The sequence below is a fragment of the Pseudomonas sp. P9_2 genome (assembly GCF_034008255.1).
GTDB classification, from domain to species: domain Bacteria; phylum Pseudomonadota; class Gammaproteobacteria; order Pseudomonadales; family Pseudomonadaceae; genus Aquipseudomonas; species Aquipseudomonas synxantha_A.
On record NZ_CP125376.1, the window covers coordinates 2354408 to 2411243 of the forward strand.

Annotated in this window: 50 protein-coding genes and 1 pseudogene (2 of these 51 cut by a window edge); 20 read left to right on the forward strand and 31 right to left on the reverse strand. The window is 60.7% G+C overall.

From position 1 onward, the window contains the following. The 3 genes in view from clsB to QMK52_RS10500 are tightly spaced (each overlapping or abutting the next) and all read right to left on the reverse strand, a layout consistent with a single transcriptional unit that may run on beyond the window. Window positions 1-872 carry the 5' portion of a cardiolipin synthase ClsB gene (gene clsB, locus QMK52_RS10490; RefSeq protein ID WP_005791881.1) on the reverse strand. The gene continues 391 nt to the left of window position 1, outside the view, so 872 of the gene's 1263 nt are visible here — the first part of the coding sequence; its start codon is at window positions 870-872; the stop codon falls past the left edge of the window. Further along, window positions 869-1645, reverse strand: a complete 777-nt coding sequence (locus QMK52_RS10495; RefSeq protein WP_194439362.1) for an endonuclease/exonuclease/phosphatase family protein — start codon at window positions 1643-1645, stop codon at window positions 869-871. Before QMK52_RS10495 ends, clsB begins: the two co-directional genes overlap by 4 nt. Continuing rightward, window positions 1642-2568: a DUF72 domain-containing protein gene (locus QMK52_RS10500; protein ID WP_194439360.1), complete on the reverse strand. Its 927-nt coding sequence runs from the start codon at window positions 2566-2568 to the stop codon at window positions 1642-1644. The genes QMK52_RS10495 and QMK52_RS10500 overlap by 4 nt, the downstream gene beginning before the upstream one ends. A gap of 803 nt (window positions 2569-3371) precedes the next feature. On the opposite strand from QMK52_RS10500, the gene QMK52_RS10505 reads away from it, so the two are divergent. Continuing rightward, window positions 3372-5450, forward strand: coding sequence for a mechanosensitive ion channel family protein (locus QMK52_RS10505; RefSeq protein ID WP_320404068.1), 2079 nt, complete (start codon window positions 3372-3374; stop codon window positions 5448-5450). Between the two features lie 107 nt (window positions 5451-5557). On the opposite strand, the gene QMK52_RS10510 is transcribed toward QMK52_RS10505, so the two are convergent. Then, a complete protein-coding gene (locus QMK52_RS10510) occupies window positions 5558-9805 on the reverse strand; it encodes a DEAD/DEAH box helicase (protein ID WP_320404069.1) in 4248 nt (1415 codons plus the stop codon). 167 nt (window positions 9806-9972) lie between these two features. Here QMK52_RS10510 and QMK52_RS10515 point away from each other — a divergent pair, with 167 nt between their 5' ends. After that, a complete protein-coding gene (locus QMK52_RS10515) occupies window positions 9973-10857 on the forward strand; it encodes a sugar nucleotide-binding protein (RefSeq protein ID WP_248090801.1) in 885 nt (294 codons plus the stop codon). Between the two features lie 125 nt (window positions 10858-10982). On the opposite strand, the gene QMK52_RS10520 is transcribed toward QMK52_RS10515, so the two are convergent. The 5 genes from QMK52_RS10520 to QMK52_RS10540 all read right to left on the reverse strand — a co-directional run bounded on the left by QMK52_RS10520 (window position 10983) and on the right by QMK52_RS10540 (window position 15034). Beyond that, window positions 10983-11681 (reverse strand): OmpW/AlkL family protein, encoded by a 699-nt coding sequence (locus tag QMK52_RS10520; RefSeq protein WP_005791869.1) that lies wholly within the window; start codon window positions 11679-11681, stop codon window positions 10983-10985. Window positions 11682-11775: 94 nt separating this feature from the next. Then, window positions 11776-12297 carry a DUF3299 domain-containing protein gene (locus tag QMK52_RS10525; RefSeq protein ID WP_122733053.1) on the reverse strand — a complete coding sequence of 174 codons (522 nt, stop codon included), beginning with the start codon at window positions 12295-12297 and terminating at the stop codon, window positions 11776-11778. A gap of 11 nt (window positions 12298-12308) precedes the next feature. Continuing rightward, the gene (locus QMK52_RS10530; protein ID WP_005791865.1) at window positions 12309-13574 is read right to left on the reverse strand and encodes an ABC transporter permease; all 1266 of its coding nucleotides are present in this window, start codon (window positions 13572-13574) and stop codon (window positions 12309-12311) included. A gap of 1 nt (window position 13575) precedes the next feature. Next, window positions 13576-14286: an ABC transporter ATP-binding protein gene (locus QMK52_RS10535; RefSeq protein ID WP_005791863.1), complete on the reverse strand. Its 711-nt coding sequence runs from the start codon at window positions 14284-14286 to the stop codon at window positions 13576-13578. A 148-nt stretch (window positions 14287-14434) separates the two neighbouring features. Continuing rightward, window positions 14435-15034, reverse strand: coding sequence for a DUF2796 domain-containing protein (locus QMK52_RS10540; RefSeq protein ID WP_320404070.1), 600 nt, complete (start codon window positions 15032-15034; stop codon window positions 14435-14437). Between the two features lie 127 nt (window positions 15035-15161). Here QMK52_RS10540 and QMK52_RS10545 point away from each other — a divergent pair, with 127 nt between their 5' ends. Then, the gene (locus QMK52_RS10545) at window positions 15162-15503 is read left to right on the forward strand and encodes a hypothetical protein (protein ID WP_032879241.1); all 342 of its coding nucleotides are present in this window, start codon (window positions 15162-15164) and stop codon (window positions 15501-15503) included. Here QMK52_RS10545 and trxA read toward each other — a convergent pair. From trxA to QMK52_RS10560, 3 genes are read right to left on the reverse strand one after another with little or no spacing between them, the layout of a single operon-like run. Beyond that, window positions 15500-16372: a thioredoxin gene (trxA, locus tag QMK52_RS10550; RefSeq protein ID WP_005791858.1), complete on the reverse strand. Its 873-nt coding sequence runs from the start codon at window positions 16370-16372 to the stop codon at window positions 15500-15502. The genes QMK52_RS10545 and trxA overlap by 4 nt on opposite strands. A gap of 33 nt (window positions 16373-16405) precedes the next feature. Continuing rightward, window positions 16406-17068: a class I SAM-dependent methyltransferase gene (locus tag QMK52_RS10555; RefSeq protein WP_194439347.1), complete on the reverse strand. Its 663-nt coding sequence runs from the start codon at window positions 17066-17068 to the stop codon at window positions 16406-16408. Continuing rightward, window positions 17065-17520, reverse strand: coding sequence for a YbaY family lipoprotein (locus QMK52_RS10560; RefSeq protein ID WP_005791855.1), 456 nt, complete (start codon window positions 17518-17520; stop codon window positions 17065-17067). The genes QMK52_RS10555 and QMK52_RS10560 overlap by 4 nt, the downstream gene beginning before the upstream one ends. 140 nt (window positions 17521-17660) lie before the next feature. On the opposite strand from QMK52_RS10560, the gene nrdR reads away from it, so the two are divergent. The 11 genes from nrdR (at window position 17661) to QMK52_RS10615 (ending at window position 25838) form a co-directional block, all read left to right on the forward strand. After that, window positions 17661-18125 carry a transcriptional regulator NrdR gene (nrdR, locus tag QMK52_RS10565; protein ID WP_019818855.1) on the forward strand — a complete coding sequence of 155 codons (465 nt, stop codon included), beginning with the start codon at window positions 17661-17663 and terminating at the stop codon, window positions 18123-18125. Then, entirely contained in the window at window positions 18122-19249 is a 1128-nt protein-coding gene (ribD, locus tag QMK52_RS10570; RefSeq protein ID WP_005791852.1) for a bifunctional diaminohydroxyphosphoribosylaminopyrimidine deaminase/5-amino-6-(5-phosphoribosylamino)uracil reductase RibD, read from the forward strand. The genes nrdR and ribD overlap by 4 nt, the downstream gene beginning before the upstream one ends. Before the next feature lie 48 nt (window positions 19250-19297). Continuing rightward, complete coding sequence (locus tag QMK52_RS10575) at window positions 19298-19960, forward strand: riboflavin synthase (RefSeq protein ID WP_005791849.1); 663 nt, start codon at window positions 19298-19300, stop codon at window positions 19958-19960. A gap of 15 nt (window positions 19961-19975) precedes the next feature. Further along, entirely contained in the window at window positions 19976-21067 is a 1092-nt protein-coding gene (ribBA, locus tag QMK52_RS10580; protein ID WP_003194579.1) for a bifunctional 3,4-dihydroxy-2-butanone-4-phosphate synthase/GTP cyclohydrolase II, read from the forward strand. 88 nt (window positions 21068-21155) lie between these two features. Beyond that, window positions 21156-21632 carry a 6,7-dimethyl-8-ribityllumazine synthase gene (gene ribE, locus QMK52_RS10585; protein WP_003194576.1) on the forward strand — a complete coding sequence of 159 codons (477 nt, stop codon included), beginning with the start codon at window positions 21156-21158 and terminating at the stop codon, window positions 21630-21632. Next, complete coding sequence (nusB, locus tag QMK52_RS10590) at window positions 21629-22129, forward strand: transcription antitermination factor NusB (RefSeq protein ID WP_005791846.1); 501 nt, start codon at window positions 21629-21631, stop codon at window positions 22127-22129. Before ribE ends, nusB begins: the two co-directional genes overlap by 4 nt. Window positions 22130-22147: 18 nt before the next feature. After that, window positions 22148-23113 (forward strand): thiamine-phosphate kinase, encoded by a 966-nt coding sequence (thiL, locus tag QMK52_RS10595; protein ID WP_194439345.1) that lies wholly within the window; start codon window positions 22148-22150, stop codon window positions 23111-23113. A 54-nt stretch (window positions 23114-23167) separates the two neighbouring features. Beyond that, complete coding sequence (locus tag QMK52_RS10600; RefSeq protein WP_005791842.1) at window positions 23168-23902, forward strand: substrate-binding periplasmic protein; 735 nt, start codon at window positions 23168-23170, stop codon at window positions 23900-23902. A 120-nt stretch (window positions 23903-24022) separates the two neighbouring features. Next, the gene (gene ribA, locus QMK52_RS10605; protein WP_005791841.1) at window positions 24023-24640 is read left to right on the forward strand and encodes a GTP cyclohydrolase II; all 618 of its coding nucleotides are present in this window, start codon (window positions 24023-24025) and stop codon (window positions 24638-24640) included. Further along, window positions 24637-25056, forward strand: coding sequence for an MFS transporter (locus QMK52_RS10610; RefSeq protein WP_320404071.1), 420 nt, complete (start codon window positions 24637-24639; stop codon window positions 25054-25056). Before ribA ends, QMK52_RS10610 begins: the two co-directional genes overlap by 4 nt. Then, the gene (locus QMK52_RS10615) at window positions 25053-25838 is read left to right on the forward strand and encodes a cobalamin-binding protein (protein WP_320404072.1); all 786 of its coding nucleotides are present in this window, start codon (window positions 25053-25055) and stop codon (window positions 25836-25838) included. Before QMK52_RS10610 ends, QMK52_RS10615 begins: the two co-directional genes overlap by 4 nt. A 90-nt stretch (window positions 25839-25928) precedes the next feature. On the opposite strand, the gene QMK52_RS10620 is transcribed toward QMK52_RS10615, so the two are convergent. The 8 genes from QMK52_RS10620 to QMK52_RS10655 form a co-directional block, all read right to left on the reverse strand. Next, window positions 25929-27803 carry a TonB-dependent receptor domain-containing protein gene (locus QMK52_RS10620; protein ID WP_320404073.1) on the reverse strand — a complete coding sequence of 625 codons (1875 nt, stop codon included), beginning with the start codon at window positions 27801-27803 and terminating at the stop codon, window positions 25929-25931. Between the two features lie 141 nt (window positions 27804-27944). Further along, on the reverse strand, window positions 27945-29843 hold the full coding sequence (gene dxs, locus QMK52_RS10625; RefSeq protein ID WP_194439341.1) for a 1-deoxy-D-xylulose-5-phosphate synthase: 1899 nt from the start codon (window positions 29841-29843) through the stop codon (window positions 27945-27947). Window positions 29844-29953: 110 nt separating this feature from the next. After that, on the reverse strand, window positions 29954-30841 hold the full coding sequence (gene ispA / locus QMK52_RS10630; protein WP_194439339.1) for a (2E,6E)-farnesyl diphosphate synthase: 888 nt from the start codon (window positions 30839-30841) through the stop codon (window positions 29954-29956). Next, a complete protein-coding gene (locus tag QMK52_RS10635) occupies window positions 30838-31080 on the reverse strand; it encodes an exodeoxyribonuclease VII small subunit (RefSeq protein WP_005791829.1) in 243 nt (80 codons plus the stop codon). The genes ispA and QMK52_RS10635 overlap by 4 nt, the downstream gene beginning before the upstream one ends. 705 nt (window positions 31081-31785) lie before the next feature. Next, the gene (locus QMK52_RS10640; RefSeq protein WP_078822433.1) at window positions 31786-32118 is read right to left on the reverse strand and encodes a hypothetical protein; all 333 of its coding nucleotides are present in this window, start codon (window positions 32116-32118) and stop codon (window positions 31786-31788) included. Then, a complete protein-coding gene (locus QMK52_RS10645; RefSeq protein WP_320404074.1) occupies window positions 32115-36746 on the reverse strand; it encodes an RHS repeat-associated core domain-containing protein in 4632 nt (1543 codons plus the stop codon). The genes QMK52_RS10640 and QMK52_RS10645 overlap by 4 nt, the downstream gene beginning before the upstream one ends. 135 nt (window positions 36747-36881) lie before the next feature. Next, the gene (locus tag QMK52_RS10650) at window positions 36882-37262 is read right to left on the reverse strand and encodes a MerR family transcriptional regulator (protein WP_320404075.1); all 381 of its coding nucleotides are present in this window, start codon (window positions 37260-37262) and stop codon (window positions 36882-36884) included. Continuing rightward, the gene (locus QMK52_RS10655; RefSeq protein ID WP_005791820.1) at window positions 37201-37845 is read right to left on the reverse strand and encodes an NAD(P)H-dependent oxidoreductase; all 645 of its coding nucleotides are present in this window, start codon (window positions 37843-37845) and stop codon (window positions 37201-37203) included. The genes QMK52_RS10650 and QMK52_RS10655 overlap by 62 nt, the downstream gene beginning before the upstream one ends. A gap of 97 nt (window positions 37846-37942) precedes the next feature. Between QMK52_RS10655 and QMK52_RS10660 the strand changes: the two are divergent. Continuing rightward, window positions 37943-38859, forward strand: a pseudogene (locus QMK52_RS10660) (PDDEXK nuclease domain-containing protein); the annotation flags it as partial. Between the two features lie 60 nt (window positions 38860-38919). Here the strand turns inward: QMK52_RS10660 and ycaC are convergent. Next, window positions 38920-39552, reverse strand: coding sequence for an isochorismate family cysteine hydrolase YcaC (gene ycaC / locus QMK52_RS10665; protein WP_003194533.1), 633 nt, complete (start codon window positions 39550-39552; stop codon window positions 38920-38922). A 500-nt stretch (window positions 39553-40052) separates the two neighbouring features. Here ycaC and QMK52_RS10670 point away from each other — a divergent pair, with 500 nt between their 5' ends. After that, on the forward strand, window positions 40053-40289 hold the full coding sequence (locus QMK52_RS10670) for a hypothetical protein (protein ID WP_320404076.1): 237 nt from the start codon (window positions 40053-40055) through the stop codon (window positions 40287-40289). Window positions 40290-40352: 63 nt separating this feature from the next. Here the strand turns inward: QMK52_RS10670 and fic are convergent, their stop codons facing one another. From fic to QMK52_RS10720, 10 genes are all read right to left on the reverse strand, one after another. Beyond that, the gene (fic, locus tag QMK52_RS10675) at window positions 40353-41474 is read right to left on the reverse strand and encodes a protein adenylyltransferase Fic (RefSeq protein ID WP_005791814.1); all 1122 of its coding nucleotides are present in this window, start codon (window positions 41472-41474) and stop codon (window positions 40353-40355) included. A gap of 548 nt (window positions 41475-42022) precedes the next feature. After that, on the reverse strand, window positions 42023-42796 hold the full coding sequence (locus tag QMK52_RS10680) for a helix-turn-helix transcriptional regulator (protein ID WP_005791812.1): 774 nt from the start codon (window positions 42794-42796) through the stop codon (window positions 42023-42025). 215 nt (window positions 42797-43011) lie between these two features. After that, window positions 43012-43539 carry an inorganic diphosphatase gene (gene ppa, locus QMK52_RS10685; protein ID WP_005791810.1) on the reverse strand — a complete coding sequence of 176 codons (528 nt, stop codon included), beginning with the start codon at window positions 43537-43539 and terminating at the stop codon, window positions 43012-43014. 109 nt (window positions 43540-43648) lie between these two features. Further along, the gene (locus QMK52_RS10690) at window positions 43649-44464 is read right to left on the reverse strand and encodes a zinc-dependent peptidase (RefSeq protein WP_005791808.1); all 816 of its coding nucleotides are present in this window, start codon (window positions 44462-44464) and stop codon (window positions 43649-43651) included. Between the two features lie 6 nt (window positions 44465-44470). Further along, window positions 44471-45127: a DedA family protein gene (locus QMK52_RS10695; RefSeq protein WP_003194521.1), complete on the reverse strand. Its 657-nt coding sequence runs from the start codon at window positions 45125-45127 to the stop codon at window positions 44471-44473. 307 nt (window positions 45128-45434) lie between these two features. After that, a complete protein-coding gene (locus tag QMK52_RS10700) occupies window positions 45435-45893 on the reverse strand; it encodes a GNAT family N-acetyltransferase (RefSeq protein WP_005791806.1) in 459 nt (152 codons plus the stop codon). Window positions 45894-45982: 89 nt separating this feature from the next. Beyond that, window positions 45983-46819, reverse strand: coding sequence for an ethanolamine ammonia-lyase subunit EutC (eutC, locus tag QMK52_RS10705; protein WP_032803728.1), 837 nt, complete (start codon window positions 46817-46819; stop codon window positions 45983-45985). Next, a complete protein-coding gene (locus QMK52_RS10710) occupies window positions 46816-48210 on the reverse strand; it encodes an ethanolamine ammonia-lyase subunit EutB (RefSeq protein ID WP_005791801.1) in 1395 nt (464 codons plus the stop codon). The genes eutC and QMK52_RS10710 overlap by 4 nt, the downstream gene beginning before the upstream one ends. Window positions 48211-48262: 52 nt before the next feature. Then, on the reverse strand, window positions 48263-49696 hold the full coding sequence (eat, locus tag QMK52_RS10715) for an ethanolamine permease (protein WP_005791799.1): 1434 nt from the start codon (window positions 49694-49696) through the stop codon (window positions 48263-48265). 217 nt (window positions 49697-49913) lie between these two features. Next, window positions 49914-51434, reverse strand: a complete 1521-nt coding sequence (locus QMK52_RS10720) for an aldehyde dehydrogenase family protein (RefSeq protein ID WP_005791797.1) — start codon at window positions 51432-51434, stop codon at window positions 49914-49916. A 271-nt stretch (window positions 51435-51705) separates the two neighbouring features. On the opposite strand from QMK52_RS10720, the gene QMK52_RS10725 reads away from it, so the two are divergent. The 4 genes from QMK52_RS10725 to ubiX all read left to right on the forward strand — a co-directional run. Next, window positions 51706-53616: a sigma-54-dependent Fis family transcriptional regulator gene (locus tag QMK52_RS10725; RefSeq protein ID WP_194439332.1), complete on the forward strand. Its 1911-nt coding sequence runs from the start codon at window positions 51706-51708 to the stop codon at window positions 53614-53616. A 657-nt stretch (window positions 53617-54273) separates the two neighbouring features. Next, window positions 54274-54972 carry a hypothetical protein gene (locus QMK52_RS10730; RefSeq protein ID WP_032803986.1) on the forward strand — a complete coding sequence of 233 codons (699 nt, stop codon included), beginning with the start codon at window positions 54274-54276 and terminating at the stop codon, window positions 54970-54972. Between the two features lie 109 nt (window positions 54973-55081). Next, entirely contained in the window at window positions 55082-56431 is a 1350-nt protein-coding gene (gene mpl, locus QMK52_RS10735; protein ID WP_194439329.1) for a UDP-N-acetylmuramate:L-alanyl-gamma-D-glutamyl-meso-diaminopimelate ligase, read from the forward strand. Beyond that, a protein-coding gene (gene ubiX, locus QMK52_RS10740; protein ID WP_320404077.1) for a flavin prenyltransferase UbiX crosses the window boundary here: on the forward strand, window positions 56428-56836 show its 5' portion. It continues 221 nt past the right edge of the window; 409 of the gene's 630 nt are visible here — the first part of the coding sequence; it begins with the start codon at window positions 56428-56430; the stop codon falls past the right edge of the window. Before mpl ends, ubiX begins: the two co-directional genes overlap by 4 nt.

Genomic DNA, 56836 nt, shown 5'->3' on the forward strand with positions numbered 1-56836 from the left:
CGCGCCGCCAGCTTGGCCAGCAGCACGTCGGGCTGGCCTTGCATGATCAACTGCACCTGCACGCCACGGCGCGCTGCGTTACGAATCTCGCGCAGCAAGCGATAGCCGGGGAAGAAATAGGCATTGGCAATTACCACCCGCTGCCGGGCCTGGCTCAAGGCGTGGATATAGGCTTCTTCGATGTCGTCGCGATGCTGGATATTGTCGCGATAAATCAGGCGCACCCGCCCGTCGCCGTGCTCGTCTGCCCATGGCGAAGGCCGTTGCTGGCGTCGGCGCCAACCTCTACGGGTGCGCACCTGACGGCCACTTTGGGCGAGGGCGAAGTGGTGCAAGTCGGCCACTGCCGGGCCGATGATCTGTACCGCGTAATCCTGCTTGGCTTCGGGGCCGAAGTCCCCCAGGTGATCAGCGGAAAAATTGATCCCGCCGATAAACGCCACGCTGGCGTCCACCACCACGATCTTGCGGTGCAGGCGACGAAACCAGTTGGTGCGAATGCCGAGGGTTTTGGATGCCGGGTCAAACATCTGCACGATCACGCCGGCTTCAGCCAGTTCGCGCAGAAAGGCCGGGCTCAGTTCGCCGCAGCCGAAACCGTCAAGGCTGACCACCACCTTGACCCCGCGTTGCGCCGCTTCGATGAGAATGCCTTGCAGCTCATGACCGACCTTGTCTTCAAAGAGGATGAAGGTCTCCAGCAGGATTTCCCGCTGGGCGTCGCGCATGGCCTCGAACACCGCGGGAAAATAGGCCTCGCCATTTTCCAGCAATTGCACGCGATTGCCGCTCTGCCAGCCGTAGTCTAGGTCGCGGGCCTTGCTGTCATCCGGCGGCTGGTCGGTGGCGATATGTTCTACCGCAATGTTCATAACTCAATCTCCACCGACAGGGGCACATGGTCTGACAGGTGCGACCACGGCCGCGTGGTGAGCACGCGCGGGTTGTGGATGGTCAGGTTGCGCACATAGATGCGATCCAGCGGCAGTAACGGCAGGCGCGCCGGGAACGTACGCGCAGGCTTGCCGTGGGCGTGGATGAACACCTCCTGCAGGCCGCTTTGACTCAGGTCGGCCTTTTGCCGCCAGTCATTGAAATCGCCGGCGACCACCAGGGGCGCATCCGCCGGGATCTGGCCAATACGCTGCTCAAGCAAGCGCAGTTGCTGTTGGCGATGTACCTCGCGCAAGCCCAGGTGGATGCAGATGGCATGCACCTCGCGTTCGCCGTCCGGCAGGCGCAGCACACAATGCAGCAGGCCGCGGTTCTCATGGCCGCTTTGGGAGATGTCGAGGTTGTCGTAACGGATTATCTGGAATTTTGACAGCAGCGCGTTGCCATGGTCGCCATGGGGGTAGACCGCATTGCGACCATAGGCAAACTGCGGCCAGATGCTGTCGGCGAGAAATTCGTACTGCGGCATCTTCGGCCAGTCGCTATAACGCTGGGGATGGCGCTCGTGGGTGCCGTGGATCTCTTGCAGGAACACCATATCGGCACCGACGCTGCGCACCGCTTCGCGCAGTTCGGGCAGGATGAAGCGTCGATTCAGGGCAGTGAAGCCTTTATGGATATTCACCGTCAGCACGGTAAAACGCGTGATGGCGGCGGTGGGGGGCACGGGGATCAGCTCGGGGTGAGTCATGGCAGCACTCCCGGTTCCGGCAACTGCCCGGGTGCTGTGAGCAGGTGCTTGTCCAGCCCGAAGCGCTGCAACAACTGGCGCGCATCGAAAGGCGCGCGCACCTTGATGTCATTGTCGAAAAAACAGAACACGTCACGCTGTTTGCGCACGCGGGGTTTGCGTTGCGGGGCGACAAGGTGCGCATCCGCCGGTTGTTTGCCGTGGGCCCAGCGCTCGATACGGTCACCCCAGCGTTTGAGCGCCTCACTGGTATAGCCACTGGCGTAGAGCTGCTTGTCGCCGTGTAATCGCAGGTACATGAAGTTGGCGGTGACGTCTTCGATATAGGGCCACTTGCCGGCGGTGTCAGCCACTACGAGGGCAACACCGTACTTGTCCAGCAGCTGCACAAACTCCGGTACCGCAAAGCTCATGTGGCGAATTTCCACGGCATGGCGCAAGGGTTTTTTGCCATAGGCTTTCATGCTTGCCTTGCCGTTCAGACGCGGCTCGTGCTGGCGGGCGAGGGCGGCGGCCTGTTGGGTGTTGGTGGGTAAATCGGCCAGGAAGGCTTCGAACAGCGCGGCGTCGAATTTGAAGCTGGGCGGGAACTGCCAAAGGATGGGACCGAGTTTTTCTTTGAGCTCCAGCACCCCGGAGGCGAAGAAATTGGCCATGGGCTTGTGCACCTCGCGCAAGCGCAGGATATGCGTGACATAGCGTGGCGCCTTGACGCTGAACATGAACCCCTCAGGCGTATCGGCGTACCACTGCGCATAGCGCTTGGGGGTTTGCAGCGCATAGAAAGAACCGTTGATTTCAATGCTGCTCACGGCGCGTGACGCAAACTGCAACTCGCGTTTCTGGGTCAGCCCGTCGGGGTAGAAGTCCCCGCGCCAGGGCGTGTAGCGCCAGCCGGAAATGCCGATATGAATCGCCGCCATGGTTGCTCCTGTGGAGGTGGGGTGCGTTATGGGATGACTGCGATATTTGGCTGAAAGTTTCCACGTTCCTACAGACGGTACGGGGTGCGAAATGTGGGAGGGGGCTTGCCCCCGATAGCCATGGGTATCTACACAACTCTGACGTAGCAACCATCAGTAATCACGATGCGAAGCGAGCCGCTCTTGATCTGCTTTTGATCTTGATCTTAGGCGCCCCGTTAAACCACGCTGGCCGGAATTCGACAGGGATTTGGGGGGTAAACCGGGAGGGATGCCGGTTTAGCCGCCCCGCGCCATGGATGGCGCGTGGCGGCGGCCCCCCAAATCCATGGCGGATTACGGGCACACCGAGCCTGAGCGAGGTGCCGAGTGGTGGGGCGAAGGCCTTTTGCTTACTTTTGGGCCTCTCCAAAGTGAGTCGCTGTAAGAGCGAAACCATAAGCGGCCGTTACCGCAGCAACGGATATGTACTCGGTCTGATCCAACATCCTGGTCGGCTGTCAGGCCGCCTTCGCAGGCAAGCCAGCTCCCACATTTGGATCGCGTCGCATCATTTAGATAGTCGGTGGCTGTCAGGCCGCCACGGGAGCAAGCTCCCTCGCCACAGGTTCAGGGCCATGCCAAAGTTGTGTAGATACCCATGCCCCGATAGCGGTGCATCAGTCATGAAGTTGTTGACTGACAGCCTGCTATCGGGGGCAAGCCCCCTCCCACAATTTGAATCACATGCCCGTAAACGCAGGGAACGATCAAGGCTCAAACCCGTCAGTTCCTTACAGACCCTTCTGAAGGAGCCCGCTGTTTTGCTGAATTTAAAGACTGCATTACTGCTAGGGGCGCTGCTGTTCTGCGGCAGCGGCGCATTGCAAGCCGCGGCCACCGCGCCTGAGCCCGACGCGGCGGCCAAGCCCGAGTTGCTGGTGGAGGGCGGCCTGCTCGGGGCCATCAGTTCCAGCATTGATGATGTGCAGCAGAAGCTCGATCTGAACCAGAACTTTATCGACGAGTGGCGCCTGCGGGCCGACCGGGCCGCGAATGAAGTCGGGCGGCTGGTCGACCAGACCGCCGCACGCTCGCCATGGAGTGTGGCCGGGGATTTCCTGCTGTTATCCGCCGTTTGGGTGGGTGCTTTTGCGCTGCTGACGTTACTGGGGCGCTTTATCGTGCGGCGCTTGAGCCTGCGCGCCTTTTTCCGCCGTCGGGCCCGCTTGCTGGGCGTGCTGGGGTATGTAGTGCCTTACACCATCCCTGCGGTTATCTGCCTGCCATTGACGCTGTATGTCAGCCATTTTCTCGCCTCTTCCGTAGGACGGGCACTGGCGCTGTGTTTTGCCTACGCCACCAGTAGCGGCATTTTTTCCACCTCCATGCTGCTGTGCGTGATCGTCATGTTCAATGTCGGCCACAAGCGCCCGGCGGTGCAGATCATTCGCGACTATTGCCCCAAACCGCTGTTCCTGATCGGCTTCCTTGCCGCCCTCAGCGACGCGCTCACCAGCCCGCAGATCGCCCGGCAGCTGGGCGGCAACATCACCAGCAGCGTTGCGGTGTTTACCGGGCTGTTCGCGACAGTGATCTTCGGTGTGCTGGTGGTTCGCCTGCGTCGCCCGGTGGCGCATTTGATTCGTAACCGGCCGTTGGCGCAGCGCCTTAAGCATCCGGCGTTGCAGCAATCGCTGCGGGTATTTTCCGGGCTGTGGTATTGGCCGATCCTGTTGATGGTACTGGTCTCGGCGATCAACTTGATCGGTGCCGGCGACGATAATCAAAAGGCCCTGCGCTGCGCCTTGTTGACCACCATCCTGCTGATCGGCACGGTATTTCTCAGCACGGTGCTGCAACACTTGTTCAAGTCGCGCAGCCAAGTGGCGATACAGCGCAGCAGTGCCTACAAGGAGCGCTTTCTCAGCCTGTTGCACGCGATATTGCGCATTGTGATGGCCATCGCTTTTATCGAGATACTGGGGCGTATCTGGGGCGTGTCGCTGTTCGAGTTCGCCCAACGCAACTCAGTGGGCCGGGCGATCAGCGATTCGCTCAGCAGTATCGGCCTGATCCTGCTGATGACGTGGCTGTTCTGGGTGGTGCTCGATACGGCGATTCAGGAAGCGCTCAAGCCCCCGGTGAGCAAACGCTCCAGCCGCCAGCCCAGTACGCGGGTCAAAACCATCCTGCCGCTGCTGCGTAATGCGGTGAAAATCATTCTGGTGGTTATCTGTGCGATCACCACCATGGCCAATCTGGGCATCAACGTCGCGCCGTTACTCGCGGGTGCGGGGGTGGTCGGCCTGGCGATTGGTTTTGGCTCCCAGCAGCTGGTGCAGGACGTGATCACCGGCCTGTTTATCATCATCGAAGACACGCTCTCGATCGGCGACTGGGTGGTGCTCGATTCCGGCCACGCCGGTACCGTCGAGGGCCTTACCATCCGCACCCTGCGCCTGCGCGACGGCAAGGGCTTTGTGCATTCGGTACCGTTCGGGCAGATCAAGGCGGTCACCAACCAGTCGCGCCAATTCGCCTATGCGTTCTTCTCGGTGCAGTTCACCTACGACACCGACGTGGACAAGGCCGTGGAGCTGATCCGTGAAGCAGGCCAGTCGATTCGTGACGACGTGTTCCTCAAGTACAACCTGCAAGGGCCACTGGAAGTGTTCGGCGTGGACAAGATGGACCTCAATGGCGTGGTGCTCACGGCGCAATTCCGCACGGTATCGGGTGGGCAATATGCGGTGAGCCGGGCTTTCAATCAGCGCTTGAAAAAGCTTGTGGATAACTGTGACGAGGTGCATTTTGCGCAGACTTATCCACAGCAGGTGTTGTTGCCCAAGCGTGTGGCGCAGGAGGATGAGCCAGAGACCGAGCAAGCCAGGCCGCAATGATGAGAGTGGCTGTTCCGGCCCCATCGGGAGTAAACCCCTTCCCACATTTGAATGTGTTCACATATCAAAATGTGGGAGGGGGCTTGCTCCCGATGAGGCCCTAAAGGTCAGCGCCTGATCAACTTCTCCTGCACTGCCTGCTGATCCATCTCCAGCAACACCTGCTGCTTGCCGGCGACCATCACCGCCGCCGGCAGCCCGTCGCGATATACAATCCGATTACCGCTCACCGCCGGCACTTTGGCCCCCGGTAGCAGCGTGCCCACAAGGTTCAATGGATCCGCCCCGCACACCGCGATCAAGCTCCCGTCATGTGCCCGCCGCCGCACCTCGCGCAGCAAGGGTATCGCCTCCGGCAACGCAAACTGTTCGCCCGCCAACCCACTGACAAACCGCCCGCCACGAATCTCCCCGCGTGCCTCCAGCCGATGGAAGGTGCGCAGCAATTCACGCCAGCTCGGCAACCAATCCGCCTCGCGCTCCAGCAAGCGCCAGAACACCACGCCGTAACGGCGCAGCAGGGTCATCGCCACATGCTCCAGGGTCTCGGCCGAATGTGGGCCGGCGGCGCTGGCGGAACGGCGGACCAAGGCCCAGCGACCGGCATCATCCATGCCGCCGACAAACGCCCCGCGCCCACGTCGACTGCTGCGGGCCTGGCGTTTGCTGGCGGGCGTGGTCAGGGCGCGCAGCCCGGCGAAGCTGTCGGCATTCACCAGGCCGGCGCCTACCAGTTCCTGCAAGGCTGTCTCCAGCTCGCTGCGCAGCAGGTGGGCCTCGTGCACCAGTTCATCAAAAAACAAGGCGCCGTGTTCGCGCAGGGACGAGTGGACTTTCTGCGCCTTGGGCGACAGCGTGGTGCTGTCGGTGGGCTCGGTCAGCCCGCTCCACAACGCTACCTGGCTACGGGGGAGCAAAACCACCGGGGTGCTGCGCAACGCCATGGCGCCGGCCTTGTTGCTTAAGCGCGTCCATACCAGCTTGCCGCTGCGGCACAGGTCATCGAGCCAGGTCGATGAATAATCCTTGATGCGCGCGCTGAGCAGGTCAGTGTCCCAGGCCGACGTGGCGGCGGCATAGCCTTCGAGTTGGCTGACTATCTGCGGCAATACGGCGCTGCCCTGGCCGCGGGTGCTGTCGGACAGGTGCTGCCAATCGAACAGAAAGCGCATGAAATCCTGCAATGCCACCGGCTCGATCTCCCGGCGCAGGCGCTTGACCGTGTAGCGATGAATGCGCGCCAGCAAGTGACGTTCGCACCATTGTTCCTGCGTGGCCCCGGGGCTGAAGTGCCCGCGCAGCACGTAGCCCTCCTGCTCCAGGCGCGCCAGGGCCTGAGTGATTGCCGCCACGGGCAGCGCCAGGGGGGCAGCGATTTCGACCAGGTTCAACGGGCCAAAACCACTGAGGCGCGCACGCAGTACTTCTAACAGTGCTTCGTCAAACTCCCAGGGCTCGTCGAACCCGGGCAGCAGTGGCAAATCGTTAGGGTAGAGCGCCTGCAAGCAACTCAAGCGCTCAACGGCGACCCACATGCCGTTGTGCAACTGACAGGCTCGCCCGGCCTTGGCCAAGGCGTGCAGCCATGCGGCCCATTGCGGCGCAACTTCAGGGGCTGCGATGCACGCCAGGCTCATCAGCGCTTCATGCATTTCATCCACGCCATTGGGCGCGGGCCAGGCTTCTTCACGAACGCCGGCGATGGCGTCGGCATCCAGTGCGCCCAGGTCGTCGGTGCTCTGCGGGTCGCTCCAGCGTCGGTTGAGCACGGCCTGGGTGCGGCGCTCTTCCAGCGGGGCGTCGTCGAGAAAGGTGTAGGGCTTGGCGCTGAGAATTTCCGCGGCCATGGGCGAAGGGGCGGGCAGGTCGCGGCTGATCAATCGGACTTCACCGCGTTCCATGCGCCGCAGCAGTGCCAGCCAGGCTTCACTGTCCATGGCTTCATGCAAGCAATCGTCGAGGGTTTGTTCCACCAGTGGGTGATGGGGGATTTCGCGCTCGCCGGCGAGGTTTTCCAGGCAGGCGATCTGGTCCGGAAAGACGCTGGCGATCAGGTCTTCGCTCTTCATGCGCTGGATCTGCGGCGCCACCTTGCGCCCGCCGGTATAACGCGGCAACGCCAGGGCCACGGCGGCATTCCAGCGCCAGCGCACGCCGAACAGCGGCGCATCCAGCACGGCCTGGATCAGGAGGTGTTCAGCACTGTTGCTGTTGAGGTAACGCCACACCTCATCCAAGGCAAAACTGTGGCTGGTGGACAGCGACAGCACGATGGCGTTTTCGCTGGCCGCTGCTTGCAGCTCGAAGTTGAAGGTGCGGCAGAAACGCTTGCGCAACGCCAGGCCCCAGGCGCGGTTGATGCGGCTGCCAAACGGCGTGTGGATGATCAACTGGGTGCCGCCGGACGCGTCGAAAAACCGCTCCATGATCAACGTGTCCCGAGAGGGCAGGGCGCTCAGGGCCTGGCGCGACCGGGCGAGGTAATCCAGCAGTTGTTCGGCGCTGGCGCGATGCAGGCCCAAGGTGCCGGTAAGCCAGTCGAGGGCCGGTTGCAGGTCGCCGGGCGTGGCACTCAGCAAGCTGTCGATCTGCCCTTGCAAGCGCGCCACGGCCACCGACAACTCGTTGCTGCGCCCGGGCGCTTCGCCCAGCCAGAACGGGATGGTCGGCGGTTGGCCATGGGCATCCTCGACGCGCACCTTGCCGGCTTCGACCCGCAGGATGCGGTAAGAGGTATTGCCGAGTTGGAAGATGTCGCCAGCGATGCTTTCCACCGCGAAGTCTTCGTTGACGCTGCCGATGTTCAGGCTCTGGGGCTCCAGCAACACGCTGTAGTCGGCGTTGTCCGGGATGGTGCCACCGCTGGTGACGGCGGTGAGCCTGGCACCGCGGCGGCCGCGCAGGGTGTGGGTCACGGCGTCACGGTGCAGGTAGGCGCTGCGGATACCCTGGCGGCCGTTGTAGCCCTCGCTGAGCATCTGCAACAGGGCCTGGTAGTGGCGCTCATCCAGCTCGGCGTAGGGTGCAGCGCGGCGGACAAGCGCCAGCAGCGCCTGTTCCGGCCATTCACGGGCGCTGACTTCGGCAATGATCTGCTGGGCCAGCACGTCCAGTGGCGCCACTGGAATATGCAAGGTATCCAGCTCGCCACGGCGTACGCAGTCGAGCAACGCGGCGCATTCGATCAAGTCGTCGCGGGTGGTGGCAAACAAGCGCCCTTTGGGCGTACCGCCGACCTGGTGCCCGGAGCGGCCGACGCGTTGCAAAAAGCCATTGATCGAGCCGGGCGAGCCGATCTGGCAAACCAGATCCACCTCGCCAATATCGATGCCCAGCTCCAGGGACGCGGTGGCGATCAGCACTTGCAGTTCGCCGGCCTTGAGCCGTTGCTCGGCGTCCAGGCGCAGTTCCTTGGCCAGGCTGCCATGGTGGGCGGCCACGGCGGTCTTGCCCAGCCGCTCGCTCAGATGCCGGGCCAGGCGTTCGGCCAGGCGCCGGGTGTTGACGAAAATCAGCGTGGTGCGGTGTTCGCGGGCCAATTGCGCGAGGCGGTCATAGACCAGGGCCCACACATCGTTGGCCATCACCGCCGAGAGCGGCACTGGCGGCACTTCGATATCCAGGTCCCGTGGGCGCGCATGGCCGATGTCGACGATGGCACACTTACGGTCGGTGCCGACTAAAAACCGCGAGACCGCTTCGATGGGTTTTTGCGTGGCTGACAGGCCGATACGGGTCAATGGCTCGGCGCACAGCGCTTGCAGGCGCTCCAGGCTCAAGGCCAGGTGGCTGCCGCGCTTGCCGGCGGCGATGGCATGGATCTCATCGACGATCACCGTGCGCGTGCTGGCGAGCATGTGTCTGCCGGAATCCGAACCCAGCAGCACATACAGAGATTCGGGCGTGGTCACCAGGATATGCGGCGCGCGCTTGCGCATCTGTGCGCGGTCTTTTTGCGGGGTGTCGCCGGTGCGTACGGCGGTGCGGATCACCAGCGGCGGCAGGCCGAGCTTTTCAAGTTGCTCGGTAATGCCGGCCAGCGGGTTCTGCAGGTTGATCTGGATGTCGTTGGACAGCGCCTTGAGCGGTGACACATACACCACCAGGGTCTCGTCCGGCAGTTGCCCGCCGTTGGCCAGGCCTTGGTGGACCAAATCGTCGAGTACCGCCAAAAAGGCCGTCAAGGTCTTGCCCGAGCCGGTGGGCGCGGCGATCAGCGTTGACCGCCGCTGGCGGATCAGCGGCCACGCCTGGGCCTGGGCGCCGGTCACCGAGGGGAAGGTGCTGCAAAACCAGGCACTGACGGCGGGGTGAAAACCGTCCAGTGCGCTGGCCGTTGATTCGGGAAGGTTCATGAAGTGATTGATGCCACCTGCTCCAACAAGTTGCAAACACGTACTTTATCCGTGACGGTTGCGCTACAAACCCGCAAAATGCAACGATTCTGGCAACTACCTACGGCAAGGCGCACACGCCTGTCGATAATAACCATCGTTCCAAACAGACCGGGCCTGCTCAATCTATGCGAATGCGCCTTATGTTACTGGGCGGCGGGAATGCCCTCGGGCAGGCGCTGATTCGCCTCGGTGCAGAGGAAGACATCGGTTTCCTCGCCCCCAAACCGCCCCAAGACGGCTGGGATGCCGCGAGCCTTACCCAATTGCTCGACGACACCCGTCCCGATGCATTGATCAACCTCGCCTACTATTTCGACTGGTTCCAGGCCGAAACCGTGAGCGAAACCCGCCTGGCCGCCCAGGAGTTCGCCATCGAACGCCTGGCTGAATTGTGCCAGCACCACAGCATCACGCTGCTGCAACCGTCCAGCTACCGGGTGTTCGATGGCTCGCGCGCCACCGCCTACAGCGAAAAAGACGAGCCGGTGCCCCTGGGCCTGCGCGGCCAGGCGTTGTGGCGTATCGAGCAGAGCGTGCGCGCCACTTGCCCACAACATGTGCTGCTGCGATTTGGCTGGTTGCTCGATGACAGTGTCGACGGCACGCTCGGGCGTTTTCTGGCCCGGGCCGAAAAACCTGATGAACTACTGATGGCCGACGACCGTCGTGGCAACCCGACGCCGGTAGACGATGCCGCACGGGTGATTATCTCGGTGCTCAAGCAGCTTGATTGCGCGGCGCCGCTGTGGGGCACCTACCATTACGCCGGGCATGAGGCGACCACGCCGTTGGCGCTGGGCCAGGCGATCCTGACCGAGGCGCGCAACTTCCACGCGCTGGCGATCGAGTCGCCGACTGCCCAGGCCCATGCGGCCCGGCCGGATGCGGCAGAGGAACCGCAGCACGCGGTGCTGGCCTGCAAGAAAATCCTGCATACCTTCGGCATCAAGCCCAGGGCATGGCGGGCGGGGCTTCCGGCGTTGCTGGACCGGTTCTACCGCCACAGCTGACACGCTACAAAACCAAATGTGGGAGGGGGCTTGCTCCCGATAGCGATGGGTCAGTCCATGAATCTGTTGACTGACACTCTGCTATCGGGAGCAAGCCCCCTCCCACATGGGTTATGCAGTGTTGCTTAGAACTTGTAGCCAATACCCACCATGTAAACCATCGGATCCACGTCCACATTGACCTTGGCCCGAGTGCCCTGGCCCAGCGCATTGTTATCCACAGTCGCCTTGGTGCTGATGTCGATGTAGCGCGCCTGGGCGTTGATCATCCAGTTGTCGTTGATCATGTAGTCGGCGCCGATCTGTGCGGCCCAGCCCCAGGAGTTTTCGGCCTTGAAGTTGCTGAAGCCGGCTTGTTGAGCGCGACCGCCGACGTGTTCGTCGTAGATCCAGGTGTAGTTGATACCGGCGCCCACGTACGGCTGGAATGCCGACTTGTTGTCCAGTGGGTAGTACACGACGCTCAGGGTCGGCGGCAGGTGTTTGAGCGAACCAAGCTTGCCGTTGGCGGCGCCCAGTGCGGTGTTCTTGAGTTTCACGTCATGCTCGAACGGTGTAGCGGCCAGCAATTCGATACCGACGTGGTCGGTGATCATGTAGGCGAAGTTCAAGCCCAGTTGGGTGTCGCTGCTCATGGTCGCCTTGCCGCCCAGGTTGGTGCCGGCCAGCGGGCCCTGGTCAACCTTGACTTTGCCGCTGTCGGCCTCCGGGTTGACGGTGATTGCACCGGCACGCACCAGAATATCGCCCGCCTGGTGAGCGTGTGCGACCGGGGCGACGAGGGCGAGCGCGAAGAGGGACGCGCCGAGCAGAGACTTGTTCATGGGAGCTCCAAAGGACGTTTAAAAGTTGTACGTCCAATGGTAAAGATCGTTCCGTTCGGTCTTTTGACTCAGCTCAATGAAAGGGTGATCAGCGCTACTCCTGCAGCTCGTACATGTAAATCTTCTCGGCCTCCATCTGGTAACCGGCGTCGGCCAGTTCACTCGACGACGGCTTGACCTGCATCGCGCCTTCGATCCAGTACGGCTGGTACAGCTCATCGAGTTTCACCCCGACTTCACTTTTCACATGCACGATCTGGTTCGACGGCGGTGGCGGCACGTGGATGCACGCGCCGAAATACGGCACCAGCAGAAACTCGGTGGTGCGGCCTTCTTCGCTGACTTCCAGTGGCACGATATACCCCGGCAGGCGGATGTGCTGGCCGTCGAGGCTCTGCACCACCGGCGCGTTGGGCAGATCCTGCTTGGCCGCCGGCGCCGCCTCGACGGACAAGGCATCGGCCATGTTTGACAGGTCGTGCAGCGGCTTCATATTAGGCACTTCCGGTGGCGCATCCGGCGGGATCATTTCCTGCCAGGACAGGTCCTTGGGCTGTTCATCCGCCCACACGGGTACGGCCGTCAACAGCAACAGGGCAAACAGGGCACGACGCATCGAAGCCTTCCTCATAAACGGATGGACAGGCCATCGGCCAAAGATTGTCGATAGGCGCGCCACGCGGGCACGCTGCCCATCAACAGCGCTGCGGCGAGGATACCCGCCAGCAGGGTCCATTCATATTCGCTCGGCCAGGACATCGGCAGGTCCAGCCCGTAGTTGGCCTGCAAGTAACCACGGGAGGCGGCGATGCAGACATACAGCAGGCCCACGCCTGCTACCACACCGGACAAGGCCAGGGCGAAGGCTTCGAAGATCAGCAGGCTCGCGATATGCCAGGGGCGTGCACCCACCGAACGCAGAATCGCCATCTCGCGGCGGCGCTCGTTGAGGCTGGTGAGGATCGCCGTGAGCATGCCGATCAAGCCGGTCAGCACCACGAACAGCGAGATCACGAACAAGGCTTTCTCGGCGGTGCCCATCATGCTCCACAGTTCTTGCAGCGCCACGCCCGGCAGGATCGCCAGCATCGGCTCGCCACGGAATTCATTGATATCTCGTTGCAGGGCGAAGGTGGAAATCTTGTTGTTCAGGCCGAGCATGAACGCGGTGATGGCTTGCGGCGTCAGGTCCATATTGCGCGCCTGGTCGGCGCTGATGCGGCCTTTGCCCTGGGCCGGCACACCGTTGTGCCAGTCGACATGGATCGCCTCCATGCCACCCAGGCTGATGTGCAACGTGCGATCTACCGGCGTACCGGTACGCTTGAGGATGCCGACCACGGTGAAGGGTTTGTCGTCGTGCTTGACCAGGCTGACCACCGCTACACCGTGGGCCAGCACCAGCTTGTCGCCGAGTTTGTAATGCAAGGCGTCGGCGACTTCGGCGCCGAGCACCACTTCGAACGGGTCGGTGGCGAAGGCGCGGCCGCTGGCCAGTTCGAGGTTTTGCTTGCGCCCGTACTGGTAATGCTCGAAGTAGGATTCGTTGGTGCCCATCACGCGGTAACCGCGATGGGAGTCGCCGAGGGAAATCGGAATGGCCCATTTCACCTGGGGGCTGGCGGCGAAATGCTCAAAGCTGTCCCAGCGGATGTTGTTGGTGGCGTTGCCGATGCGAAACACCGAATACAGCAGCAGGTTGACCGAGCCCGAACGTGCCCCGACGATCAGGTCGGTACCGCTGATGGTGCTGGCAAAACTGTTGCGCGCCTCGACACGCACGCGCTCCACCGCCAGCAACAAGCACACGGAAAGCGCGATGGCGAAGGCAGTGAGGATCGCAGTAAAGCGGCGGTTAGCCAGGCTGGCCATGGCTAGACGAAACAGATACATCTCAAACCTCTGCGGGCGTGGCGGCGCGATTGAGTTCGGCCAGTGACAGGTTACGGTCGAACAGTGATGCCAGGCTCTGGTCATGGCTGACAAACAACAGGCTGGCGCCCGCTTCGCGGCATTCAGCGAACAGCAACTGGATGAACGCTTCGCGGGCGTCATAGTCCAGGGCCGAGGTGGGTTCGTCGGCGATCACCAGTTCCGGTTGGCCGATCAACGCACGGGCGGCAGCCACCCGTTGTTGCTGGCCGATAGACAGCGAGTCGGCGCGGCGCTCCAGCAAGTCCTTGTCCTTCAAGCCCAGGTGCGCGAGCAGGGTCGCGGCTGCCTGGTCGACACTGCCGTGGCGCTGCTTGGCCCGCTGCGCGCGCAGCTTGGAAAAGTGGCATGGCAACTCGACGTTTTCGCGCACCGATAGAAACGGCAGCAGGTTGAACTGCTGGAAGATGTAGCCGGTGTGGTCCACACGGAAACGATCACGGGCGCCGGCCGAGAGTTCGGTCAACTCCTGCCCCAGCAGGCGGATGCTGCCCTGGCAGGGTTTCTGCACGCCCCCCAACAGCCCCAGCAGCGTGGTCTTGCCACTGCCGCTCGGGCCCTTGAGGAACAGGGTTTCCCCGGGTTCCAGGCGGAACGCGGGGATGTCCAGCAACTGCGGGTGACCGGGCCAGTTGAAGCCCAGGTCGGACAGTTCGATTAACGCTTGAGTCATGGGAAGTCAGTGTCGCCTGGTAGTCGAAAATGGCGCCGATCCACTGTGGGAGCTGGCTTGCCTGCGATGGCATCGCTACGGTGTGCCTGCTGCACCGCGTTGCCAGTATCGCAGGCAAGCCAGCTCCCACATGGACTGTGCTTTCAAGTCAGAACTTCAGGGTGGCGGCGGTGGCCGTCGCGTCAACACCTTGCTGACCGCTTGGGCCGATCAGTTGTACCTGAATTTTCTGCGTCGCAGGGAAGGTCTTGAACACTTGGCTCAAGTCCAGGTTGCCCAAGGCCGTCGGCGTGGCACAGGTGAATTGGTAGTGGGCGTGGATTTCGCTGTGGTCGTGATGGTGCTCGTGGGCGGCGGCGCCTTTGCCGTCGGTGGCGTGGTCATCGTCGTCATGGTCGGCTTCTGGTTTGTCACCGAACAGCGGGCTATTGAGTTCCTGGCTGCTGACCACACACCCTGCGGCCTTGGGCAGGTTGAACAGGGCCAATGGGTTCTCCAGCTGTTTGCGTACATCGGCGACCTTGGCTTTATCGGCGGCGCTGGTCGCTACATGCTCGAAACCCACCAGGTTCATCGCCGGGCTGTCCAGTTCAAGCTCAAGGGCCTTGCCATCCAGCACGGCATTGAGACGGCCGACCCCGTGTTCATGGGCGCCGAGGCTGCCGTGTTCGTGATCATGCTCTTCGTGAGCGTGGGCAACAGCCAGTGGCAGCAGGGCGAACGGCAAAGCAAGCAGCAAACGGCGCATGGGAGGGCTCCAGGATGAAAGTTTTGTTATGTGATCTTATAACAATAGAGCGAGAGTTTGACCGCCTGCTTGGTGTTGCGCAAGCTGCATGGGAGCATGACGGTCAGAAAAATGCAGGAGTACAGCGATGTTGCGAATTCGTGGAACCATCGGCGACCTGCCGGTGGACTTGACCCTGGAACTGGACGACGGCGATTGGGCGCGCTTGGGCGCACAGCTTCAGGCCGCCCCAACGCCCAGTGCGCCAACCGCGGCGCCGGTCAAACAGAACGACGACCTATGGCAGAGCGCCCAGGAGGTGCTGCGCAAGGCAGGGCAGCTCAACGGTCTGGAATTACTCGATCAACTGGAAGGGTTGGCAGGCGATGCGGGCGCGGGCAAGCGCCTGTTGGTACGCCTGCGTCATAGCGCCAAGGTCAAGGTGAGCAGCGGCGGGGATACGCCGCTGTACCGTTGGATCGGTGATTAGTACAACGCGGCAAACAATTTGCGGCGGTACACCGTGACCAGCGGGTGCTCATTGCCCAGTAATTCGAACACCTGCAGCAATGTCTTGTGCGGCAAGCCTTCGCTGTAGCTGCGGTTGCGGGTAAACAACTTGAGCAAACCTTCCAGTGCAGCATCGTACTGCTGGCGCGCCAGTTGCTGGATCGCCAACTGATAGGCCGCTTCGTCGTCCTGCGGGTTCTGTGCCAGGCGGCTCTTCAGATCGGCGGTGTCCGGCAAGTCTGCGGCCTGGCGCAGGAAGGTGATCTGCGCCTTGGCCCCGGCCAGGGCGGCCTTGTGGTCGTCGCTTTTGACAGCGTCAAGCACGGCCTGGGCTTCGCCCAATTCGCCGCGTTCGGCCAGGCAGCGTGCGTACAGGATCAACGCGGGGGCGTTAGTGTTGTCTTCGCCCAACAGCGCCACCAGCAGCCCTTCAGCTTCACTGATGCGCCCTTCGCTGAACAACGCCTGGGCCTGTTCCAGCGGATCCGCCGCAGCCGGTGGTGGCATCTGCACATGGGGTTCCAGCATCGCCCGCACTGCCGACTCCGGCTGCGCACCGGCAAACCCGTCCACCGGCTGGCCATCCTTGAACAGCACCACCGTCGGCAGGCTTTGAATGCCGAAACGCGCGACGATGTCCTGTTCGGCCTCGCAATCGACCTTGGCCAACAGCAACTCGCCGCGATAGCTCTCGGCAATCTGCGCCAGCATCGGCATCAGCGCCTTGCATGGCGCACACCATTCGGCCCAGAAGTCCACCAGCACAGGTTTTTCAAAAGAATTCTGAATCACCGCCTGGTCGAAGTTGGCGGTGGTGACGTCGAAGATGTACGGCGTGGGCTCACTCATGGGGCGTCTCGAATAAAGCGGGAATGGGGGCAACTATAAGGGCTGGCGCCGCGAATGGTACAGACTCACCTTGCGAAACTCCCAAGGCTCGGCCAGGTCTGGCAGGGTCAACGCGTCCAGAACCTCCAGCCGTTGATAACGCGGGTGTTGGAAGTCCCGCACCCGCGAATCCGCCACCAGCGCTTCGCGGCCACGGCTGAGGAATTGATCGAGCAACGGAAGGTTGGCGCGGTCGTAAAGCACGTCGGCCACCAGGATCAAGTCAAAACGGTCGGCTTCGGCGAAGAAGTCGGCGCAATAGCCCAGCTCCACCGCATTGAGTTCGGCGTTGGCGCGGCAAGACGCCAGGGCCAGCGGGTCCAGGTCACAAGCCACTACTTCCAGGGCCCCCGCCTTTACGGCGGCAATCCCGGCCACGCCGGAGCCGGCACCGAAATCCAGCACGCGTTTGCCGGCGACCCACTCGGGATGCGCCGCCAGGTAGCGCGCCAACGCCAGGCCGCTGGCCCAGCAAAAGCTCCAGTAGGGCGGCTCATGCAGGATGCGCCGGGTTTCTTCCTGGCTGAAGGCGCGGTCCATATTGTCGGCATCGAGCAGCCACAGCGACAAGTCGGTGCCCGGCAGCGGGCAGGGCACCAATTGCGCGTCGCCGATCAACTCGCTCAAGGCGCGCTGCAGGTGCAGCGGTGGCGTCATGGCGCCTTGACGAGTTGCAGGGGGCCGGTGCTCTGGGTGATCGCCTGGGTGACGCGCACGGCGGGCAGGTGCAGGATCAACTGGCCGGACTGGCTGGCGCGGCCACGCAATTCAACGCGTGCACCGGCCGGGAAGGCTTCAGGGTTGAAGCGCAGGCGGAAGGCCAGAGGCTTGCCATTGCCGCTCAGCACGCTGCTGGCGAGCAGTTGCTGCGGGCGCGAACGGTCGTCGATCACCAGCAGCGCCATCTCGACTTCGGCGCCGGCGGGCACGTTGGTCAGGCTGCCGCTGATTTCCCGTTGATAGGCGGGCAGGGGGCCGAGGTCTTCAATACCCGGGACTTTTTTCTCTTGTGCCGGTGTCGGTTGAGGCGCGGCCGGTTTGGGGGCTTCGCTGCTGCAGGCGACCAGAAAACTGAACAGCGTGAGTAGAACGAGTGGTCGTAACTGCATGTACGGCTCCAGAAAGGACAAAATCCGTGGCTTAAAAAATATCAAACATATAAGCCTGCCTATATACCGTAAAGGCTATGGCTTGTCTTGCGACGGGGATGCGCTACCATGGCCCTCCCATTTTTTGTTGCCTGCCAACCATGCACTGTCCCTTCTGCGGTGCCAACGACACCAAGGTCATTGACTCGCGTCTGGTCGCCGAGGGCGATCAAGTGCGTCGCCGGCGCGAATGCCTGGCCTGTGGTGAACGTTTCACCACCTTCGAAACCGCCGAACTGGTATTGCCCCGTCTGATCAAGTCCGACGGCAGCCGCCAGCCTTTCGACGAAGAAAAACTGCGCGCCGGTATGCAGCGCGCCCTGGAAAAACGCCCGGTGAGTGTCGAGCGCCTGGAAGCGGCGCTGGTGCATATCAAGCACAAGTTGCGGGCGACCGGCGAGCGCGAGGTCAAGAGCCTGGTGGTCGGCGAGTTGGTGATGGGCGAACTGCAAAAGCTCGACGAAGTCGCCTATATCCGTTTTGCCTCGGTGTATCGACGCTTCCAGGACCTCAATGAGTTCCGCGAAGAAATCGACCGCCTGGCCCGTGAGCCCTCCAAACAATGACGTCTGAACAGGCAGTCCTCGACGCCCATTACATGGCGCGTGCCCTCGAATTGGCGCGCAAGGGCCTGTACACCACCCACCCCAATCCACGGGTGGGCTGCGTGATAGTGCGTGACGGGCAGATTGTCGGCGAAGGCTGGCATGAGCGCACCGGCGAGCCCCATGCCGAGCCGAATGCCCTGCGCGCCGCCGGTGAAAAGGCCCGCGGCGCGACGGTGTACGTGACGCTGGAGCCGTGCAGCCACCATGGCCGTACGCCGCCGTGCGCCGATGCACTGGTGAGCGCCGGTGTGGTGCGGGTGGTGGCAGGTATGCAGGACCCGAACCCGGAAGTGGCCGGGCGGGGCATGCAGCGCCTGGCCCAGGCGGGTATCGAGGTGCGCAGCGGCGTGCTGGAAGCTGAGGCGCGGGCGCTTAACCCGGGGTTCCTCAAGCGCATGGAGCACGGTTTGCCGTTCGTGCGGGTCAAGCTGGCCATGAGCCTGGACGGCCGCACGGCGATGGCCAGCGGCGAAAGCCAATGGATCACCGGCCCCGCTGCCCGCGCCGCCGTCCAACGTCTGCGTGCCGAGGCGAGTGTGGTGTTGACCGGTGCCGATACGGTGCTGGCCGACGGCGCCCGCTTGACTGTGCGCGCCGCTGAGTTGGGCCTGGATGAACAAACCACCGCCCTGGCCATGTCGCGCCCGCCGCTGCGCGTGTTGATCGACGGCCGCTTGCGCGTGCCGCTCAATGCACCCTTCTTCAAGGCAGGCCCGGCACTGGTCATCACCTGCGTAACCCCGGAGAACCAGTTCCCCCGTGGCCCAGAGTGCCTGGTGGTACCAGGCGTGGAGGGCCAGGTCGACCTGCGCTCGGCGCTGGTGGCATTGGCCGCCCGTGGCGTCAACGATGTGCTGGTGGAAGCGGGCCCGAGCCTGGCGGGCGCGTTTGCCCAGCAGGGTCTGGTGGATGAGTACGTCATATTCATCGCCGGCAAGTTCCTCGGCTCCGCTGCCCGGCCGTTACTGGACTGGCCGCTTGAGAAGCTGGTCGACGCGCCCCAACTCAAGATCACTGACATGCGCGCTGTAGGCGACGACTGGCGAGTCACTGCCATTCCCGTCCCGACAGCGAGCGTATAATTCCCGGCCTGCGCTTAAGCGTCAGCCCCTCGTTTTCAGGAGAGCGAAATGTTCACCGGCATTATCGAATCCATCGGCAGCATCCGTGCAATGACCCCCAAAGGCGGCGACGTGCGCCTGCTGGTTGAAACCGGCAAGCTGGACCTCGGCGACGTCAAGCTGGGTGACAGTATCGCCGTCAGCGGCGTGTGCCTGACCGTTATTGAGCTGCCGGGCAACGGCTTTGCCGCCGACGTCAGCCGGGAAACCCTGGACTGCACCGCGATGAACGACCTCAAGGCTGGCAGCCCGGTCAACTTGGAAAAAGCCCTGACGCCGACCACGCGCCTGGGCGGTCATCTGGTCAGCGGCCATGTCGACGGTGTCGGCGAAGTGGTGGCCCGCAGTGAAAACGCACGCGCCGTGGAATTTCGCATTCGTGCGCCCAAAGAGCTGGCCAAGTACATTGCCCACAAGGGTTCGATTACCGTTGATGGCACCAGCCTGACCGTGAACGCCGTCAATGGCGCCGAATTTGAACTGACCATCATTCCCCACACCCTCAGCGAAACCATCATGGCCTCCTACCAGCCGGGGCGCCGGGTGAACCTGGAAGTGGACTTGCTTGCCCGTTACCTGGAGCGCCTGTTGCTGGGCGAAAAGGCCGCAGAGCCTGCATCAGGCAATATCACCGAAAGTTTTCTGGCCGCTAACGGCTACCTGAAATCCTGACCAAGGGGGTGCCGCGTGGCGCTCAATAGCATCGAAGAACTGGTTGAAGACATCCGCCAAGGCAAGATGGTCATCCTTATGGATGACGAAGATCGCGAGAACGAAGGCGACATCATCATGGCCGCCGAGGCGTGCAAGCCTGAGCACATCAACTTCATGGCCAAGCACGCCCGTGGTTTGATCTGCATGCCCATGAGCCGCGAACGCTGCGAGTTGCTCAAGCTGCCGTTGATGGCGCCGCGCAATGGGTCGGGTTTCGGCACCAAGTTCACGGTATCGATTGAAGCCACCACTGGCGTCACCACCGGTATCTCCGCCGCTGACCGCGCCCGTACCGTGCAAGCCGCCGCCGCCAAAGATGCCAAGGCCGAAGACATCGTCAGCCCCGGTCACATCTTCCCGCTGATGGCTCAACCGGGTGGCACCCTGGCTCGCGCCGGTCACACCGAAGCCGCCTGCGACCTGGCGCGCATGGCCGGTTTCGAGCCGAGCGGGGTGATCTGCGAAGTGATGAACGATGACGGCACCATGGCCCGTCGCACTGAACTGGAAGCCTTTGCCGCCGAACACAACCTCAAGATCGGCACCATTGCCGACCTGATCCACTACCGCATGATCCACGAACGTACCGTTCAGCGGATTGCCGAGCAGCCGCTGGACAGCGAACTGGGCCAATTCAATTTGGTGACCTACCGTGATTCAGTGGAAGGCGACGTGCATATGGCCCTGACCCTGGGCAACATTTGCGCCGAAGAGCCGACCCTGGTGCGGGTGCACAACATGGACCCTCTGCGCGACCTGTTGATGGTCAAGCAACCCGGCCGCTGGAGCCTGCGCGCCGCCATGGCCGCGGTTTCCGAGGCTGGCAGCGGTGTGGTGCTGTTGCTCGGTCACCCGCTGGACGGTGACGTATTGCTGGCGCACATCCGCGAAACCGCCGACGCCGTGCCGGTGAAAAAACCGACCACCTACAGCATCGTCGGTGCCGGTTCGCAGATCCTGCGCGACCTGGGCGTGCGCAAAATGCGCCTGATGAGCGCACCGATGAAATTTAATGCGATATCCGGATTCGACCTGGAAGTTGTAGAATACGTGCCCTCCGAATAAAGGCCGGCGATTTTTGCCCCTTGTTCGCGGTTAAATCATCACTGAGGGACGCACTTTTCGCGTCCCGGCTCTTTAAGAGATTTGTCGAATGACCCTGAAGACCATCGAAGGTACCTTCATCGCCCCCAAAGGCCGCTATGCCCTGGTGGTTGGCCGCTTCAACAGCTTCGTGGTTGAAAGCCTGGTAAGCGGTGCAGTTGACGCCCTGGTTCGCCACGGTGTGAGCGAGAGCGATATCACCCTTATCCGCGCCCCTGGCGCCTTCGAAATTCCACTGGTTGCGCAAAAAGTTGCTCAGCAGGGTGAATACGCGGCGATCATCGCCCTGGGCGCGGTCATTCGTGGCGGCACCCCGCACTTCGAATACGTAGCCGGCGAATGCACCAAGGGCCTGGCCCAGGTGTCCATGGAGTTCGGCGTGCCAGTCGCTTTCGGCGTACTGACCGTTGATTCCATCGAGCAAGCCATCGAGCGTTCCGGCACCAAAGCCGGTAACAAGGGCGCTGAAGCTGCCTTGTCCGCGCTGGAAATGGTCAGCCTGCTGTCGCAGTTGGAGGCCAAGTGATTTCCGACGAAAGCGATCGTTTCAACCCGCGTGACGAGCGTCCAGCCGATGCCGGCAAGCCTTCGAAAAGCGAAAAGCGCCGTGCGGCCCGTCAGCTCGCCACCCAGGCGCTGTATCAGCGTCATATGGCTGGCACTTCGCTGAACGAGATCGAAGCGCAATTTCGCGTCGATAACGACTTCACCTTTGCTGACCAGAGCTACTTCCACGACATCCTGCACGGTGTTCCGGCCAACATGACCGAGATCGATGCTGCGCTGTCGCCATGCCTGGACCTGACCCTCGAAGAGCTGGACCCGGTTGAGCTGGCGGTACTGCGCCTGTCCACCTGGGAGCTGCTCAAGCGCGTTGACGTACCGTACCGCGTGGTGATCAACGAAGGCATCGAACTGGCGAAAGTCTACGGTTCGACCGACGGTCACAAGTTCGTCAACGGCGTGCTCGACAAGCTGGCCCCGCGCCTGCGTGAAGCCGAAGTGAAGGAACACAAGCGCTAATCTGCGCTTGAGTCCCGCATGGGCGAGTTCGAGCTGATCCGCAAGTACTTCGCCGCCGCGCCCTGTGCGCAAGGCGGCGATGGCATTGCCCTGGGGATCGGCGACGACTGTGCCTTGCTGGCGCTGCCCGCCGGAGAGCAACTGGCGGTCTCTACCGATACGCTGGTGGCCGGCGTGCATTTTGCCGACCCCTGTGACCCGTACCTGCTCGGCCAGCGCTCGCTGGCCGTGGCGGTGAGCGACCTGGCCGCCATGGGCGCCAACCCCCTCGCGTTTACCCTTGCCCTGACCACGCCGACCGTTGATGCCGATTGGCTGCAATGCTATGCCCAAGGCCTGAACGCCATGGCGCAACGTTGCGGCGTGGGCTTGGTGGGCGGCGATACCACCCGAGGGCCACTGAGCCTGACCCTGACCGTATTTGGCCGCGTACCGGCCGGGCAGGCGTTGACGCGCAGTGGTGCGCAGCCGGGTGACCTGCTGTGTGTGGGCGGCGAACTGGGCAATGCCGCTGGCGCTTTGCCATTGGTCCTGGGCCAACGCACGGCGGATGCGGCAGTCGCCGAGCCGCTGCTGGCACATTACTGGTCGCCGCAACCGCAGTTGGCCCTGGGGCTGGCGTTGCGGGGCAAGGCGAGCGCGGCCATGGATATCTCCGACGGGCTGCTGGCCGATTGTGGGCATATCGCCAAGGCTTCGGCGGTCAGCCTGGTGATCGAACGTCACAGGTTGCCTTTATCCACAGCCTTGCTGACATTCGTCGGCGAGGATCAGGCCCGCGTCGCGGCGGTGAGCGGGGGCGATGACTACGTGCTGGCATTTACCTTGCCGATATCCGCCTTGGCGCCTTTGCGAGCGGGCGGCTGGCCGATTCACGTGATCGGTCGGGTCGAGGCGGGGCTGGGCGTGACCCTGCTCGATGCCCATGGTCAGGACATCACGCCAGCCGTGCGCGGCTATCAGCATTTTCGCGAGACCCCGTAGCCAGCGTCCTGCGCTACCCTTTATCTGATGATTACCATGTAGGAAGCCGTCACTATGGTCGTGCGCTGCTGGCTGCTGATCGCTCTGTGTGCCTTTACCTCTGTACTTCAGGCGGATGAGGCGTCGGTGCCCGGCAAGGTCATGCTGGCCAGCGAAGAGTGGAACGACTACACCAATAAAGATGGCAGCGGCCTGGCCTGGGACGTGGTGCGCCAGATCTTCGAGCCGGTAGGCATCACCCTGCAGACCCGCAGCGAGCCCTACACCCGCTCGGTCGGCCTGGCCCAGCGTGGCGAGGTGGATGGATGCGTCGGCACCTATCGCAATGAAGTCAGCGGAGTGTTGTACCCCCGCTGGAACTTCGACGCCGACCACGTTTATGCCCTTGGGCTCGCCACTGCGCCTACGCCGACACAGGCGACGCTGGGCGACTACCGCCTGGCCTGGGTGCGTGGCTACAAGTACGAGCAATACCTGCCCAATGTGCGCCGCTTCAACCAGATCGAACGGCGCGACGGTATCCTGCCGATGCTGCAATACGGTCGCGCCGATTTCTATATCGATGCCCTCACTGAAGCCAAGTATGTACTCAGCCAGGCGCAAGACCCGGCGCTGTTCAAACTTACGCATATCGCCGAGTTGCCGCTCTACATAGCCTTTGCCGATACCGAGCGCGGCAGGGCGTTGATGGCGGTGTATGACCAGCGTTTGGCCGCCCTGGTCAAGACCGGCGAGCTCAAAGCGACTTTTGCGCGCTGGAAACAGCCGTATCCGTTTCCGGGCCCATAGAACTGACGCGAAGGCCAATCGAACCTATTGATCTTTATCAGCGATAATTCAGCTTAAGCGTCTGTAGGAACCTGCTGTTACAATGGCCGCCTCTGTGAAATCTGAAATCAGGAGCACACGGTGCCCGTCGTTTTCGTCGCCGCTTCCAAGCTGCCTACCCCTTTTGCCACGTTCACCATGAACGGCTTTCTTGAAGAAGCCACCGGGCGCGAACACGTTGTGCTCAGCCTCGGCGACATCACGGATGGCGCGCCGGTGCTGGGGCGCGTGCATTCCGAGTGCCTGACCGGCGATGCGCTGTTCAGCCAGCGCTGTGACTGCGGCTCGCAACTGGAAGCCGCTTTGCAAGCCATCGCCCGTGAAGGCCGTGGCGTGCTGCTGTACTTGCGTCAGGAAGGCCGTGGCATTGGCTTGTTGAACAAGATCCGCGCCTACGAACTGCAAGATGGCGGCGCCGACACCGTGGAAGCCAACGAGCGCCTGGGCTTTGCCGCCGACCAGCGCGACTACGCCATCTGTCTGCCGATGCTTGAGCACCTGGGGGTCAAATCCCTGCGCCTGATGACCAACAACCCGCGCAAGGTCAAAGCCTTGACCGAGATGGGCATCACCGTGGCCGAGCGCGTGCCGCTGCACACCGGGCACAATCCGCACAACAAGCTCTACCTGGCGACCAAAGCCAGCAAGCTCGACCATATGATGGGCAACGAGCACCAGGGCGAGGTCGACCGCGCGTGACTCGCGGCCAGGTGAAACGGCGGTTGTCCTTCAATTGGTGGCAGTACCTGGCTTTGGCATTGCTGCCCCTGTTCGTGATCAATCTGCTGTTTGGCCGGGCTGAATCTCTGCTGCCCGTGCTGGCCATGCCGTTCTTCATTGCCGGCGTGGCCTCGATGTTTCTCAGCCTGCGTTATTTTCACGGCTATAAACATGCGCTGATCGCCACTTCCAAAGCCCTCGATACCCCTGAAGAACCCGCTGCCTGGATCACCCTCGCGGCTCGTCGCCGCACGGCCTTGCTGGTGGCTGCGTTACCGGCCTGGATCGGTGCGCTCGCGGTGTTCGTCGGCCTGGAAGCGGTGCCCCTGTTTCTCTTGGCCCTGTCGACGCTGGTGCTGTTTTACCTCTATCGCATCCCGCGTCAGTTGGGATGAAGCGCTACTGGCTGGCGCTGCTGCTGGTGGTCAGTACGCCGGTGTGGTCGGTCGAACGTGTCGTCAGCCTGGCGCCGTCGCTGTCTGAAATCGTCGTTGAACTGGGTGCTGCTGACCTGTTGGTAGGCGTGCTTGATGGTGGTGAGCGGCCAACGGCACTGGCAACGGTTGCGTCGGTCGGGCATTACGGCCAACTGGATATGGAGCGTCTGCTCAGCCTGAAGCCCGACCTGATCCTGCTGTGGCCCGGCAGCGTCGGCCCGGCCCAGCGTGAGCAGCTTCAGCGGTTGAATATCCCGGTGTATGTCGCCGAGCCCCATAGCCTTGAGCAACTGACTACTCAGGTCCAGGCCATTGCCGAGCAATTGGGCCGAGCTGAGGCAGGGCGCCAGCTCGCTGCACAACTACGCCAGCGCTTGGCCGAGTTGCGCCAGCGCTACCAGCGGGCCGAGCCGTTGCGGGTGTTTTACCAAGTGTGGAACCAACCGCTGTACACCGTGGGTGGTGGGCAGATCATCAGCGATGCGCTCAGTGTGTGTGGCGCGCGCAATGTGTTTGATGATCTGAAGTTGCCGGCGCCGCAGGTCAATATCGAGTCGGTGCTGGCGCGTGATCCCGAGGTGATCCTGGTGGGTGATCAAGCTCAGAGAGATGCGTGGAAGGCATGGCCGATGATGTCTTCGCGGGTGCGATTAGTGCCGGACAAGGGCCTGGAGCGGCCCAGCGGGCAGATGTTGGAGGCGGTGGGGCGGTTGTGTCAGGTTTTATCACCTAACCTGTGAAACCGCTATCGCAGGCAAGCCAGCTCCCACAGGGGAATGCATTTCAATTGTGGGAGCTGGCTTGCCTGCGATGACGTCGGTGCAGGCCCCTCAGAACTCAGGCGTCCATGTCAGCCCAACCATCCACACCCGACCTTCTTCACGATAATTCTGAGCCTCGCCGAGGTAGCTGTACTTCGCCCGTGCATAAGACTTGTCCAGCACGTTATCCACCTTCAGCGACAACGATACCTCCCGGTTCAGCGCCCAACTGCTGCGTAGCCCCAACAAGGCATACCCGCCCAAACGGTTGCGATTGGCTTCATCGTCGTAGCTGCTGCTGATCGCCTGCCAGCTCGCGCCAACGCCCAGCTTGTCGAACTGCCGATCCAGATCCAGGTTCAATGTACGCCGAGCGCGACGTGCCAGGGTGTGGCCGCTGTCACGGTCACGCGGGTCGATAAGCGACAGGCCAAGGTTGCCCTGCCAGCCAAACACTTCCTGCTTGAGCGCCGCTTCAAAGCCGTTGATCCGCGCCGATGCCACGTTTTGCGGCTTGCCGGCGTCAAGGATGATCGCGTCGCTCAGGTCGGTACGATACAGCGAGGCTTCCAGGCGTGTGCTGTCGGTCAGTTGGCTGCGCCATTGCAGCTCGTAGCTCTTTGATGTTTCGGGCTGCAGATTGGGGTTGCTGTACTGCGTGTCGGGGTAATAGAGGTCGTTGAAGGTCGGCGCGCGGAAGCCTTCGCTGTAGCTCAAGAGTAGGTCGTTGTCAGGGTTGACCGGTACGGTCAGGGTGCCGCTCCAGCTATTCTGGCCGCCGAACTGCTGGTTCTGGTCGCGACGCAGCCCAAGCTCGGTAGAAAACCACTCGCTGTGGAAGCGGTGCTGCACAAAAGCGGCGCGGTTCCAGCGGCTGTTTTCGGTAAAGGTGGTGGAGCCGTGGAAGCGGTCTTCATACCAGTCGCCACCGATGATCAGGTTGTTCTGCTCATTCAGGGTCAGGTCGTTCTGCCAGTTGACCGAGTCGCGGTAGGTATTGAACGCGCTGAAATCATCACTGAGTGTATCGCGCTTGGTGTCACGGTTTTCGCTGTGGCCCAATTCCAGGCGCGACTGCCAGGTCTCATTGAGCTTGGCATCGACATAACCGCTGGCGCTGCTGACGGTGTAGTCGGTGTAGGGTTTCTGACCAACGCTTTGCTCGGTGACGCTGTCGTAGCGGCCAAAGCTATTGTCATATTCCGACTTGCCCCGGTTATCCAGCAGATTGAAACCTACCTCCAGCTCATCGTTGAACGAATGGCGGAGGTTCAGGCTGATGGACTGGTTGCGGTAGGCGTCATGGTCGCCGTCGCTGGGGAACGATGCGTGGCTCGCGTTGATACCTGCGGTTTCATCCAGGCTTGCGCCCAGGTTGAAGCGCGTATGTTCATCGCCGCCCGACAAGCCCAGGCTACGTTCCCAAGTCTGGTTACTGCCAAACCCGAGCTTCAAGCGCGGCTGCAAGCCTTGCTCGGCATTGCGCCGGGTAAATACCTGGATCACGCCGCCAATGGCATCGCTGCCGTAGATCACCGAACGGGAGCCGCGCAGCACTTCCACCCGTTCAATTTGGTCGACGTTGAGGTATTGCAAGCCGCTGTCGCCTGAGGTGGTATTGGCGATGCGCTGACCGTCAACCAGCACCAGGCTCTGGGCAGACTTTGTGCCTCGAATGAAGATCCCCGGCAAACTGCCACGCCCACCGGTCGGCGCAACCTGCACACCGGGCACGCGGCTGAGCAGGTCGGTGACGCTGGTGGGTTGCAGGCGGTCGATGTCGGCGCGGGTGAAGACGGTGTTGGCAGCGCTGCTGTCGTTACGCGCCTGCACTTGGCGGTTGGCGCTGATAACCACGTTGGAGAGCTTAAGCGCCTGTTCTCGGGTGTCGGCGAGCAGGTCGGTGCAAGGTAGAAGCAGTAGGGCAAGGCACAGGCGGTTCATGGGCTGTCCATAGCGTTTGAAGGTGACACAAAATCAAATGTGGGAGGGGGCTTGCCCCCGATTGCAGTGGTTCAGTCACAATAGTTACAACTGAAACACCGCTATCGGGGGCAAGCCCCCTCCCACATTTAGTCCCGGTTTCTACAGGGCCAGAAGCGTCATGCGCTCGCGGACCGAGGCTTCGATGCCGGCCTCGTCCAAGCCACACTCAGCCAGCATCTGCGCCGGCTTGGCGTGCTCGACGTACACATCCGGCAAGCCCAGGTGCAGCACCGATTTGAGGATGTTCTCCCGCGCCAGGAACTCGCTGACTGCCGCACCGGCGCCGCCCATGATGGCGTTCTCTTCGACGGTCACCAACAACTCATGGCTGGCGGCGATTTCGCGTACCAGCGCTTCATCCAACGGTTTGACGAAACGCATGTCCACCACTGTGGCATCAAGCTTTTCAGCCACTTTCAGCGCTTCGGCCAGTTGTACGCCAAACACCAGGAATGCAGTTTTGCTGCCTTGGCGACGCACGACGCCTTTGCCGATCTCAATCGGCTCCAGGTCTTTCTCGATCACGGCATTCGGGCCATTGCCCCGGGGATACCGCACAGCGGCCGGGCCGTTGTACAGGTGGCCGGTGCTGAGCATCTTGCGCAGTTCGTTTTCGTCGCTGGGCGTCATCACCAGTATGCCGGGGATGCAGCGCAGGTAGGACAGGTCGAAGCTGCCAGCATGGGTCGGGCCGTCTTCGCCCACCAGGCCGGCGCGGTCGATGGCGAACAGCACGTCGAGGTTCTGCACCGCCACATCGTGAACCAACTGGTCATAACCGCGTTGCAGGAAGGTGGAGTAGATCGCCACCACCGGCTTGGCGCCTTCGCAGGCCATGCCGGCGGCGAAGGTGACAGCGTGCTGCTCGGCAATCGCCACGTCGAAGTAACGCAACGGGAAACGCTCGCTGAACGCCACCAGGTCGGAGCCTTCCTTCATCGCCGGGGTGATGCCTACCAAGCGTGGGTCGGCAGCCGCCATGTCGCACAGCCATTCGCCAAACACACCGGAATACTTCGGCCCGCTAGCCTTTTTCGGCGCGGCTGCGGGCGCGTCCAGGGGTTCGAGCTTGGTGATCGCGTGGTAACCAATCGGGTCGACTTCAGCCGGGGCAAAGCCTTTGCCCTTTTTGGTGACGATATGCAGGAACTGCGGGCCCTTGAGGTCGCGCATGTTGCGCAAGGTGGCGATCAGGGTCGGCAGGTCGTGGCCATCGATAGGGCCGATGTAGTTCCAGCCCAGCTCTTCGAACAGGGTGCCGGGCACCAGCATGCCCTTGGCATATTCTTCGGTGCGACGGGCGATTTCCCACGCTCCAGGCAGACGCGACAGCACTTTCTTGCTGCCTTCGCGCATGCTGGCGTAGGTGCGGCTGGAGAGGATTTTCGCCAGGTAATTGGACAGGCCACCGACATTGCGCGAGATCGACATGTCGTTGTCGTTGAGGATCACCAACATGTTGGCATCCACTTCCGGCGCATGGTTGAGCGCTTCGAAGGCCATGCCGGCAGTCAGCGCGCCATCCCCGATCACGGCAATCGCCTTGCGATCGCTGTTTTGCAGACGGGCGGCAATCGCCATGCCCAACGCTGCACTGATGGACGTGCTGGAGTGGCCGACGCCAAAGGTGTCGTACTCGCTCTCGGAACGGCGCGGGAAGGCGGCCAGGCCGTCCTTCTGGCGCAGGCTGCCCATGCGCTCGCGACGGCCGGTGAGGATTTTATGCGGATATGCCTGATGGCCCACGTCCCACACCAGCCGGTCGTCCGGGGTGTCGAACACGTAATGCAGGGCGATGGTCAGCTCGATCACGCCCAGCCCGGCGCCGAAATGCCCACCGGTCTGGCCGACCGTATAGAGCAATTCCAGGCGCAACTCATCGGCCAGGGTTTCCAGCTCGGCTTCACCCAGTCGACGCAGGCCGTCCGGCGTGGCAGCGCGGTCGAGCAGGGGCGTGGACGGGCGTTTGCGGGGAATCTCTTGAAACGTCGTGGGCATCAGGCGAATCGTTATAGGTATAGAAGAGGCGGCAGTTTACCTCAAGCGGTGCAAACTGCCCACGCAGGGCGCCGAACTTGGCCGATATGCGGCGCAAATGGCCGGGGTTGTCAGTGGCGGCGCTCGACGATATACCGCGCCAGGTCACGCAATGGCTCGGCTGCCGCGTCGAAAGGTCGCAGGGCATCCAGGGCCTGGTCACGCAGCTCGATGGCGTATGCCTTGGCGGCTTCCAGCCCCAGCAGAGCCGGATACGTCGGCTTGTCCCGTGCAATATCGGCGCCTTGGCGTTTGCCGAGGGTGGCGGTATCGCTTTCCACGTCGAGAATATCGTCCTGCACCTGGAAGGCCAGGCCGATCGCGCGGGAATAAGTCTGCAGGGCCGCCAGTTGCTCGGCGTCGGCGCGGCCGCTGGCCAGGGCGCCCAGGTGCACGGCGGCTTCGATCAACGCGCCGGTCTTGTGGCGATGCATGTATTCAAGGGCTTCTTGATCCAGCTTGAGGCTGACCGAACCCATGTCGATGGCTTGGCCGCCGACCATTCCGGCCGGGCCAGCAGCGTGGGCCAGGGCAGTAACCATGCGCAGGCGGATCTCGGCGTTGACGCTGCTTAGTGCCGGGTCCAGCAACGCGCTGAACGCCAGGCTCTGCAAGCCATCCCCGGCCAGGATCGCGTAAGCCTCATCGAAGGCTTTGTGGGTCGTGGGCTGGCCGCGACGCAGATCGTCGTCATCCATCGCCGGCAGGTCGTCGTGTACCAGGGAGTAAGCGTGGATCAACTCCACCGCACACGCTGCGCCATTGGCCTCGGCCGCCGGCGCGCCCAGGGCTTCGCAGGCCGCATAGGCCAGCAACGGGCGCACCCGCTTGCCGCCATTCATCACGCTATAGCTCATGGCTTCATAGAGGCGCGTCAATTCCGGGCTTGGTGCAACAAACAAGGGCTCCAGCGCCGCATTCACCCGGGCTTGGCTACTGGCCTGATACGCGCTGATCATTCCGGCTGTTCCGCATCGAAAGGCTCTTGCGCCAACTCCCCGTCGCGCTCCAGCAGCACCTGGACCTTCTGCTCCGCCTGCGCCAACGCGCTCTGACAGTCGCGGGTCAGGCCAATGCCTTGCTCAAATGCCGTCAACGAGTCTTCCAGCGACAACTCGCCGTTCTCCAGACGCTCGACCAGGGTTTGCAGGTCGGCGAGGGATTGTTCGAAATCGAGTGCAACTTTTTTGCGGGCCATGGCGGCAATTCCGGTAGACGGTAAACCGGCGCGACACTAGCAGACATGGGGGATTGGGGCAAATGAGTGGGGCTGTTACTGCTGGGCGGAATTGATCTGATAACGCGTGCTGCGGCCGCCTCCGGGGAGATGTGTCAGGCAGTTTTTTTCCAGTAGTCGGCCAGGTGGCGTGTTGTTGATTCATAAGGAGAAGCCTGGGGGCGTGTGAGCCGAATAGAGAGAGTATTCGGCTCATTTTGTGAGCTGATTGTGCTTTGTATTCGGCTCATCGTCGAGGCGCTACTGGGCCACAGAGTGCGTTCTCAGGGGCGCGTTTGATATTCAACGGAAGCTGACGTCGATTCTGTCGACTTTTAGTTTTATGAAGCGCTCGTTACATTCAGGATGGTCGTAGTGAATGTCCTCATCGTTTAATGAGACGAAGCTGTGAAATTGTGTGTTGCGTAGGTTTCCATAAAGTAGGTAAGCGTATCCGGAATTTGTCTTTTCAATCAGTGGTGTTCTCGGTTCAACCCTTTCAATCTCGTAATCGTCAGATAGATTCATTGTCAGCTCGACGTCATACGTCTTTCCGACTTCTATCTCATGTGGGGAATAGCTGACGAAGCAATTAATGATGACTCCCTCGATGAGCAGTATTACGTCCTCTTCTATATGGATGCTGGTTTCTATAACTCGTGCTTTCTTTAATTTCACGTCTAGTGCCTAGAAGTAGAAAAAAACACCGGTTTTTCTATCGATAGCTAACTGGGTTAAATGGATTATTTTTTCTAATAGTTCGGGGTTTTCAGGCAAGGATTTTTTTTTTAAAATTCTTAGCATTTCGGTGAGCTCTTCGGAAGTGTTAATGTGTTCGTCCTCATAGTCATCGATGATCTTTTTTAAAGAATCATTGATCTCCTCGTATATTCCCGATTTCAAGAGTTGTTGGTGCTCTATGCTTGTGAGGAGCACACGCTCCATCTGGTCGTTTGGGCACGCATTTAGGTCTAGCAAAAACATGGCTTCGCCAGTCAAGGGCGTGCAAATCAATTTCATCGAGAATTTCCTTTTTTAAAATGTGTGACTTCATTGTATTCGCTTTGTGTTCTTCCCATCTGTTTGCCAGAAGAGGAGGTTTTGTTGTTGGGGATTGCTCCGGCTAAACTAAGATAACGCCTGGATCCCGGCAAGGACGGGTCGTGAATTCTAAAGTAATTACCATTAAGGTCCTCCACTATTTCAATCCCGCTCTGAGGGTTTTTGTATATTTTCTTTCCTTTATCTGTAGTTATTACTATCGGGTCAGGCCCAGCAAATTTAACGATATTTTCGTTCAGGTCAGCGGTCTGCCAATTGGCCGAGTACCGGGCTGCTCGCTGTGCTCCTCCTGCTTTTGGTAGCTCTGGTTGACCCTCATTAACTCGAACTGCCTGGACTGATTCACGCGCTTCAATCTCGGGCTTACAGCCATCTTCACCGGGGCATGCATTTAGACCTAGTGGATCCACCCATCCCGTCGGATTGGGTACATACCGGTACCCATTGATTCCACCCGCCAACTTCACCGGATCCGGCGTGAGGTAACGACCAATGTCCGGATTGTAGTAGCGATGGCGGTTGTAGTGCAGCCCGCTTTCTTGGTCGAAATACTGTCCTTGGAAACGCAGCGGATTGTCGATTTTGCCCACGTCGAGGCGGGCGATCTGGCCGTAGGCGCGGTAATGGGCGGACCAGACGATTTCGCCCTCGGGGCTGGTCAGTTCCTGCGGTGTGCCGAGGTGGTCGAGTTGGTAGTGGTAGGGCTTGGTGTCCTTTGGACCATAGCCTTCCAGCAGCGCCAATGGGCGGAAGCTGTCCGGTTCGTAGATGTAGCTGCGATGACAGTCCGCATGGTGTTCGGCAATCAGCTTGTCGCCTTGCCAGAAAAACTCCGTGGTTTTGTCATCTACGGTTTTGCTGATGCGCCGCCCAAACGGGTCATAGCGATAACTGGCGGTTTCGCCGTTCGGTTTTGTGACGCCGATCAGTCGATGCAGGCAGTCGTAGCGGTATTCGGTGACGAGTTGATGACCCTTGCCTCGCCGTTCGCGGATCAGGTTGCCGAAGGCGTCGTAGTCATAGTGGCGGTCGCCCTGGATCACCAGGCGGTTGGCCGCGACAATGTCTGGGCCAGGGCGGTCTTGAATCAGCAAGTTTCCCGCCGGGTTATGGCCGAAGCGTTCCTGCACGTCCTGCGAATGATCGGCGCGGGTCAGGCGGTTAAGCGGGTCGTAGCGATAGTCGTGCTGGCCCTTGCGGGTGTCGAGCAGGCGGGTGAGGGTGCCGCTTTTGTCGTAGTCGTATTGGCGTTGGTAGAGGTAGTTTTGCTGCTGCGTAACGGCGTGGGCGTGCAGGCGGTTTTGGTCGTCGTAGTGGTAATGGCTGAGCAGTTGACCTTGTTGGCGTTGGTGTTCGCGGCCGCTCTTGAATAAGTGCGAGGTGAGCACCTCACCATTGAGCTCGATGGTGGCGAGGTGGCCGCCTTTGTCGTGGTTGAAGGTGAGGCGGTTGTTGTCGGGTAGGCGCAGGTTTTTCAACTGGCCGCAGGCGTCGTAGCCGTAGCGCAGCGTGCCCCAGCCTTGGTGTTCGGCGGTCAGGCGGTTTTGTTTGTCGTACTCGTAGGCCAACGCCCAGTGACCGTCTTCGACGCTGAGGAGGTTGCCCTGGCGGTCGTAGGCATAGTCGACAACGCTGGCATCAGGCAGGGTTTTTCGTACGAGGCGACCGGCGTGGTCGCGCTCGTAGCGGGTGATGAGCTGACTGCCGTCGTCGCCGTGTTCGGTCTTTTCCAGCAGGTTGCCGTTGAGGTCGTAGACGTAGGCGGTGCGTTGGCCGTCGAAGCCGATTTCCCGCTGGATCAGGCCGTTGGGGTGGTAGTCGAGTTGGTAGGTTTCGCCGACTTCGTTTTCGATTTCGGTCAGCAGTAGCCTGGCGTTGTCGTAGCGGTACTTGACCTGGGTGCCGTCGGCGTTGATGCGGCGGCTGATCAGGTGCAGGCCATTGGCATATTCGTAGCGGGTGACGTGGCCGAGCTCATCGCGCTCGGCGATGATTTTCCCGTAGGGGTTGTAGCTGAACCCTCGTGTGGCGCCGCCTGGCAAGACGAGGCGAATCAACCTACCGACGCTGTCCCATTCATAAACGGTCTGGGCGCCGTGTTCATCCTCACGGGCAATCTGGCGCCCTAAATCGTCATAGCGATAACGCTTGATCCCGCCATTGGGCAATTGCTCTTCCAGCAACTGCCCACGCTCATTCCACACCAGCCGATGGCAACTGTGATCCGGGTACCAAACCCCAGTCAGTTGCCCGTGTTTGTTATAGCTGTAGTCAGTCGCGCTGCCATCCGGATCAATCTTGCGGATGACGTCACTCTGGTCATTGCGCTCATATTTCCAAACCGCCTCACCGCGCCTTACAACCCTTAAGAAGCCGTTGTCATGCTCGTAAGACGTCGGCTCATCATCCCCCGGAAACAACGCCACCAAGCGCCCAGCTTCGTCGTACTGATAAGCCGTCACCGCGCCCAGCGGGTCCTGCTCGACGGTCAGCCGGCCTTTGTCGTCATAGGATTTGAAATGCTCGGCGCCGTCCGGATCGATCCGCTGCACCAACCGCGCCCGGTCGTCGTGGACATAGACTTCCTGGCTGCCATCGGCGTTATGCACGGTGACACGGCCGTCATCCCCCCAGGCATAGCGCGTGTCCATCTGCGAAAAGCTCGCCCAGTGCCGGACGCAGCGCGCCGCCTTGCCAGCGCGCTCCCATTCCCAAAAGAAACTCGCCCCACCGGCCAGCTGCCGCTCAAGAATGACGTGCTGATCGTCGTACCGATAACGCTCGCTTTCACCGACGGCATTGGTCGCGCAAACCAGTCGTCCAGCTTCGTCATAGGCGTAGGAAACAACGTTCTGCTCGGTTTCCCAGACGTAAGGTTCACGCCCTTTGGCGCGATGCACCTGATAGTCCACCGCCACGATGTGATCCAGCTCATAACGCAGCAGCAGCGAGCGACCAGCACCGTTATCCAGCCGCTCAATCCGCCCGGAACGATCACGGCAAATGCGCAGGAGGTTGTCATACGCATCGCTGATAGAAACCAGCAAACCGTCGCGAAAGTGATAGAACCGCGACGCCTGGGCCAGTACCAGCTCATCAGGCGTCGAGCCCAAGTAGATCGCCGCTTCCGCTAGGCTGTTGGTAATCGCGGGTCGAGCAGAAGTCGGCAAGGGCAGGGTGGTCGAGCGGTTCTCATGGTCGGTCCACACCACCGAATCGCCCGACACACAAAGCCTGTGCGCCAGTGCATGACTCCAGCCAAACCCCAACCCGCAATCCACATCCACCGCACTGGTGCGATACAGCCGGGTCCACTCAAACGGCAAAACCCCGTCCAGCGCGCCGTCGGTGAGGGTGAGTAATTCTTCCCCGGTGACCATCGACACCGGGCAGCCGTTGGTGACCGTCTTGTCCGCTGGCGCCGCCGCATCTCCCTTCGGATTCGACGCCATGACCGGCACATCATCCACACGCTCTTTCTGCGTCAGCACCGCGTTCTGCCGCGCCCGCCAGCGCATCTGCATCGTGCCTTGTTTCACCCAGCCGACCACACCGCGAACCGCCACCGCTTTATAACGGTCGACCGCTTGCATGAACTTGGTGAGAATTGCCAGAACCCCCTTCACGAAGCCCACGGCAGCCTTAAGAATTTGTGCGCCATGCTTCACCAGGCGAACGCTCAAATACGCCACGCCCGCTGCCGGCAACGCTATGGTCAACACCGCGCCAATCACCAGGTCAATCAGCAACGACACCATAAAACCTGCGGCCGCTTGCGCGACTTCACGGGGCGGTAACGCGTCCAGCCAGATCATGGCGGTGCGCAGTAACAGGTACAGCGCCGCCTCGTCACTGGCGAGCAACATCGCCTGTTCCATGACCTTGGGCGCATCGGTGGCGATCTGCGCCAACTTGGCCGCCTCGCTACCCAGTTGCTCGACGTACTTCAGCGGATCTTCGAGAATCGCCTGCACCAGCTTGATGCTGTCCCACACATCCGTGATCGCCGCCCAACTGCCCGCCAGCACGCCGCTGCCAATCGCGCTGGCAGTAGAGCGTTCCCAGTGGGGTTTGAAGTCTTTCCACTGTGACCGAAGCCACTGTTCCAAGTCCGCCGTCAGCCCTGCATAGGAGGCAAACAAGGCCTCCACTTGCTGCGCTGAAACACCGCCCTGAACCCGTACCTGATAGCGCCCGCCAGCGGCGCAGTAGTGCGAGCCCTTGCCGTGCTCATCGAGCATCACCCGCGTGTAGCTGCCGTCATCCAGGCCGATCACCTCAACCGGGATGTCGCCAATCGGCACGTCATACGCTGATTCGAATTTGCTCTCGATCTCCAGCACGCCACCCACCGGGCAACGGGCCACGGTGGAGAAATCTGCATCGGTAATGCTCACCGAACGCTGCGAATCCCCAACCCGCAACACTCGGTCCATGCCCAGCAACGACGGCATATCCGCTGCATGGCTGACCGAATCCAGCGCGCGCGAATACCAGGCGTCCATTTGCTGGCGGTACTCCACCAGGCTCTGATGGAAGCCATCCAGCTCATGTTCGATAGCGGCAATGTGGGCAGCGTGGGTCATCCATGACGTCTCGACAGAAGGCAAGGCGTCGGAGTCTGCCGCAGCGAAAAGCGGCTGGATGAACGGTTTGGAAAATCAGATTGCCCTTACACGGGGCTCGCAAAAGTCAGCGGCAACTCATGCGTAAGGGCTACTTCAAATGGCGACACTACTGATTGACGAGCAGTGCCCTTGGGCGTCTTTCAGTTGGGTTTCAAACTCAATCAAGCCCGCCTGCATCCGTTGCAACACGGCGATTTGCGCGGCCAGCGCGTGCTTCTTGTTGGTGATGGCTTGGTCCGCCCTGTCCCAGGGAAAGGCGTCACCGTCGTACCCCAGCAAAATCTCATGCAACTCCTTGAGTTTGAACCCGAGCTGCTGGGCGCATTTGATAAAGGTCAGTCGCTCTACGCTCTGCGCCGTATAAACGCGGTAGCCGCCAAGGCGTTGCGGCTCGGGCATCAATCCAATCGCCTCATAGTGACGAATCGCCTTGATGGTCGTGCCGGACAACTGCGCGGCTTTGCCTATGTACATGAAAATTCCCTTTCTCAAATAATGCGCCGGCCTGTTTCAGCCACCGGGACCGCTGCGTCAACGTAGAGCCCAGCACGGGGCCAAACAGCAGCGTCTTGCTCGGCGTGATGCCGCACAGCGCCAGCGTGGTGCGACGCATCTGGTGGATGGCCGGCATGCGGTAGACCCAGCGGTAATACCACGCCGGCGTGTCCAGGGTCACTAACAAGTGCGCGCTTCGGCCCTTGAGTAGCTTGTCAGGGAATGCCTTGCCTGCGCGGTATTTGAAGGCGAAGCCGGGTAGGAAAACTCGGTCGATAAAGCCTTTCATCAGTGCCGGGATACCACCCCACCAAACAGGGAAAACCCATGTGAGGTGCTCGGCCCAAAGGATGTCGGCTTGGGCGCTGAGCAAGTCGGGTTCCAGTGTTTGAGCCTGGGTATAACCGTGGTGAAGAGTCGGGTCGAATGTGAGGTTACCCAGGTGCAGGATGCGTACTTCGTGACCTGCCGTTTTTGCAGCGTGGATATAGGTCTGCGCCATGGCTGAACAAAAACTATCGGTGGACGGATGGCCGAGAATGACCAGGATGCGCTGACTCATGCTGAAGGCTCCTGAAATGGGCGTTCAGGGTAGGGGGTGCCGTATAGGGGAGAGTCAAGGGCCACAGCCAGTGCCAGCAGGACCTTTCTGCAAGGTACGCGAACTGGTGCTGCTCTACTGGCAGATCGGTCGCGATATTTTGACCCGTCAGAACGATCAAGGCTGGGGTAGCAAAGTGATCGATCGCCTTGCGCAGGATCTGCGGGCGGCCTTTCCAGACATCGAGGGTTTTTCGCCGCGCAATCTGAAGTACATGCGTGCTTTTGCCGAGGCGGGGCCAGAAGCGGAATTTGTGCAACAAGCTGCTGCACAATTGCCCTGGGGTCACAACCTAGTGTTGCTCGATAAGCTTCCGGGTCCCGAAACACGTCGTTGGTACATTCTCCAGGCCGTTAAACACAGCTGGTCGCGCAACACGCTGATGATGCACATTGAAAACCGCCTGCTGGAACGCAGTGGCAAGGCCGTCAGCAACTTTGAAAGCCATCTGCCCAAAGCCCAATCCGATCTGGCGCGTGAAACCCTCAAGGACCCTTACCGCGTTGACTTCCTCAGCCTGGGCCTGAACGCGCAAGAGCGTGATATTGAAAACGCCCTGATCAAGCATGTCACCGACTTCTTATTGGAATTGGGCGCAGGCTTTGCCTTCGTAGGCCGGCAAGTGCTGTTGAATGTGGGCGGTGACGAATTCTTCGTCGACCTGCTGTTCTATCACTTGAAGCTGCGTTGCTACGTGGTGATCGAACTCAAGGCTGGCAAGTTCAAGCCCGAACACTTGGGCAAACTGAGCTTCTACCTCGCAGCTGTGGATGCCGAGATAAAGCACCCACAGGATGGCCCGACGATTGGTCTGTTGTTGTGCAAAGGTAAAATGAGGTGGTGGCTGAATATGCACTGCGCGATAACAACCGACCTATCGGCGTGGCGGAATATCAATTGGTGGAATCTTTGCCCGCAGAATTGCAAACCAGTTTGCCGAGTATTGAGCAGATCGAACGGGAGTTGGCGGGCTAGGGGCGGGCAAGCAACGGAAAAAGCCTGCTTTTCAGGGCAGGCTTATCACGCTGGGTTTGCTTATTTCTGATGAGCTGTCAGCGCCGCGTAACCGTTCATCAAGTTGCGATAGTTGGGAATCCGCTGGGACAACAGGTTACCCAGGCCTTCGATATCGTTGCGCCAGTCGCGGTGCAGCTCACACGCCACCGAGAACCAGTTCATCAACTGCGCACCGGCCTGCGTCATCCGGCTCCACGCCGCCTGCTGCACCGTGGTGTTGAACGTGCCGGACGCATCCGTCACCACAAACACCTCAAAGCCTTCTGCCAGCGCCGACAAGGTCGGGAACGCCACGCACACATCCGTCACCACACCGGCAATGATGATCTGCTTGCGCCCGGTGGCCTTGATCGCCTTGACGAAGTCTTCGTTGTCCCAGGCGTTGATCTGGCCTGGGCGGGCGATGTACGGCGCATCCGGGAACATTTCCTTCAACTCTGGCACCAGCGGGCCATTGGGGCCTTGCTCGAAGCTGGTGGTGAGGATGGTCGGCAGGTTGAAGAACTTGGCCAGGTCAGCCAGGGCGAGCACGTTGTTCTTGAACTCGTTGGGGGAGAAGTCCTGCACTAGGGAGATCAGGCCGGTCTGGTGGTCTACCAGCAGAACAATGGCGTCGTCTTTGTTCAAGCGGTTGTAGGTGGGAGCGCTCATGGTTGAATCCTTTTTGTTTAGGTTGGTTGGGCGTTGCGTTCAACATGGGCACAGATTAATGGGTGGGTGGCGGGGGATAAATCGGGTGGGACGAGTCTTACTGTCAACTTAAAGGAGACAGCGAGCGAACGATTGGGGGCGCCGTACTAATGCGCATAACGCGAATGAATTGCCTGATTTTGAGTAGCCAGCAGGTACGATCCCTTTCATTTGCAGGACGTTTCCGAGAGAATCCCAACCGCTTGCGCCAGTGGAATTGGGTGACTAGGCTGCTGACCGTCACTGCTAATTCAGTGATCGGGTTTAGTCGCCCGGATTCGATTGGCGCATAAGCAACTCATGAGTCAGGCACTCTTTCGCCTGCATCTTATGGTGGCTGTGCGCAGGGCACCTTCGGGTGCGCCGGGTTCCAATCGACCGGTCGACTAACCTGCGTACAGCTGCCACCTTTCGTTTAGTCGCGTAAATGGCAGCTTCAAATTATCGATTGGAGTCTTGCTATGGATAACGTTGTTTCGGATTTGCCGTCGTCAGGCACGACCAACCCATTCACGGTCAATGAAGAACTGAGCTTCGAGGATGCCTGGGTGCAGGTGGCTGAGTTGCTGCATTGTGCGCTGGCTACGTCGCAGGTGATCGGTGAGTCAGTGGCTGCGCCGCAGAGAGCGGTGATGCATTTGGTGGAGATGGCGAAGATGGTGGCGGATCGGGCTGTGGAGTGTTTGCAGCCTAGGTGATATGACGTCGCCTGTTCGTTTTTATCGTCCAGGCGACTTATTCACGATTTCCTTAATCTCGGCTCAGAAATACGGCTTGAATTCGTTGCCGTCGCGAATCAGCAACTGCATCAGCTTTGGATGAATGAACAGTTTTTCCTTTCCGACCTGAACCTCTTGCAGAACATCAATGGAGACCAGCTCTTTGAGGTAGCGAGAAGCAGCCTGGCGCTGGGCGATCTGCTTGTCGACGACGTTGCTAATACGGCAATAGGGCTGCTCAAAAATCACGTCCACCAATTCGCGTGAGTAGGTTTTCGGCAGACGCTCGCGAACAAATTGGCTGGTGTGTTCGGACAGGCTGCGAATGGCGGCAATTTTGGCACTGGTCCAGCGAGCGGTTTCTTCCACGGCAGTAAGCATGTACAGCAGCCAGGGCTCCCAGGCCTGTTCGCGTGTGACATCAAGCAGTAGTCGATAGTAATCGGCTCTATGCGCAATGATGAAATGGCTAAGGTAGAGAATCGGTAGATTCAACAGACCTTCCTGGATCAGATACAGGGTGTTTAGCACGCGCCCGGTACGACCATTGCCGTCTGTGAATGGATGAATAGCCTCGAACTGATAGTGCCCGACAGCCATGCGAACCAGCGGGTCGAGGTCTGTCTCGTTGTGTAGAAAACGTTCCCAGTTGGCGAGCAAGTCGCGTAAGCGATCTTCGCCCTCTGGTGGGGTATAGATGATTTCTCCGGTCCGATCATTGGCTAGCTGGACGCCTGGTACTCGACGGATGTCCATGTCTACACCCTTGAGCGTTCGACAGATCTCTACTGCTGTGCCGGTAGAGAGTGGACGTTCAGCCAGCGACTGGAAACCGTTATGTAGAGCCTTGCGGTACCGGAGGGCTTCTTTGGTCGCGGGATCTGCATGATTGGCGCCATCCTGGGCATGCTGAAAGAGTAAATCTGTAGTAGTGACAATACTTTCGATCTCGGAGCTGTCCTTGGCTTCCAGCAGCGGGATCGTATTGATCAGCATCGTTTGGTTAGGAATCAGCTCGGCTGCTTGTTTCAATTCGGCCAAGGCTGCTCGAGCTTCGATGCAGCGTTTGAGGACTGCTCGGGTTTCCAGTTCTGCCTTTGGCGGCAAGGGTGGAAGCTGGTTATAGGGTCTATCCGCCTGCCAAGGCCGCTGGGGGTTAGTCATGGGCGCACGCTCACTAGGACGTCCAATTAAAGGTGAGGCCGCTTTTATAAGCGCCCTTGTCATGTCGCTAGTGTAAGCCCGCGTGCATAACGTGTCGTTATTTTTGTATTTTTGCGACATGTTTCATCCTCGTGTCGCTGTTGGCGACATGTTGGATATCGATCAGGTTGCTGATTATTTGGGTGAAGCAATGAAGAAGGGGTAATACACCTAAATTGCGTCGAGTCATTTTGATATTGCTGGAGCCCACTGGCCTTTGAATGGCTGCCTATTGCACCAGAGACATGTTCAGGGAGCGCAGAGTGGATCTTTAAGGCTACGTGATTGATGTTTAAGGAGGGGCATTAAAAAGCCGGCTTGTGGCCGGCTTCTCGGGGACTGCCTCAGCTTGTTTTTGACAAACCTCACCAGCCTTCAAATCGCTCAGCCCACATGGCGTCGGGCTGAATAGTAGGGGCATCCGCGGGAACTCCTCCGCATCGCCTGACAGGGCAGATAGCTAAGCCATCCCCCTGCCAAATGTGCGGCGCATTCTACCCACATTCCCCTCAGTTGCCCACCTCCGGTTCCGATTTAGAGCCTTCCCAGCCCAGCAGGTGCTCATCCAGCGGCACGGGCGGGCGGCGGTTGTTAAGGGTGGACCACCAGAATACCCAGCCGACAACCTTGAAGCTTTGTTCGAAGCGTTCTTCGTGGTTGAGGTATTCGTCCGGGTGTTCGGCGGCGTTGTGGCTGCGCAGGCGCAAACCACCGCCAGGTCGGTTGTAGAGGTATTTGATGCGCAGCATCCCGTCGTGCTCTACCGCATAAATTTCGCCGTCGATGATTTGGGTGCGGCCTCGGTCGATGGCAAGGGTGGCGCCTTGTTGGATGATGTCGGTCATGCTGTTGTCGACCATGTAAGCGCCTACCGCGCGGTCGGGATGGACGTTGAGGGTTTGCAGGCTGTGCCGGGAGACGCGGATGCGTTCGCTTGAGGTGAATGTGGGGTGGAGGGGGATCTCCACGTCGGTTGTTTCCGGACGGCAGGCGGGGCCTGTGAGGTATTTGCCGGTGTCTTCGCGGGTGGGCAGTAGTTTCCTTGTGTCGGGGCCTTCCAGCAGGTAGTTGGCGGGCGGGTGTTTGGGGCCTCGGCCGTCGCTTAACCAGCGACTTGAGACGCACAGCAGTTCTGCTATCTCGTTGAGTCGGCCCATGGGAACGCCGCGTTTGAACCAGTTGTTCACGTGTTGAGGCGTGACGCCGCGGTTCTTGGCGAAGTCGGAGGCGGAAAGATTAACTTCCCGGAGTAGCGCTTTTAAACGATCACCTGATGTATTCATAAACGCAGAGTTTACTGGCGGGAAAAACTAATCAAATAAACCATGCGTTGAATTGCATATGTAGGATTTGGCTTAGTTGTGGCTCGATCTTTCAGGTGTGCAACTTAGATAAACAGCGCAAAATAAACATTGAACTTGATGTTTAATTTTGCCCATAAAAAAGCCCCGAACTAACGGGGCTTTTTTATTTGCCGAAGCAAAATCAGGCGCGGGTATCAGCCTTTGTAGGCGGCAACCGACTTCATGATCTCGGCGCGGGCGGCTTCTGCGTTGCCCCAACCGTCGATCTTCACCCATTTGCCTTTTTCGAGGTCTTTGTAGTTCTCGAAGAAGTGCTTGATCTGTTCCAGCAGCAGTGGCGGCAGGTCGGTGTATTCCTTCACGTCCACGTACAGCTGGGACAGCTTGTCGTGTGGCACTGCGATGACTTTGGCATCGCCGCCGCCGTCGTCGGTCATGTTCAGGATGCCGACTGGACGTGCGCGGATAACCGAGCCTGGGGTAACCGGGTAAGGGGTCACGACCAGCACGTCGAGGGGGTCGCCGTCGTCAGCCAGGGTGTTGGGGATGAAACCGTAGTTGGCCGGGTAGAACATCGGGGTGGCCATGAAACGGTCAACGAACAGGCAGTCGCTGTCTTTGTCGATTTCGTATTTGATCGGCGCGTGGTTGGCCGGAATTTCGATGGCGACGTAGATGTCGTTCGGCAGGTCTTTGCCAGCCGGAATCTTGCTGTAGCTCATTGGGCGTTGCCCCCGTTAGTTGGCCATATGACATGGCCGGATTGGCCTAAAAGTGGCGGCGATTATAGGCATATTCTGACGCCGATGCCATGCGCCAAGCGTCGTACGGTCATTCGCCTTGCGGCTGATAACGTGGGTCGCCGGCTTGCAGTTGGGTCAGGCGCGCCAGTGGGTCCTGGCGGTAGAAGCGGCTGAGTTGGGCGTACACCTGTGGATAACGGTTGACCAGTAAATCCGGTGCGCTGAAAAAGTACTCGCTGGTGACGGCAAAGAATTCAGCTGGGTTTTCCGCCGCGTAAGGGTCGATCTCGGTGTCGGCCTCCGGGTTGGCGTCCAGTTGGCGATTGAGGTCGTCGAAGGCGCTTTGCATCACGCTGGCCCATTCCTGCACGCGCATGTCGTGGTGCAGCGGTGGCAGGCCGTTGGCGTCGCCGTTGAGCATGTCGAGCTTGTGCGCCAATTCATGGATGACCAGGTTGTAGCCTTCCCATTGGCCACTGGCGAGCACCCCAGGCCAGGCGAGGATCACCGGGCCTTGTTGCCAGGCTTCGCCGCTGTGTTCGCCGTCCCACTCGTGCTCCACGCCGCTGGCATCGCGATGGCGCTGCGGGCTGAGGAAGTCGTCGGGGTACAGCACGATTTCATGAAAGCCCTGATACCAGTCGAGGTCGCCCAGGTTCATCAGCGGCAATTGCGCCTGCGCGGCGAGCAGCAGGCGTTGTTCCTGGTGCAGGTCGACGCCGGGCAGGGCGGTGAGGTGTTTTTCGGCGAGGAAGATCACGCAGGCTTCGCGCAGCCACTGGTCTTGCTCGGCGCTGATGCCGTCGAGGAAGGTCAGGTGGTGGCGCACCCGTTGCCAGGTGTCATCGGCAATCGGGTGCTTGGCCAGCAGGCGCCGGCGACGCCAGGCGCTTAGGGACCACATGGGCAATCAGTGTGGGTTGGCTTCGGAGGACGTGCGGCCAAAGCGGCTGCGCACCACGCCAATGATCATCGGCACCAGGGACAGCAGGATGATGAACACCACCAGCAGCGACAGGTTTTTCTTGATGAAGGGCACGTTGCCGAAGAAGTAGCCCAGGGTCACCAGGCCACCGACCCAGAGGATGGTGCCGAGTACGCTGAACCCGAAGAAGCGCGGGTAGGGCATTTTGGCCACGCCGGCGACGAACGGCGCGAAAGTACGCAGGATCGGCAGAAAGCGCGCCAGGGTCACGGTCTTGCCACCGTGCTTGTCGTAGAAGTCGTGGGTCTTTTGCAGGTAGTCGCGGCGGAAGATCTTCGAGTTGGGGTTGCTGAACAAGCGTTCGCCAGCGGTTCGTCCTATGACGTAGTTGGTGCTGTCGCCGAGGATCGCCGCCAGCATCAGCAGGCCGGCCAGCAGCACTGGGTCCATACCGCCGCCAGCCGCTACGGCGCCAGCGATAAACAGCAACGAATCACCCGGCAGGAATGGCATGACCACCAGGCCGGTCTCGCAAAAAATCACCAGGAACAGAATGGCGTAGATCCACGGACCGTAGTTGGTTACCAGCATGTCGAGGTAAACGTCGAGATGCAGGATAAGGTCAAGCGGGTTGAAATCCATGGATGGCACCTGTGTGAATGGCCCGGCTCAGCGGGCCAGTGCGGGGACGACGGGTAATAAGGCTACAAGTGTATGTCGTGGTTCTTACAACCTTGAGAGGTCCGCATTATACGGATTGAATGGTGAAAAGCGTGTGGCTTTTGTAGCGGGGAGTGTCGTGAAAGTGTGAAGCGGTTGGCTTGGTTTTTTGTGGGAGGGGGCTTGCTCCCGATTGCGGTGGGTCAGGGACAAATTCGTTAACTGACACCCCGCCATCGGGAGCAAGCCCCCTCCCACAAGAGATCTACAGTGTTTGGGGGATTGGGGGTCAGTCTTCGTTGATCGGTAGCACGTAGTTCTTGAACTCGGTGTCTTCACGAAAGCCTATGGACTCATAGGTCTTCTGCGCCACTTCATTGTCGCTGCTGGTGGATACCCGCAATCGTACGGCCTGGGTTTCCTTGGCCATCTTCTTGGCCGTGCGCATCAGGTTGTCGGCCACCAGTTGCCGGCGGGCATCCTCGGCTACATAGATGTCATTGAGGATCCACACCCGTTTCAGCGACAACGAGGAAAAGCTCGGATACAGCTGGCAAAAGCCCAGCAGTCGCTTGTCATCATCATCGGCCAGGGCCAGGTAGATCACCGATTCCTTGCGTCGCAGGCGCTTTTCGAGGAAGGCCCGGGATGAATCCGGGAATGGCAGGGCCCCGTAAAACTCGCGGTATTTGACGAACAACGGGGTCAACAGGTCCAGGTGTTCCAGGGTCGCTTGAGTAATCCGCATGCCAGGCCTCAACTTCCAAATGGGGTATGACCACGCGAGCGGCCGTGACTTGATGCTGCCTAATGCGGCAAAAAAGCGCAATCGTGCCGCTATCGGTCACTCGGTGGGCTGAGCAGGAAATTGCCCTTCATCAAGTCCGGGTCGTCGGATTCAAGCGTCTGAACCTGTGCCTCATCCTTGAGGTTGACCCCCGACAGTTGCCGGCGACACGCCTCACGCATCAAGTACAGCAGGCGATGGGCCGCCATGCCATAGCTCAAGCCTTCCAGCCGCACATTGGAGATGCAATTGCGATACGCATCGGTGAGGCCCACCTTGGGGTTGTAGGTGAAATACAGGCCCAGGCTGTCCGGTGAGCTGAGCCCCGGCCGTTCGCCGATCAGGATCACCACCATTTTGGCGCCGAGTAATTGTCCGATTTCATCGGCCACCGCCACGCGGCCTTGTTCCACCAGTATCACCGGTGACAAGGACCAGCCTTCGGCGTGGGTCTGTTCCTCCAGGCGCATCAGAAACGGCGCCGTATGTTTATGCACCGCCAATGCCGACAGGCCATCGGCCACCACTATGGCCAAATCCACGCCACCCGGATGCGCCGAAGCGTAGTCGCGCAAGGTTTGGGCCGACTCATCGCTCAAGCGTCGCCCAAGGTCCGGGCGTTGCAGGTACATATGCCGGTCCGTGGCGGCGCTGCGCAGCAACAGGCTGTCGCGGCCACGTTCGGCCAATTGGCCGCTGAGCGCGGCATGGTCGAAGGGCAGGTGCACCGCATCCCGCGCCTGGGCGTGGGCAAACTGGAAGTCCAGCTGGGCACTGGTAGGAATGCTGGTGCCGGTGCGGCCCAGGGCGATGCGCGCCGGGGTCAGGCGGCGTAATTCCAGCCACGGGTTGTCAGGCAATTCTGGTTGCACGGTCGGCTCCTTCATCCCAGTTGCGCCAGAGCGTGGCGAAACGCCGGTGGCAGGCTGTTGCCGAAGCGCACCTTGCCGCCTTCTTGCGTGAAGATGCCCATTTTCGCCAGCCACTGTTCAAACTCCGGCGCCGGTTTTAAACCCAATGTTTGCCGGGCGTACAAGGCGTCGTGGAACGAGGTGGTCTGGTAGTTGAGCATGATGTCGTCGGAGCCGGGGATGCCCATGATGAAGTTGATGCCGGCCACGCCGAGCAGGGTCAACAGGGTGTCCATGTCGTCCTGGTCGGCTTCGGCGTGGTTGGTGTAGCAGATATCACAACCCATGGGTACGCCGAGCAGCTTGCCGCAGAAGTGGTCTTCCAGGCCGGCGCGGATGATCTGCTTGCCGTTGTACAGGTACTCCGGGCCGATAAAACCGACCACGGTATTGACCAGGAACGGCTTGAAGTGCCGGGCCACGGCGTAGGCACGGGTTTCACAGGTTTGCTGGTCGACCCCAAAGTGCGCATTGGCCGACAGGGCACTGCCCTGGCCGGTTTCGAAATACATCAGGTTTTGCCCCAGAGTGCCGCGCTTGAGACTCAGGCCAGCCTCGTAACCTTCCTGCAGCACGCTCAGGCTGATGCCGAAACTGGCGTTGGCGGCCTCGGTGCCGGCGATCGACTGGAACACCAGGTCCAGCGGCACGCCACGGTTGATCGCCTCGATGGAGGTGGTGACGTGGGTGAGTACGCAGGCCTGGGTGGGGATTTCGTAGCGCTGGATGATCGCGTCGAGCATCTCCAGCATGGCGCAGATCGAGGCGATGCTGTCGGTGGCCGGGTTGATGCCGATCATGGCGTCGCCGTTGCCGTAGAGCAGGCCGTCGAGAATGCTCGCGGCAATGCCCGCCGGTTCGTCGGTGGGGTGATTGGGCTGCAAGCGCGTGGACAAGCGCCCGCGCAGGCCCATGGTGCCGCGAAACTGGGTGACCACGCGAATCTTCTGTGCCACCAGCACCAGGTCCTGTACGCGCATGATTTTGGACACGGCTGCCGCCATTTCCGGTGTCAGCCCCGGCGCCAGTGCGCGTAGGGATTGTTCATCAGCCGCGTCACTGAGCAGCCAGTCGCGCAGGCCACCGACGGTGAGGTGACTGACCGTGGCAAAAGCCTGTTTGTCGTGGGTGTCGATGATCAGCCGGGTGACTTCGTCGCTTTCATAGGGAATCAGCACTTCTTCGAGGAAGTGCTTCAGGGGTGTATTCGCCAGCGCCATCTGGGCGGCGACCCGTTCGCCATCATTTTGCGCAGCGACGCCGGCCAGGAAGTCGCCGGAGCGTGCCGGGCTGGCTTTGGCCATCAGGTCCTTGAGGCTGTCGAAGCGGTAGGTGTGTGCACCCACCGCGTGGGAAAAACTTGCCATACAGTGTCTCCTTGACGACGCGAGCAGGCGCCCGCGCCGAGGTTTACGGCACTTAGTGCAGGGCGGCCTCTGCGGCCTGGATCGCCGCGAATTCTTCTTCCGGCGTGCCTGCTACCAAGTGATGCCGGCTGTAGAAAGCAAAGTAAGCAATTAATACTCCATAGATGACCGCCGCGCCAATCACCACGCGTGGGTCGACCAAAAAGCCCGCCACCACGGCCACGCAGGCCAGTACCAGCGCCACGCCCGAGGTGAAGATGCCGCCCGGCGTGCGATACGGGCGCTCCATCTTAGGGCGGCGGATGCGCAGGGTGATGTGCGCGGCCATCATCAGCACATAGGAGATCGTCGCGCCAAATACGGCCACCAAAATTAGCAGGTCGCCCTGGCCGGTCAGCGACAGGCCGAAACCGATAATCCCGGGAATCACCAATGCCAGTACTGGCGCCTTGCTCTTGTTGGTCTGGGACAATTTGCGCGGCAGGTAGCCAGCGCGGGACAAGGCAAAGATCTGCCGCGAGTAGGCGTAGATAATCGAGAAAAAGCTTGCGATCAAACCGGCCAGGCCAATCAGGTTGACGAAGCTGCCCATCCAGGTCGAACCGCCATAGGACAGCGCCAGGGCTTCCACCAACGGGTTACCGGATTTGATCAGCGCATACGTGCCTGCTCCGCCCGGCGCGATCACCAGGATCAACAGGGCAAAACTGGTCAGCACCACAATCGCGCCGATCAGCCCACGGGGCAGGTCGCGCTTGGGGTTCTTGGTTTCTTCAGCGGCCAGGGGCACGCCTTCTACCGCGAGGAAAAACCAGATCGCATAAGGGATCGCCGCCCACACGCCCACATAGCCGAACGGCAGGAAGCTGCTGGCGCCCTTGGCCTCGGTCACCGGAATATCCAGCAGGTTGGCGACGTTGAAGTGCGGCACCATCGACACCAGGAATACGCCCAAAGCGATCGCGGCGACGGCGGTGATGACAAACATCAGCTTCAAGGCTTCGCCGACACCAAAAATATGGATGCCGATAAAGATGATGTAGAACGCCAGGTAGATCATCCAGCCGCCAATGCCGAACAGCGACTCGCAGTAAGCGCCGATAAACACCGCAATTGCGGCGGGGGCGATGGCGTACTCGATCAGGATCGCGGTGCCGGTGAGAAACCCGCCCCAAGGGCCAAAGGCGCTGCGGGCAAAACCGTAGCCACCGCCGGCGGTGGGGATCATCGAAGACAGTTCGGCCAGGGAGAAGCACATGCACAGGTACATGGTAGCCATGAGCAATGTGGCGAGGAACATGCCGCCCCAGCCACCCTGGGCCAGGCCGAAGTTCCAGCCGGCATAGTCGCCGGAGATGACGTAGGCGACGCCAAGGCCGACTAACAGCACCCAGCCGGCAGCGCCTTTTTTCAATTCTCGTTGTTGAAAGTAATCGGTGCCGACTTTTTCGAAGTCGACAGAAGAACCAGTGGGTTCGCTAGGCATGGGAAGTACCTTGGATTGTTATTGTTTTTAACTCGGCATCTGTGTGCCGAACGCGGTAGCAATTACTGGCGAAGTTCAAGTGTGGGAGCTGGCTTGCCTGCGATGGTGCCTTGTCAGCGACCTTTTACTTGGCTGACACACCGCTATCGCAGGCAAGCCAGCTCCCACACGTGATTGCATTTCAAGTTGGAGGCTGGTTGCTTGCTATAAGGCTGGGTTAGAAAAAGCCCAACGGATTAATGTCGTAGCTCACCAGCAGGTTCTTGGTCTGCTGGTAGTGATCCAACATCATCTTGTGGGTTTCGCGCCCTACGCCAGACTTCTTGTAACCGCCAAACGCGGCGTGCGCCGGGTACAGGTGGTAGCAGTTGGTCCACACGCGACCGGCCTTGATCGCGCGGCCCATGCGGTAGGCGCGGTTGATGTCGCGGGTCCACAGGCCGGCGCCCAGGCCGAACTCGGTGTCGTTGGCAATCGCCAGGGCTTCGGCTTCGTCCTTGAAAGTGGTGATGCTCACCACCGGGCCGAAGATTTCTTCCTGGAACACACGCATGTCGTTGGTGCCCTTGAGCAGGGTCGGCTGGATGTAATAGCCGGTGGCCAGATCGCCCGTGAGCTTTTCAACCTTGCCACCGGTCAGCAGTTGCGCACCTTCGCCCTTGGCGATTTCCAGGTAGGACAGGATCTTGTCAAATTGCTGCTCGGACGCCTGGGCGCCGACCATGGTGTCGGTGTCCAGCGGGTCGCCACGCTTGATCGACTCGACCTTCTTCATCACCACTTTCATGAAGTCGTCGTAGATCGACTCCTCCACCAGGGCGCGAGATGGGCAGGTGCACACTTCGCCTTGGTTGAAGAACGCCAGCACCAGGCCTTCGGCAGCTTTTTCGATGAATGCAGGTTCCGCTTTCATGATGTCGGCGAAGAAGATATTCGGCGACTTGCCGCCCAGCTCAACGGTAGACGGAATGATGTTCTCGGCCGCCGCGTGCATGATGTGCGAGCCCACCGGGGTAGAACCGGTGAAGGCGATCTTGGCGATACGCTTGCTGGTCGCCAGGGCTTCGCCGGCTTCCTTGCCGAAACCGTGCACAACGTTCAGTACGCCTGGCGGCAACAGGTCGCCGATCAGTTCCATCAGTACGCTGATGCCCAGCGGGGTTTGCTCGGCGGGCTTGAGTACCACGCAGTTGCCGGCGGCCAGGGCCGGGGCGAGTTTCCAGGCGGCCATCAGCAGCGGGAAGTTCCACGGGATGATCTGGCCGACCACGCCCAGTGGTTCATGGAAGTGATAGGCGGCAGTGAGTTCGTTGATTTCGGCGCTGCTGCCTTCCTGGGCGCGAATGCAGCCTGCGAAGTAGCGGAAGTGGTCGGCGGCCAGGGGGATGTCGGCGTTGAGGGTTTCACGCACGGCCTTGCCGTTGTCCCAGGTTTCGGTGATGGCCAGCAACTCGAGGTTCTGCTCGATACGGTCGGCGATTTTCAGCAGTACCAGCGAGCGGTCCTGGGCGCTGGTTTTGCCCCAGGCGTCAGCGGCGGCGTGGGCGGCGTCCAGTGCTTTGTCGATGTCTTTGGCGGTGGAGCGCGGGAAGTCGGCGATGGGCTTGCCATTGACCGGCGAGGTGTTGGAGAAGTAGTTGCCATCGACCGGCGCAACGAACTCGCCGCCGATGTAGTTGCCGTACTTGGCCTTGAACGAAACGATGGCGCCTTCGGTACCGGGGTGTGCATAACGCATGGTGGGCATCTCCTGCTTTTATGTTTATCGGAGTACAGCGCTGCAAGCGCGTTATAAAGCGTAGAGCAAAGGTCGGGCCAGTGCGTACGGGCCAGGTAAATCAAGGGTTTGGTTTTGTTTACAAGGCATGACTGTGGCTGGGGCGATACAGGCGGGGTGACAGTTTGTGCCACAAACGGTACAGCCTGTGACCGATGGGTCGGACCGGGATTGCAATGGCCCGGTGGCTGGTGGATGCTGGGCGCTCTCACGCAGGGAGAATAATAAGAACATGCACAACGATCATTTCAGTCGCCATGCCCAGCAGGTTCTCACTGTCACCCGGGGGCAAGAGCCGCTCCAAGGGCCGGGCAGCGATCCCTCCATCGCCCGTTCCTGGCTGCGTTGCGTTGAGGACTACCACCTCGACCCTGCGCAGACCGTCGCGCCCACCGTGCTTGAGCATGGCCGCCTGCTGGAAAGCCGCGAACGCCTGCGCCAGGTGCTGCACATCGCCGGCAACGAGATGAACAGTCTGCACCAGCAACTCTCGGGGGCTGGTCACGCGGTGCTGCTCACCGATGCCCGGGGGGTGATCCTCAACTGTGTCACCGCGCCGTCCGAGCGCAAGATTTTCGAGCGCGCCGGGCTGTGGCTGGGCGCCGACTGGAGTGAAGCCTGCGAAGGCACCAATGGCATCGGCACCTGCCTGGTCGAGCGTCAATCCCTGACCATCCACCGTGACGAGCATTTTCGCGGTCGCCATACCGGGCTGACGTGTTCGGCGAGCCCGGTGTTCGACCCTCACGGTGAATTGCTGGCGGTGCTGGATGTGTCCTCGGCCCGCGAAGCCGTGTCGCGCCAGAGCCAGTTCCACACCATGGCGCTGGTGAACCTGTCGGCCAAGATGATCGAAAGTTGCTACTTCCTGCGCCACTTCGAACATCATTGGCTGCTGCGTTTTCACCTGCAGGCCGAGTCGGTCGGGTTGTTCAGTGAAGGCTTGCTGGCGTTCGATGGCGAAGGGCGCATTTGTGCGGTGAACCAGAGCGCCCTGAACCTGTTGGGGCAGCTACGCGGCGGCTTGGTGGGCCAGCCGGTGGACGCGTTTTTCGACTGTTCCCTGGATCAGTTGCTAGGGCGGGCCAGCGCGAATGCCACTGCCAGTTGGCCGCTGCGTAGCCGCGATGGTCGGCCTTTATTTGCAGCGCTGCGAGGCCAGCCCCGCAGTACGCTGGCCCCGGTCGTCAAGCCGCAGGCGCCACGTCCACTGGGTATTTGCCTGGGCGATCCGGCGTTGCAAAATGAGCTGCGCAAGGCCTCGCGCGTATTCGAGCGCGACGTGCCCTTGCTGATCAACGGCGAAACCGGCTGCGGTAAAGAGGCTTTCGCCAAGGCCGTGCACCAGGCCAGCCAGCGAGGCGACAAGGCCTTTGTCGCGCTGAACTGTGCGGCCATTCCGGAAAACCTGATCGAGTGCGAACTGTTTGGCTATCGCGCCGGCAGTTTCACCGGCGCCCTTAAAGAAGGCATGCGCGGCAAGCTGCAACAGGCCGACGGCGGTACGCTGTTTCTCGACGAAATCGGCGACATGCCACTGGCGCTGCAAACCCGCTTGTTGAGGGTGCTGGAGGATCGCCTGGTGGTGCCTATCGGCGGCGAACCTCAAGCCGTGAACCTGCGCATCATCAGCGCGACGCACCGTAATTTGCTGGAGCGTGTGGCCGATGGCAGCTTTCGCGAAGACCTGTATTACCGCTTGAGCGGCTTGGAAGTCGCCCTGCCGCCGTTGCGCGAACGCACTGACAAGGCGCAATTGTTGGACTTCCTCCTGGCCCAAGAGGCCGGCACCGAACAGGTGGTGCTAGACGAGTCAGCGCGCCAGGCCTTGTTGGCATTCCACTGGCCCGGCAATCTGCGGCAAATGCGTACCGTGTTGCGCACGGTGGTAGCGCTCTGTGAGGGCGGGCGAGTCGGTCTTGAGGACTTGCCGGCGCTGATTCGCCAGGCGCGGCCGCTGGGGGCGAGGGTGGATGCGCCGTACGCCTTGCCGCTGGAAAGCGCCGAGCGTCAGGCATTACTCGGTGCGTTGGTGCAGCAGCGCTGGCATATGAGCCATGTGGCTGAACAGTTGGGGGTCAGTCGCAATACGCTGTACCGCAAGTTACGCAAACATGGAATCTCCAGGGACTGCACTCATTAAGGGAGTGCGACACTTGTCGGAGTAACTCAGTTATTGCCGATGGCTCGTGTTTTGTCGCACAGGCTTTAAGGTTTTTTATCGCGCTACGTACTCACGTCGCCCCGGAACGCTGCACGTTGTTTTAAGCACTGATGGAATAAGGGCAGAGCATCACGTGCCCTTAATCACAGTTGTTTGAAACTTCTAGGGTGACAACACATGAATATTACAAGTCCAATAACGACTCCTGTGCCACAACTCCCTGTTCAACTTGACGTTACGCTCACGTCCCAACCGCAACCCTTTACGGCGGGCTGGGACGAACCGGTGGACCACACTCCGCCTGAGCCTGGCACGCAGTTGTCTGCGCAGGAGACTGATCAAACGCCGAAGGTGCGCATCAAGCGTGGAATCTTTGGACTGCGAGGGTGGGGAGGATCCCGCCCCACGCCTCACGTGCCGCCCACGCCATCGCCCAGATTGCCGCCTGCCTCGGTCAGTCCCACGCCCAGCCGGCCCCCAATCACGGCGGGTGGGAAAAAGCCGACGACAAGCCACGATACCCCTGGTGCAAGTGCAAGTGCGACTGCGGGCAGTTCAAGCCAGTCAACCGCAGGTAGGCTCAAGGACGTGCTGAGCAAGGGGCCTCAGACGCCCCCCCTCGGTGGGACCGCCCCTGTGAAACAGAACGATCCGCCCAAGGTCAGCGTGGTCGATGTCACCCAGCGACTGTTGGATGCCGACAGGCTGGTCAAAGCGGGCGTTATTTCTACATCACCCTCTACCAGCAAGACGGTCAAGGACGCGTTCATCAACGCAGGCGTCAATGGTATGGTCAGCGCGCCGATCAATGTGGGGGCGTATGCCGGATCCGTGGCTGCGGGGGAAGCGATCAAGGGCCAATACCTACCGGTGCCAGTGGCGCCACCGCCACCGCATTTGCCGGGCGTTGCACAGCCCGAACAGGACTCCATGCCGCCAACCGTTGCGCCATCCGCACCCGATGAGCCTGCGCTTGAAGCCATGCGCCATCTGGATCGGGTAGAGAAAGTAGTGCTGGAGTTTGCCAATGTCGTCATGATGCTGGCGTCGGGAAGCACCGCAGACCGGCTTGCCATGGACGACGCCTGGCCCAAGGAGCGTGGGGCACGCTTGACTAACCTAGAGCAGTTACTGAGCGTGTCAGAAACCCATATGAGGCAAGTGGCCGAGGACAACGGCGTTATTTTCAAACCTCACATTGAGTCGTCAACCTCTCCCGGCACCGGGGGACGCTTAGGCGTAATAGAGCGTCGGTATGACGCGATGGAAAAAGCGGCCGAACGAATCATGACCTTGAAAGACGCTGAGCTTAAAAAAGCTGGCACCATGGTTTAAGACATCCCTTTTGCCCGCCGGATCCTACCGGCGGGCGTTTCGCCCTCAGCTAAAGCGTGCGAACTTTCCCACCCTACGCTAACCTGCCTCGATGTTTACGAGGTCGACTATGCACATTCATATTCTGGGTATCTGCGGTACGTTCATGGGTTCAATGGCGGTTCTGGCCAAAGAGCTGGGCCATCACGTTACGGGCTCCGATGCCAACGTTTATCCGCCCATGAGCACGCAGCTGCAGGCGCAAGGTATCGAGCTGACCCAAGGTTACGATCCCTCGCAATTCGACCCGGTGCCGGATCTGGTAGTGATTGGCAACGCCATGTCCCGTGGCAACCCAGCGGTCGAGTACGTGCTCAATAAAGGTTTGCCTTACGTCTCAGGCCCTCAATGGCTGGCTGATCATGTGTTGCAAGGTCGTTGGGTATTGGCAGTGGCCGGCACTCACGGCAAGACCACCACCAGCAGTATGCTCGCCTGGGTACTGGAACATGCGGGCATGAGTCCGGGCTTCCTGATCGGCGGCGTGCCGCAGAATTTCTCGGTGTCGGCGCGCCTGGGCGATACGCCGTTTTTCGTGATCGAAGCCGATGAATACGACAGCGCGTTTTTCGACAAGCGCTCCAAGTTCGTCCACTACCGTCCGCGCACAGCGATCCTGAACAATCTTGAGTTTGATCACGCGGACATCTTTCCCGATCTGGCGGCTATTGAGCGGCAGTTCCATCACTTGGTGCGTACCATCCCGAGTGAAGGCCTGGTCATCCACCCGACCACTGAACCGGCGTTGCAGCGCGTGATCGACATGGGCTGCTGGACGCCGGTGCAGACCACCGGTGTGGGCGGGCAATGGCAGGTCAAGTTGCTCAGCGAAGACGGCTCCCGGTTTGAAGTGCTGTTCGAAGGCCAAGCCCAAGGCGTCGTGGAGTGGGATATGACCGGCCAGCACAATGTCGCCAACGCGCTGGTAACCCTGGCGGCTGCACGGCATGTCGGTGTGGTGCCGGCCATGGGCATCGCGGCCTTGAGCGCATTCAAAAGCGTCAAGCGGCGCATGGAAAAAGTCGCCGACGTGAATGGGATTACCATCTACGACGACTTTGCCCACCATCCAACAGCTATCGCCACTACGCTCGACGGCCTGCGCAAGCGCGTTGGCGATGCCCAAATCATTGCGATCGTCGAACCGCGCTCCAACTCCATGAAGCTGGGTGCGCACCGCGATGGCCTGCCGGAAAGCGTCAACGACGCCGACCAGGTGGTCTGGTACGCGCCTGCCAACCTTGGTTGGGACCTGCCGGGGATCGCTGCGCTGTGCACCGTGCCCTCGACGGTGTGTGATTCGCTGGAAGGCATCATTGAGCATGTGAAGCACTTGGCCAAGCCCGGCACCCATGTGGTCGTCATGAGCAACGGCGGTTTTGGCGGCTTGCACGGCAAGCTGGCCGAGGCGTTGCAATGAGTGGCCCCGAACGTATCACCCTGGCAATGACCGGCGCATCCGGCGCGCCTTACGGCCTGCGCCTGCTGGATTGCCTGGTACGTGAAGACCGTGAAGTGCACTTCCTGATTTCCAAGGCCGCCCAATTGGTGCTGGCGACCGAGACGGATGTGCAATTGCCGGCCAAGGTGCAGATGATGCAAGCGTTCCTCACCGAATACACCGGTGCGGCAGCGGGGCAGATCAAGGTCTATGGCAAGGAAGACTGGATGTCGCCCGTGGCTTCGGGCTCCGGCGCGCCGGCGGCGATGGTGGTGGTGCCATGCTCCACCGGCACCCTGTCGGCGATTGCCACGGGCGCCTGCAATAACCTGATTGAAAGGGCGGCGGACGTGACCTTGAAGGAGCGTCGCCAATTGATCCTGG

What these genes read in the sequence shown, in the direction of transcription:
- QMK52_RS10495 (WP_194439362.1), bottom strand. Translation starts at nt 1,645, where the DNA reads ATGACTCACCCCGAGCTGATCCCCGTGCCCCCCACCGCCGCCATCACG.
- QMK52_RS10500 (WP_194439360.1), bottom strand. Translation starts at nt 2,568, where the DNA reads ATGGCGGCGATTCATATCGGCATTTCCGGCTGGCGCTACACGCCCTGG.
- QMK52_RS10510 (WP_320404069.1), bottom strand. Translation starts at nt 9,805, where the DNA reads ATGAACCTTCCCGAATCAACGGCCAGCGCACTGGACGGTTTTCACCCC.
- QMK52_RS10515 (WP_248090801.1), top strand. Translation starts at nt 9,973, where the DNA reads ATGCGAATGCGCCTTATGTTACTGGGCGGCGGGAATGCCCTCGGGCAG.
- QMK52_RS10520 (WP_005791869.1), bottom strand. Translation starts at nt 11,681, where the DNA reads ATGAACAAGTCTCTGCTCGGCGCGTCCCTCTTCGCGCTCGCCCTCGTC.
- QMK52_RS10525 (WP_122733053.1), bottom strand. Translation starts at nt 12,297, where the DNA reads ATGCGTCGTGCCCTGTTTGCCCTGTTGCTGTTGACGGCCGTACCCGTG.
- QMK52_RS10530 (WP_005791865.1), bottom strand. Translation starts at nt 13,574, where the DNA reads ATGTATCTGTTTCGTCTAGCCATGGCCAGCCTGGCTAACCGCCGCTTT.
- QMK52_RS10535 (WP_005791863.1), bottom strand. Translation starts at nt 14,286, where the DNA reads ATGACTCAAGCGTTAATCGAACTGTCCGACCTGGGCTTCAACTGGCCC.
- QMK52_RS10540 (WP_320404070.1), bottom strand. Translation starts at nt 15,034, where the DNA reads ATGCGCCGTTTGCTGCTTGCTTTGCCGTTCGCCCTGCTGCCACTGGCT.
- QMK52_RS10545 (WP_032879241.1), top strand. Translation starts at nt 15,162, where the DNA reads ATGTTGCGAATTCGTGGAACCATCGGCGACCTGCCGGTGGACTTGACC.
- trxA (WP_005791858.1), bottom strand. Translation starts at nt 16,372, where the DNA reads ATGAGTGAGCCCACGCCGTACATCTTCGACGTCACCACCGCCAACTTC.
- QMK52_RS10555 (WP_194439347.1), bottom strand. Translation starts at nt 17,068, where the DNA reads ATGACGCCACCGCTGCACCTGCAGCGCGCCTTGAGCGAGTTGATCGGC.
- QMK52_RS10560 (WP_005791855.1), bottom strand. Translation starts at nt 17,520, where the DNA reads ATGCAGTTACGACCACTCGTTCTACTCACGCTGTTCAGTTTTCTGGTC.
- nrdR (WP_019818855.1), top strand. Translation starts at nt 17,661, where the DNA reads ATGCACTGTCCCTTCTGCGGTGCCAACGACACCAAGGTCATTGACTCG.
- ribD (WP_005791852.1), top strand. Translation starts at nt 18,122, where the DNA reads ATGACGTCTGAACAGGCAGTCCTCGACGCCCATTACATGGCGCGTGCC.
- QMK52_RS10575 (WP_005791849.1), top strand. Translation starts at nt 19,298, where the DNA reads ATGTTCACCGGCATTATCGAATCCATCGGCAGCATCCGTGCAATGACC.
- ribE (WP_003194576.1), top strand. Translation starts at nt 21,156, where the DNA reads ATGACCCTGAAGACCATCGAAGGTACCTTCATCGCCCCCAAAGGCCGC.
- thiL (WP_194439345.1), top strand. Translation starts at nt 22,148, where the DNA reads ATGGGCGAGTTCGAGCTGATCCGCAAGTACTTCGCCGCCGCGCCCTGT.
- QMK52_RS10600 (WP_005791842.1), top strand. Translation starts at nt 23,168, where the DNA reads ATGGTCGTGCGCTGCTGGCTGCTGATCGCTCTGTGTGCCTTTACCTCT.
- QMK52_RS10615 (WP_320404072.1), top strand. Translation starts at nt 25,053, where the DNA reads ATGAAGCGCTACTGGCTGGCGCTGCTGCTGGTGGTCAGTACGCCGGTG.
- QMK52_RS10620 (WP_320404073.1), bottom strand. Translation starts at nt 27,803, where the DNA reads ATGAACCGCCTGTGCCTTGCCCTACTGCTTCTACCTTGCACCGACCTG.
- dxs (WP_194439341.1), bottom strand. Translation starts at nt 29,843, where the DNA reads ATGCCCACGACGTTTCAAGAGATTCCCCGCAAACGCCCGTCCACGCCC.
- ispA (WP_194439339.1), bottom strand. Translation starts at nt 30,841, where the DNA reads ATGATCAGCGCGTATCAGGCCAGTAGCCAAGCCCGGGTGAATGCGGCG.
- QMK52_RS10635 (WP_005791829.1), bottom strand. Translation starts at nt 31,080, where the DNA reads ATGGCCCGCAAAAAAGTTGCACTCGATTTCGAACAATCCCTCGCCGAC.
- QMK52_RS10640 (WP_078822433.1), bottom strand. Translation starts at nt 32,118, where the DNA reads ATGAAATTGATTTGCACGCCCTTGACTGGCGAAGCCATGTTTTTGCTA.
- QMK52_RS10645 (WP_320404074.1), bottom strand. Translation starts at nt 36,746, where the DNA reads ATGACCCACGCTGCCCACATTGCCGCTATCGAACATGAGCTGGATGGC.
- QMK52_RS10650 (WP_320404075.1), bottom strand. Translation starts at nt 37,262, where the DNA reads ATGTACATAGGCAAAGCCGCGCAGTTGTCCGGCACGACCATCAAGGCG.
- QMK52_RS10655 (WP_005791820.1), bottom strand. Translation starts at nt 37,845, where the DNA reads ATGAGTCAGCGCATCCTGGTCATTCTCGGCCATCCGTCCACCGATAGT.
- ycaC (WP_003194533.1), bottom strand. Translation starts at nt 39,552, where the DNA reads ATGAGCGCTCCCACCTACAACCGCTTGAACAAAGACGACGCCATTGTT.
- QMK52_RS10670 (WP_320404076.1), top strand. Translation starts at nt 40,053, where the DNA reads ATGGATAACGTTGTTTCGGATTTGCCGTCGTCAGGCACGACCAACCCA.
- fic (WP_005791814.1), bottom strand. Translation starts at nt 41,474, where the DNA reads ATGACTAACCCCCAGCGGCCTTGGCAGGCGGATAGACCCTATAACCAG.
- QMK52_RS10680 (WP_005791812.1), bottom strand. Translation starts at nt 42,796, where the DNA reads ATGAATACATCAGGTGATCGTTTAAAAGCGCTACTCCGGGAAGTTAAT.
- ppa (WP_005791810.1), bottom strand. Translation starts at nt 43,539, where the DNA reads ATGAGCTACAGCAAGATTCCGGCTGGCAAAGACCTGCCGAACGACATC.
- QMK52_RS10690 (WP_005791808.1), bottom strand. Translation starts at nt 44,464, where the DNA reads ATGTGGTCCCTAAGCGCCTGGCGTCGCCGGCGCCTGCTGGCCAAGCAC.
- QMK52_RS10695 (WP_003194521.1), bottom strand. Translation starts at nt 45,127, where the DNA reads ATGGATTTCAACCCGCTTGACCTTATCCTGCATCTCGACGTTTACCTC.
- QMK52_RS10700 (WP_005791806.1), bottom strand. Translation starts at nt 45,893, where the DNA reads ATGCGGATTACTCAAGCGACCCTGGAACACCTGGACCTGTTGACCCCG.
- eutC (WP_032803728.1), bottom strand. Translation starts at nt 46,819, where the DNA reads ATGAAGGAGCCGACCGTGCAACCAGAATTGCCTGACAACCCGTGGCTG.
- QMK52_RS10710 (WP_005791801.1), bottom strand. Translation starts at nt 48,210, where the DNA reads ATGGCAAGTTTTTCCCACGCGGTGGGTGCACACACCTACCGCTTCGAC.
- eat (WP_005791799.1), bottom strand. Translation starts at nt 49,696, where the DNA reads ATGCCTAGCGAACCCACTGGTTCTTCTGTCGACTTCGAAAAAGTCGGC.
- QMK52_RS10720 (WP_005791797.1), bottom strand. Translation starts at nt 51,434, where the DNA reads ATGCGTTATGCACACCCCGGTACCGAAGGCGCCATCGTTTCGTTCAAG.
- QMK52_RS10725 (WP_194439332.1), top strand. Translation starts at nt 51,706, where the DNA reads ATGCACAACGATCATTTCAGTCGCCATGCCCAGCAGGTTCTCACTGTC.
- mpl (WP_194439329.1), top strand. Translation starts at nt 55,082, where the DNA reads ATGCACATTCATATTCTGGGTATCTGCGGTACGTTCATGGGTTCAATG.